The sequence below is a fragment of the Alphaproteobacteria bacterium genome, from assembly GCA_004295055.1.
In the GTDB taxonomy this organism is placed as follows: domain Bacteria; phylum Pseudomonadota; class Alphaproteobacteria; order SHNJ01; family SHNJ01; genus SHNJ01.
In genome coordinates this window covers 1-57,163 of sequence record SHNJ01000026.1, presented here as the reverse complement: position 1 = coordinate 57,163, position 57,163 = coordinate 1, and the positions used below count along the sequence as shown (strand labels likewise).

Sequence of the window (57,163 nt, the reverse complement as noted above, 5' to 3'; positions counted from 1 at the left end):
ATCAGCATCATCAGCGGCACCATAATAACGCCGCCGCCAATGCCAAACAAACCGGAACAAATTCCAGCCAGCAGGCCGATGGAAATGAGAATGGGGTAGGTCATGAGATGGGTCCTGAGATTGGTTGCGGGGGCTGGATTTGAACCAACGACCTTTAGGTTATGAGCCTAACGAGCTACCAGGCTGCTCCACCCCGCGATACCTTAGAACGTATTTAGTTTCTTCTATTCCCTGGTCAGGGAAGGGAGGTGTAAACCAATTCCCGTCATAAAGCAAGTGTTTGCCCATTTTTGTATGTATATCTTATTGAAATTTGCAAAAAATACCCAGAAAATATCCTTTAAAGAACACAATTAAGATTCTGTTAACGAATCGCCTTTATACTGGGGATATAGGATTTCCAGGAAGGTCTTCCAGAGGGGGAGTTGCGCGGCACAGGTAGATACGCCGAATGCAATAGGAAGATGATAATCAGAAATACCGACGGCCTAACGGCAATCGGCAATCGTTATTTTGGCAGTAAGAATGCCGCCGATGTCGCGCGCGCCTACAGCAGGGCTGCGGCCAAAGAATCCGCCATTGAACAGGAAATTTACGCCGGCAACCGGCAGTCCGACCGGTTGCAGGTTGTGCAAAACGGCCTGGTGGAGAAAACTTATGAAACCTTGCCAAAGCCAAGCCTTGATTCCTATGCGACCGCCAGAAATATTTTAGACCGGGTAGCCACCATTGCGCAGACGGTGGTGGATGAAGGCGACAATTTGTCGGACAATCAGCGCGCGCTTTATGACGCGGAATTTCAATATTTGCGTCAACAATTAATAGACCATAACATTGGCAGCAATCCCACGGTTGCTGGGGCATCCAATCCTGCCGGGGCCAGGTTAGAGAATTTAAACTTGATAAATTCAAACGACGAGTTGAGCAGTGTGGATGCTGCGGGCAAAGTGATCGCGCATGTTCAATTGGCGCAGCAGGCTATTGATCTGCAAGAAGGCGGTTATCAGGCAGCCCAATTAGAACAAATCAGCACCGCGCGGGACACGTATTACGATTATCAGCAAGGTTTTTCCAGCCAGGCCGACACGATCGATCAGTTGCGCAGCGATTTTGCCAGAACGCAAATCGATCCGGCGGCGCAATTAGTGGCGCGGTATAATCCGCGAATCGAACAGAATGTGAATAGGTCGTCGATCCTGAATTTACTGGCATAAAAAATCCCCCAATCGGGGGATCTTTCATTTCATCTTATTTGCAACTTACGCTGCCGTCTTCTTTGGCGCATTGCCGTGCAAATCTTTATTTAACTCGATGGTGCGCGAGCTGCGGGTGGCAATCATTCTGCCCGATGTGCTTTCCTGGCGGAAATGCAGTCCGTTGCATCCGGCCAGCGAGCTTGCCTTGAAGATATAGCTGTCGGTCGCGCCGTCATGGCTGGCCGCCAGCGATTTCAGGTTTTTGCCTGGATTGACTTCGGCCAATTTCGCCAGTTCCTTGCCAGAAATTGCGATCTTGGTTCCAGCCAGAATGGCAATGCCGGCATCGATAATGCAGCCATCGCCCAACGGCAGGCCAGTGACCGAATTCGCGCCCAACAAGCATTTTTCGCCAATGGTAATTGGTGTCGAATTGCCGCCCGACAAAACGCCCATGATACTGGCGCCACCGCCGACATCCGATCCCGCGCCGACAATGGCGGAACTGCTGATGCGGCCTTCGACCATCGCCGGGCCAAGGGTGCCGGCATTGAAATTGATATAGGATGCGCCCGGCATAATGGTGGTTCCGCCGGCCAAATGCGCGCCAAGTCGCACGCGGCTGGTATCCAGAACGCGGGTGTTATCGGCCGGAATTACATGCATTAAATAACGCGGAAATTTATCGACCGAATCGATCGCCGGGAATTGACCGGTCAATTTCAAGCCGATTTCATGTTCGCGCAGATAATCCAATTCGTATGGCTGATCATCCACCCAAGCCAGATTTTCCAATTTGCCGAAAATGCCGGTCAGATTCAGGCTGCGCGGCTTGGCTTTGGTTGACGACATGGCCAGCAATTTCAAATAAATCGCAGGAAGGGATTGCGGTTCGGCGTCTTCGAATAAAAACACGATTTGATAGGAATTTTCAGGATCGTCCATATCGTCATAAATTGGACGCAACATTTTGATTACCTGCACGTTGCGGTGCTGATCGCCTTGGGCCGATTCGATAAAGGGCGTGAAACGGGCATAAGCGGTTTCGATGATGTCACGGGTTAATGGAACAACGACTTCGCTTTTGCCGGAAATTTCTTTGCCGGTTAATCCGGCGGCATCCAACAATACCGCGGCGGTGCCGAAATTTTCATTCCAGTTCACAACCGGGAAATAGCAGGTCAGAACTTTTTCCGGGCGCGCCATGCCGCGCACGACGTGGCAAATGCCGAATCCGATCGGTTTGCGATAACCGCTTTTCGCTTCGGTGCTGGTAACGAAACTTTTGAATTGATCCGGCGTTTTCAAAATAAAGGATGCGAATTTGTTTTTCGCCGGTTTTTTCATGGCCTTAGAATTTGCTTTTTTCGGGCGCGCTTTGACGGCGGCTTTTGGTTTTGCCTTCGATTTCGGTTTTTTGGATTTAGCCATGATCTTTCCCTTTTATGAAAATTGCCTATAGCCCCGTATTTATAAGGAAAGCCCCTTAGAAAGCAAGGTGGTTTAGCAGTAAGGGGTTGACCGAGATATGATCCACAATTGCGCCAGTCCCCCTACGCTCGGAACGAGCTTCGGAGGACACCCCTCGCTTTATATTTGCTTCGCGTGGCTTTGCCACCCGAAGCCGCGTAGTGGCGAAGGGTGGAAAACAATTGGTTTGCTTGGTGGCGGCTTCGTGGCATACTAGGCCATCATTTTCCGTTCCCAAGGAGCGATGACGCATGATCTTTAACCTGAATAAAAAACTCAGTCCGCAACGCCGCGCCACCGATCAAGCAATGGATCGCGATTTAGCGCTCGAAGTCGTGCGGGTGACCGAAGAAGCGGCGATTGCCGCATCAACCCAAATGGGCAAGGGGGATGAAAAAGCGGCGGATCGTGTCGCGGTCGACGCCATGCGCTGGGCGCTGAACGGGCTGAACATCGATGGCAAGGTGGTGATTGGCGAAGGGGAACGCGACGAAGCGCCGATGTTGTTCATTGGCGAAAAAGTCGGACTTGGGCATGGACCAAAGGTTGATATTGCGCTTGATCCATTAGAAGGCACCACTATCACCGCCAAGGGTGGAACCAACGCGCTATCGGTTATCGCGATGGCCAATTCCGGCGGATTTCTGCATGCGCCGGATGTGTATATGGAAAAAATAGCCATCGGGCCAGGTTATGCCGAAGGTATTGTGCAACTGGCCGCGCCGGTTTCCGAAAATCTGCATAATCTGGCGCGCGCGAAAAACGTGCTGATCGAAGACTTAGTCGTTTGCATTTTAGACCGTCCGCGCCATGCGGATTTAATCGCTTCGGTTCGCCAGGCAGGCGCGCGCATCAGTTTGATTTCCGATGGCGATGTCAGCGGCGTGATCGCAACCACGCAACCGCAAAGCGGCATTGACATATATATAGGCACGGGCGGCGCGCCGGAAGGCGTTTTGGCCGCGGCCGCATTGCGTTGCATTGGCGGACAAATGCAAGGCCGGTTGGTGATTCGCAACGAAATCGAGGAAAAACGCGCGGCCAATTGCGGCATTGCCGATTCGCGCCGTATTTATAAATTGAACGATATGGCGAATGGCGATGTGATGTTCGCCGCCACCGGCGTAACCGATGGGCCGATGCTGCGCGGCGTGCGGCACCAAGGCGGCCGCGTATTTACCTATTCGATGGTTATGCGCAGCAAATCGGGCACGGTTCGGTATGTCGAAGCCCACCATAATTTAAAACAGAAAAACGATATGCGCGGCATGGATTAGCGCGTAAGGCAGGATTATTTGAATACCGCAGTCGAACATTCCATCACCGGACGCCGGTGGGAATTGATTTCCGCCGATGATCGCGCGGCATTGGCGATTGCACAAAGGTATAATATGCCGGATACGGTCGCGCGGATTTTGGCCGCGCGCGGAGTGACGCTGGACCATATCGACGATTTCCTGAATCCAACCTTGCGGCAATTGCCTGATCCATACGGATTGATCGATATGGAAAAAGCCGCCATGATACTGGCGGATGCGATTGTTGCAAAAAAAACCATTGGCATATTGGGCGATTACGATGTCGATGGAGCGACATCGACCGGGTTGTTGCGCCGCTATATTCACGAAACTGGCGGTAAGACCGTATTTCATATTCCATGCCGTTTTACCGAAGGATATGGGCCCAGCGCGCTGGGATTCGATAAATTATTGGCCAATGGCGCGGAATTGATTGTCACTTTGGATTGCGGCATCACCGCCACTGATTTGATCGGCGAATATGCGGATAAAATCCCAATTCTAATTATCGATCATCACTTGCCGGGAACGGATCTGCCACCCGCTGCCGCGATTGTGAATCCCAATCGTCTGGACTGCGCGTTCGATCATAAATATTTGGCGGCTTGCGGCGTTACATTTTTTCTGATCATGGCGGTCAATCGGATATTGCGTGAACGTGGGCACTTTGGCGCGGATAGGGGAGAGCCAGATTTAAAAAACTATTTGGATTTTGTCGCGCTGGGAACGGTTGCGGATATTGTGCCTTTGGTGGGCGTGAACCGTACTTTTGTCCGGCGCGGTTTGGAAATTCTGGCACAGCGCAACAATGTCGGTTTGCGCGCGCTGGCCGATGTGGCGCGATTGGACGGAAAACCGGACGCGTATCATTTGGGATTTTTGCTGGGGCCGCGTTTAAATGCGGCGGGACGTTTGCAAGACGCCAGTTTGGGCGTGCAGTTGCTGGCCGAATCCGAAGAGTGGCGCGCGCAGGATATCGCCCGGCAATTGGATAAATTGAATACCGAGCGGCAGGAATTGGAACAAACTATTCTGGCGCAAGCCATCGATCAGATCGAAGCTACATCCAAAGATGCGCCGGTAATCGTTGCCGCGAATGAAAACTGGCACCCTGGCGTCATCGGTATTGTCGCCAGCCGCCTGAAAGACCGTTATCACAAGCCCAGTTTTGTCATTGCCCTGAACGATGGCAAGGGAACGGGGTCGGCGCGGTCGGTTCACGGATTCGATTTGGGCAGCGCGGTTTTATCCGCGCAGCAATTGGGTATTCTGGACAAGGGCGGGGGACACGCCATGGCGGCCGGATTTAAAATCGTGCCTGAAAAATTGGATCAATTCCGGCAATATATCGCGGAGCGTTTTATCAAGGACACCGCCAACACCAATATGACGCCGCGTCTTGCGATCGACGCGGTGGCGCAGCCGGGCGCGTTGAACATGGGTTTGGTGCAGGAATTGAAAAAGTTGGAACCGTTCGGCCAGGGCAATCCGCAACCGCGCTTTGCAGTGCACAATGTGCAGGTTGCATTTGCCGATATTATGAAGGAAAAACATCTGCGCCTGACGCTGCGCGGTTTGGATGGCAGTGAAATCAAAGCGGTCGCGTTCCGCGTGATGGAAAATAAACTGGGCAAATTTTTATTGCAAAGCAAGGGTGCGCAGATTCATGTCGCCGGGACCTTGCGGGAAAATAATTTTAACGGGCGAACGACGGCGCAGTTTCAAATCGAAGACGCCGCTGCCATAGGATAGGAGTTTATAATGACCGCATCCACCGCGCCAGCCAATCCCAATTACGGTGTTTTCAGCCTGCCAGTCATCGTCGCTGCATTGGGGTATTTTGTCGATATTTATGACTTGTTGGGATTCAATGTCGTGCGCATGACCAGCTTGCGCGATATCGGCGTGGCGGAGGCGGATTTATTTTCCGTCGGCATCAGTATCGTTAACACGCAATTGATCGGGCTTTTGATCGGCGGTCTGTTGTTCGGCGTTTTGGGCGATAAAATCGGCCGCACGCGATTGCTGTTCCTTAGCATTATCGTTTATTCCGGCGCGACACTGGCCAATGCCATGGTGCATGATGTGACCATGTACAAACTTTGCCGCTTTGTTGCGGGATTGGGATTGGCGGGCGAACTTGGGCTGGCGATGACATTGGTATCCGAAGTCATGGCCAAGGAAAAACGCGGATATGGCACGGCGCTCGTGGCGGGATTTGGCATATCGGGTGCAGTGGCGGCGGCTATTGTCGCTAAATACGTGGATTGGCGCGCCTTTTACGCCATTGGCAGCATTATGGGATTCTTGTTGCTGTTGCTGCGGATGCGTGTGCGGGAATCGTTTATTTTCTTGAATCAAATTCAGGATGATACGCGTGGCAGTTTGAAATTGATGTTTTCCAGCACCAGCCGTATCAAGCGTGTTGTATTGTGTATGATGCTAGGGGCGCCGGTGTATTTTGTTGTTTGGTTTTTGGCGCCCTTTGTCCCGGAAATCAGCAAGGCGCTGGGCGCGGAAACACAATACCCGGCGGGTGATGCGATACTATATTCGGCTTTAGGATTGGCGGCTGGCGATTTTATTGCCGGTTGCGCCTGTCAATGGTTCAGAAGCCGGCGCAAAGTGATCGGCGTTTTTATGGGTGCCGCATTTTTGCTGTGCGGTTATTTTTTTCTCGCGCCGCATTCTCAAACTCATTTGTTTTATTCCGTTATGTTATTTGCGATGGGATTTGCCGCAGGGTTTTTCGCGGTAGTGGTTGCGATTGCCGCTGAAATTTTTGGAACGAATTTGCGCGCGACGGCGGCGACATCGATCCCCAATTTCATGCGTGCAACCTTTATCGCGATCAGCACATCGGTCAATTATTTGCGCGTGGATATGGGCTTAATTCCAGCGGTGACGTTGGTGGGCGCAGTGACATTTATTCTTGGATTTATTGCCATATACGTCATCCACGAAAGTTTCGGTTGCGACCTCAATTACCGGGAGGAGTAGGTATCAAGCAATGAAGGTCCCGTGAGGGGCATGTGATTCGCAGTGTCCGGACAAGGTGGCAATTTTTGTGTCGTGGTATGGAATCGGTAATGCCAGTTTGAATTCCCGTGGGGACTTAACAAAAAAGCCCCTGAAAGGGGCTGTTTTGCTAATTGGCGTCCCCACGGGGATTCGAACCCCGGTTACCTCCGTGAAAGGGAGGTGTCCTAGGCCTCTAGACGATGGGGACTAAAGGCGAAGGGGGATTTTTAGCCTGCCGCGCCGGGAAAATCAAGGGAAAACCCGATGGTACGGAACAACCGGTAAATCCATGTTAAATCGGTAAAAAATGCGTTTTATGACGCCAATGGAACGGTTGGGGGCCGGTCTAGGCCGCCGCCTGCGCCAGGGTGATCCAAAAATCATGCACTTGTTTGGCCATGCTGGTCCGGTTTTCGATGCTGTCGGGTTTTAAAAGATAACTGTTTGCATGACGGCGGTAAGATTCCCGGATATCTTTTTCCGCGCGGGAACTGGTCAGCATGATCACGGGGATGACTTTTAACATTTCATCCTCTTTGGCGATTTTCAGAAACTCCATCCCATCCATTCGCGGCATGTTGATGTCCAACAGAATCAGGCGGGGCATCCCTTGGCCCTTGGTGGCCTGCTGTTTTAAGTATTCCAATGCTTCGGCGCCGTTGTTGACGACGGCGATGCGTACCGGAACCTCGGCGGCTTCGAACGCCAATTTGGTCAACTCGACATCGCCTTCATTGTCTTCCACCAATAATATATCGATCAATGCTTTGTCATCCATGAGACACCTCTTCGGTAGGGAGAGTAAAGAAAAATGTGGTTCCTTGCCCCGGACTGGACTGGAACCGGATCGTGCCGCCGCATAATTCGATAAATTTCTTGCAGGTGCTTAATCCGATCCCGGTTCCCGGGAAATCCTCTTTGCGGTGAATGCGCTGGAAAATCGTAAAAACCCGGCTGTTGAAATTCGGGTCGATCCCGATGCCGTTGTCGGATATGCGGAATTCCCAAGTATCGGTAGCGAGCTGCGCTTCTATGCGGATTTCAGGGGTATGATCCCGCGCCTGGAATTTCAGGGCGTTGCCGATCAGGTTTTGAAACAATACCCGCACCAAAGTCTGGCTGGTTTGCAGGGCTGGCAAAGAACCAAGGCGTATATCGGCTTTCTTGCTTTCAATGATGGATTCGAATTCGCCCAATACTTCTTTCATAACCTGGTTGCAATCCACTTTTTCGAATTTAATTTCCTCGCGGCCGATACGGGAGAAAGTCAGAATGTCGCGGATCATTTTACGCAGGTGGCGCGCATTGCTTAGAATAAAGCCGAGATATTTTTTTCCGCGGTCGTCCAGATTGGCCAGGCAGGTTTGTTCCATCATTTCCGCGTAAGATTCCATCATCCGTACCGGTTCCTGCATATCGTGAGAACAGATATAGGCAAACCGTTCCAACTCCTCGTTGGATTGCCTCAGTTCGCTGTTCAGTTTCAGAATTTGTTCCCGTTGCACGTATATGTCGATATATACTTTTACCTTGCTGCGAAGGATGTCGGGGTTGATGGGCTTGAAAATATAATCCACCGCGCCGATTTCCGCCGCCTGGGATGCGTATTTTTCATCCTTGTTGATCGCGGTTACAAAAATAATAGGGGTGCCGCGCATCTGTTCCTGCTCTTGCATCAATTTGGCGGTTTCAAAACCGTCCATTTCCGGCATTTGCACATCCAGCAATATTACCGCGAATTGATGCCGCAACATCAGGGACAGCGCTTCGTTGCCGGATATCGCCTTGAATATCGTCACATCCAGATTGCGTAAAACTTTTTCGGTTGCCAGCAGGTTTTCTTTCCGGTCGTCGACAACCAGAATTTTAGGCCGTAGATCCGCTAAAAGGCCGTCCGCCTGGCCGGTGGCGCTGTGTTGCAGAATAGGTTTATTTGATAATGCTTGAGCCATAAGCTTCTCCGTATTGACAAGAGGCGAGGCGTATCAATAACGCCGCTATATCATCTATATCCGCAACATAATCGACCGGCGTCGCGGAAATAGCGGCCAGGGGCATTGCCTCGGCTTCCGCGGTCGCAGGGTCCTGAACGATGGCAAGGCCGCCGGACAATTTGATGTTTTTCAACCCCATGCTGCCGTCGCCGTTCGCGCCGGTTAAGACAACGCCAATCAACCGGTCGGAATACGCGTTGGCCGCGCTGTCAAACAGCACGTCGATGGAAGGGCACGAGAAATTCACTTTACCATCGACGGAAAGAGAAAATGTGCGGTCTTCCTCGATCAGCAAATGGTATCCTGGCGGCGCAAGATAAGCGTGGCCCGCCAGCATCGGTTCTTTGTCTTCGGCCTGTTTGACGTTTATTTCGCAGATATCGTTTAAATACTCGGCCAGAAAATCGTCGGATCTTATGTCAATATGTTGAACGATCGCGATAGGAATCGCAAACCATTCCGGCAACGCGGGAAGGATGGTTTTCAACGCATTGATGCCGCCGGCGGAAGTGCCTATGACAATGCTTTCATAAGGGCTGGGTTGCATAGGCTGTTCCGGTTTTTTTGTATATTCGCTGTTTTGTGTCGACCGTCTCAAACAAAGGCTTGATCTCGCTGAAGTTCAGCGTTTCGCGGCTGCCCAGGCATAAAAAACCGCCATGGCGCAAGGCATCGGAAAATTTCCACAGAACTTGATTCTGAAGAAATTTGTCAAAGTAAATCATGACGTTTCGGCAGCATATGATGTTCATTTCGCCGAAAACGCCATCGGTCACCAGATTGTGGTAAGAAAAGGTGATTCGTTCTTTCAAGCGGTTCTTGATTTTAACAAGGTCGTATCCTTCGCTGTAATAATCGGAAAAACAACGCTTGCCGCCGGCATCCCGGTAATTTTCGGCATAGTCTTCGATGTTCTTGCGCGGATAAACGCCTTCTTGCGCCGTTTCCAGCGCGTATTTATTGAAATCCGTGGCGTATAATATGGTGCGGTCTAAGAATCCTTCTTCTTCCAGCAAGATGGCCATGGAATACACTTCTTCGCCCGTGGCGCAACCCGCGTGCCAGATTTTGATAAACGGAAATGTTTTAAGAACCGGGACGATTTTTTCACGCACAGAAAGATAAAATCCGGGATCACGGAACATTTCCGTGACCGTAATCGACATATGCTTTAAAAATTCGTCGAAACTTTTTTCATTATGCAGCAAATCGTCCAATAATTCGCTGAATCTGGAACGGCCGGCGTAGTCGCGCGCGCGAATCAGCCTGCGGCGCAGCGATGCCTGGGAGTAGTGGGAGAAATCATAGCCATAGCGTTTGTGAATACCGGATAGCAACAATTCTATTTCAATTTTTTCCGTGTCTTTGTCTAGTTTTGATGAATTATCCGCGGATTTATAATCGTCCGTGTCGACAGTAATCGCCAGGGTGTTCATTAGGCTGCCTCTTCCTGTTTAAATAGCCACACCCGCAATAATGTCAGCAGCCTTTCGATATCGACAGGTTTTGTCAGATAATCGTTGGCGCCGGCGGCGATGCATTTTTCCTGTTCGTTCTGCATGGCCCGTGCCGTCAAAGCGATGATAGGAAGGTCTTTGGTTTCCTTGCGGACGCGTATTTCCCGCATGGCCTGGTATCCGTCCATGACCGGCATCATAATATCCATGATGACCAGTTCTATAGATTGATTTTGTTGCAATTTTTCAAGCGCCATCTGGCCATTGTCGGCAATGATAATATTCATGCCATGTTTTTTAAGCAATTTGGACAGGGCGAATGTATTGCGTAAATCGTCATCGACCAATAGCAGTGTTCTGCCTTTCAATACTTTGTCCGGGTCGTGCTGCATGCGGATGATTTCTTTTTGCTCGTTTGGCAATGCCGATTCCACCGTATGCAAGAATAGAGTTACCTCGTCCAGCAGACGTTCGGGCGATTTCGCGCCTTTGATAATAATGCTTTCCGCATAATGGCGCAGATTGCGGTTTTCCTCTTCCGTCAATTCTTGGGCGGTATAAATAATGATCGGCGGCAAATTTCTTTCGCCAACCGTTTTTTCCGCGTTCTTCAGCCATTCAAACCCAGTCATGTCGGGCAGGCGGAGATCAAGGATCAAGCAGTCGTAATGGGAGTTTTTAATGTTTTCCAGACCGGCGCTGCCGGTGCCGGCAAATGTCAGCATGATATCTTTCTTTTTCAAAAGACTTTGAATAACGACTTGGTTTTTCTTGTCGTCTTCTATAACCAGGACTTGTTTGACTTGCGTTTCCAACAATTCCTGGATTTTGCCGAATACGCCCTCGATCGCTTCTTGGTCCGCCGGCTTGGATAAATATCCGATAGCACCCTTGCGAAGGGGCACGACATTGCCCTCCGCATCCCGGCCGCTGATAATATGCACTGGGATGTGCCGCGATCTTAGGTTGTGTTTTAATTGATCCAGAACTTGCAGGCCATCGATATCCGGCAGTTTTAAATCCAGAATTATGGCGGTAATATTCCATTCTATAGCGAACAGCAGGCCGGTTTTTCCGTCGCCGGCGCATATGCATTTATATCCGCGCTTGCGGGCCATTTTCATCAATGTGGCGGCAAAAGTGGGGTCGTCTTCAATGATCAATAAAACTTTGTCTTTCTCGCCGATAATTTTACGATCGTCTTCGATGAACTGTTCAACAGCGGTTCTATTTCTTGTTTTTAATTCAATGCGGCTGGTTTCTTCTGCGTCTTCCGAAGAAGTAGGGGCAGATTCAGTATCTTCGGATTGAACAAGGGCCAAGGGCAGAAGCAGGGTGAAAGAACTGCCAGTGCCTTTTTCGCTTTTCACGTGAATTTCACCGCCAAGCATGTGCGCAAATTTACGGGCGATTGTCAGCCCCAGGCCGGTGCCGCCATAATGGCGGTCAATAGATCCGTCTTCTTGTTGAAAAGCTTCGAAAATATCTTTGAATTTGGACGCTTCGATGCCTATTCCGGTATCAATTACCGAAAACGCAATCGAATTGTCCGGGTGCAGGGCTTGGCGTTGCAATTCGATCGTTTCATCCGGGCGCCGGATTTCCAGTGTAACGGAACCTGTTTCGGTGAATTTAAAGGCGTTCGACAATAGATTTTTCAATATTTGTTCCAGACGTTGTCCATCGCTGAAGATCTGTTCAGGAAGATCAGGCGCGGTTTTAACGGGGAACTCGACTCCTTTTTCCTTGGCTACCGGCAGGAATTGCTGTTGAAGTCTTTTTACGATGCCGTCAATCGGTACGTTTTCGGCGGTAATGGTCAACTTTCCGGCTTCTACCTTGGAAAGATCCAAAATGTCGTTGATTAAATTCAGCAGTTCTAAACCGCCATTATAAATGACCCTGGCTTCTTCCATCTGCTCTTCGGTCAGGTTGCCTTCTTCGTTGGCGGCAAGCATTCTGGCCAATATTAAAAGGCTATTCAGCGGAGTACGCAATTCATGCGACATATTGGCAAGGAATTCCGATTTATACCGGCTGGCGCGTTCAAGTTCGTTGGCCTTTTCCTGGATCAGTTTTTGGGTTTTGGTCAGTTCTTCCGATTGCAAGCGTATGCGGATATTTTGTTCCTCTAATGCTTTTGTTTTTTCCTCCATCTCTTCGTTGGAAGCTTCTATTTCTTCATTCGATGCCTTCAGTTCTTCCTGTTGCATCTTTAGTTCTTCTTCGCTGCGTTCCAATTCCTGGGTGTAACGCAATGCCTGAACTTGCGCGCGCGCGCGGCTGCGCTGATATATCCAGATACCCAGCACGATCAAAAAATAAAAAACGGCAATTCCGGTTAGTGTAAAGATATTGGATTGATGCGTATTTATCTCGTCAATTTCAATGCGGCTATCCAGCAAGCGGCTTTCTTCGGCTTCCATAACTCGTAACAATATATCGATGTGAGATGTTAGCGATTCACTGGTTTTATCCCTAAGCATTTCCTGAATGCCCGCTTCATTTTCGTTTTTACGCATCTCTACGGCTTTTGCAATATATTGGAAGTATTCGTTCACTACCTCTTCCAATTCCTGGATATTGCGTTGCTGCAATGAATTGTCGATGGTGAGTTTTTTAATTAAGGCCAGCCGTTCCGCTACCGAGCTATCGCTTTCCAGGGTATTTTTTAATGGTTCGGTGCTTTGCGTGGTGGCTACGGCTTTTTGATATGGTTTCAGGTAATCTTCATTTCCGGTAAGCAAAAAGCCCAGCTCGCTAAATCGCACTTCTTTAAACTGTGACACCAGCCGCCGAATATGGCCCCGCACATTATAAGTGTGATTGACCCATCCTTTGCTGGCGGTGTTCGCGACCCCCTGCTGGTAATAGGCTGATGCGGCTAAGATCATTAAGACCGTGACCGATGCGATTGCTATTGTAGTGGCGTGCTTAATAAAAAAGTTGTCTGTGGATTTCTGTTGCATACAAACACAATAATTCCGGATAATCTTGTATGCAACCATTGATTGTATATATCCACAAATAAATCAAATAGAATGCGACCGCATGTTTTAAATTCCGCAAATTATTCTTTTATTATTAAAGAGTATTGAAGGTTTATCCGCTTTGCCGCGAGCACACCCCAGAGTTGTGATAAACCCCCGGTTTTAAGGCCGGGGGTTTGCGGGGGTGGGGGGAGGGTTTGGGAGCAACGGGTAAAGTCTGTGCGAGCCGCCCGAGTATTAATAAGCCTCGTGTGGGTTTGCGATAATTTTGCTTAAGTTCATGCCGGCATCGGCGGCGGATAATTTGGTGAAGGTGGCCACTTGGTGCCATTCGCCTTTGGCGCCGTTGCCTTCGACATTCACTTCTAGGATCGAGCTGTTGCCTTTGCCGTCGACGAACCGGACGAAATCGTTCAGGTTTAATTTATCGTTATATCCTTCTAACAAATCGGTCAGATTTAATTTGTCGCCATCTTTGATGTTGAAATCTGCGATGGTGTCCAATTCGCCTTTTTCGATATCGGCTTTGCCCCAGACGAAAGTGTCTGCGCCATCGCCACCGGTTAATTTGTCGGCACCCAGGCCGCCTTGGATAATATCGTTGCCATCGTTGCCGGTTACGGTGTCTGCACCCATGCCGCCGATAAAGTGGTCGCCGCCGCCGCCTAATGTAACGTTGCTTTCGGCATAGGTGCCGTGCAAACGGACAATATCGTCGCCGTCTAATTTGCCGTTGGTGCTGTTATCATCGGCTTTCATATATAATTTAAATTGGCTGTGATTCATGGTGATGTCGATTTGATCATCGCCATAACCGCCAAGAATTTTATTGTTGCTAAATGGGGCGTTTTTGCTGCTGCTGTCATTGTCCCATTTTTCGTTGAAGGTGATATCCAGGATATCGTCGCCATCGTCGGCACGGGCTCTGTCGACACCATTGGTTGCTGTAAACCATTCGGCCTTGTTGCTGCCTTCCCAATCAATATGCATATCGTCGGTGACGATTTTTACATCGTAATGTGGTTCAGGCTGTGGTTCCGGAGTTGGTTCAGGCTGTGGTTCCGGAGTTGGTTCAGGTTGTGGCTCTGGAGTCGGTTCAGGCTGCGGTTCTGGAGTTGGTTCCGGCGTCGGAGTTGGTTCCGGCGTCGGAGTTGGTTCTGGCGTCGGAGTGGGTTCCGGCGTCGGAGTGGGTTCTGGCACCGGAGTGGGTTCTGGCACCGGAACTGGCTCTGGAGTCGGTTCTGGAATAGGGGTTGGTTCAGGTTGTGGTTCTGGAGTTGGTTCTGGCGTCGGAGTGGGTTCTGGCACCGGAACTGGCTCTGGAGTCGGTTCTGGAATAGGGGTTGGCTCAGGTTGTGGTTCTGGAGTTGGTTCTGGTTCTTCGACAGGTTGCGCTGGTTCGCTGGCAATCGGGCCTTGAACTGGTGGTTCTGGATTTACGGCAGGATCTTGTGCGATTGGAGAGGAGACATTGTCGTTATTGCTGCCATTGCTGGAATTGCCGCCGGTCGATGGAGCCGAGGTGTTGTCCGTTGGAATGTCGCCGCCGCTGTGGCCGCCATTTGATGGTTCCGATGGATTGCTTGGCTCGCTTGGGGTGGATGGTTCATCGCCGCCGATTGACAAGGCATTATAAGCAACGAAGAATTTATGATTGCGTAAGATCGAGAAAAAATCGCCGGAGTCTTGGGTGATTTTTTCGAAATTATCTTGGCGAATAATGTAATTCGCATTTGCGCCGCCCATATTATAAGCATCGGCGATGTTGGTATCGATGAATCTGGAAAACGCAGCCCCCGCATTGATCGCGGTGTCGACCGAAGCTTGCGCGTCATTGTTAGAAACGGTGGAGTTTGCCGCAACGGCGGAGTCCGGCAACTCGGCAAGGTTAACCGCTTCTTGCGAAGAGGTGTCTTGGCCGGTTGCCGCTTCATTATCCGAAGCGGTGGTGGTGACTTCTGCGGTTACTTCTGTGCCAACGTGTGTATTGTCTTTTTGTTCAACGACTTTTTGGTCGTTTTTTTCGGTAGTTTTACTGTTGTGTTTTACCGCTTCTGTCATCTTTTTACTCCCGCCTCGACGACTTATGCCGTCTTATGTATTTACCCATGCAGGAAACATGCCATTGTATCCTTGTAGGAAATACAAGGGGTTAGCAGGGGGAGGAGGTAGGCAAAGACTAGTGGGTGGCGATTATATCGGCATATTTTACCGTCACGCCCGGCAAATGTTGTACATGGGCGAGCAGGGTCCATTGGGCGCCGCCTTTGGCACCGTTAGGGTCAATATACACGTCGGTGTTGGTGGCGGAGGTTGGATCGAATTTTACAAAGCTGGACAATGAATTGCCGATATTGACGAAATTTACCGGTATGGCGGATAGGATGGTGACCGCGCTGGCGTCAATATGAACGGCGTTGATGGCATGGTCTAGAACATGGGTGGCATTGTAACCAATCAATAGATCTGCAATATCGAGCTTGTCCAATCCGCTTTCAAAATCGGTGATGGTGTCGCCAACATCGGCCATATTATGCCAGATCACAGTGTCCTTGCCGTCGCCGGTTGAAACGATATCTTCGCCCATTCCGGCGGTAAATTGATCGTTGCCGCCGCCAAGATGAATTTCGCTATGCGCGTACTCGCCATGTAAAAATACTTTGTCGTTACCATCGCCCGATCCGGGGGCCATGTCATCGGCATAAAGGCTTAGCGTATAAAGCGGGTGATCCATTGTCACCGTGATTGTATCGTCGCCGTCACCGCCATAAATTTGGTCAATAGATTGCGGTGGAGCCAATAGTACCGGCGGCGCGTCCGGCGGCAGAATCGGATAGGTAAAGTGCAGATTTATGTCGATAATATCGTTGCCAGCCCCGCCATGAGCCAGATCAATTCCGTCGCTATCGGTTATAATGTCATTGCCATCGCCGCCCATTAAAATGTCGTGCGCGCCAAGTCCGCCATAAAGCGTATCATTACCGTCGCCGCCAAATAGTTGATCGTTGCCATTGTTGCCGGTCAGAACGTCATTTCCGGCATCGCCAAAAATAATATCGTCCATATCGCCGCCAATAATCGTATCGTTGCCACTGTCGCCATGAAATGGAAGGTCGGTTAACCCGACATTGGCCGCATTCGTGGTATCGCTTGGCAAGATAATGTGATCGTCACCGGCGCCAGCGTGATTGTATGTCAAAGGATGATATTGGTTCATATCCACCGCGCGGAAATCGACGATGTTATCGTGATCGTCCAATAATAACGGTTTTGGAGGCGGAGGAGGAGGCGGAGGAGGAGGAGGTGGTGGCGGAGGCGGCGGAGGCGGTGGAGGTGGTGGTGGCGGATTGTTACCACCATTACCATTATCTGGATTGCCGGATCCGGAATCGCGCGCTTCGAAAAATAAAGTATCGCGGCGAACAGCATCGTCATTTAAAAATTGGCCGCGGTAATCATTGGAATCTAAATTATTGTCGCCGCTATCGGCGCCGGACAGCGGATGCAGACTGGACGTAAAATTGGCGTCGGAATCATGTAACCGGTCAAATCCGGCGCCGGTATTTTTAACGTTGCTGTTGGATGAAATATTGGGGCTGGAATCGGTTGCCGCGTTGCCTGAATCGCCGGCGGGGGCTTCGGCAATATTGACGGCTTCGCCTGGCTTTTGATCGGCAGTTTTTGCAGTATACGTATCGGTATCGGATGCGGTATCGCTAGCCACGGATACATTGTTTGGCGCTGTATTGGCACTTTCAGAATGAAATACATCCTGTTGATTAGACTTATCTTTTTCTGCCTGATCGGCAGGCTTGGCAGATTTGGGATTCGCAGCCGGCATTATAAAGGACCCCTTGGGAACAATCGCATCCGCTTACAGAGCTGCAATTCGGATGCCAATAACGAATCAGAGTTTTTTACGGTAAAACAACAGATAAGGCAGTATACCAGCCAAAACGATCAAAATCATGGCAATCGTGAAGCCGGATGGGCTTTGAAGTCCTGGAATATGGGTAAAATTCATTCCAAAAACGCTGGCGATCAAAGTTGGCGGCAATAACACGACCGAAGCGACCGATAATACTTTCATGGTGTTGGTTTGCTGTAAATCGATCAAGCCCAGTGTGGCATCCAGCAGGAAATTGATTTTATTGTTAATCGCATCGGCATGTTCGGTCAAAAATCGCACATCGCGAATCAGGGTTTTGATATGCGATTGGCTTTCGCCCTTCAGCCATAATTCCGCGGCCGGCCCAACAAAGCTGAGCAGACGCGCGATCGAAACCAAACTTTCACGAGCCATGGACACCAAATTTCCGATCACGCCCAAACGTTTCAAGACTTGTTGCATATCGTTGGTGTTGGGATTCATCATGGAATCGCCGTTATTGTCCGGGCGGTTGGCAAATACGTCGTTGCTAAGCGTATCGAGATTATGGCCGTTCGTTTCCAGCACTTCGGCCAAACGATCCACGACCACATCCATCAAATGAAAAAATAAATCTTCCGCCTTGTCGAGGTTATTGGGCTGGCGCAGCAGACGGCCGGAAAAACGGTTAAAGGCCGATGGTTCGCCATACCGCACCGTGGCGAGAATAGTAGGCGTCAAAATAAAGGTTACCGGCGAGATTGTGGGATTGGGGGTATCCGATCCAACCAGCATGGAAGCCGTCATAAAACAATTGCCGCCTTCGGTATAAAGACGGCTGCTGGGTTCGATATCGCGCATATCCTCGCGCGTTGGAATTTCAATATTCAGCTTGCTTTCTAAAAACCGGTCTTCATCGGCGGTCGGTTGCAGCATATCGATCCAAAGCGCATTTTCCGGTATCGAGGCCGGAATTTGCAGCGGGGTCGATTGAAACGTATTGCCGGTGCGGGTGTAGGTGAGGAGCATTAGTTAATTATGACTAACTGAGCTTTGGCGGAAAACTGCCATGTCATAAGGATTATGCATTTAGTTTGCTATAGTGGCTTTTACAAAACGGTATTATGCGTTTTATTTAAGGCACTATCAGGCACTATATTGTGCAATGCACCATAACTTATCCCATTTGTTCCAAAAAAGATTGGTTTGTACACAGCTGAAATGGTAAAAAGTGATGATTAAATAATGCGTTATATCTAATATAAAAACGAGGGCGAAGATGAGATCTGCGGTCGAAGAAGCTTTAGATACTGTTGACGGCGCAACCCGTTTGGTGGTGATGCCGGATTATGATGACAGTTTAGAAAAACGCCCAGAAGTTCAAAACAAAGACAGTTTTGTAAGACCTAATTCTGCGCGCTTGGACGTGTTGGACACTCCTGCTTCGCCAGATACAAGGAGTTTGCTTATAGAGTTAAACGACACTCCTGAAATCGACCTTATTGTAAATACGGGTCGCGATGCCGACACTTTTGAGCATCTTGTTAATGGTTCTCGTCCGCAAGATGACTGGTTTCGTCCAAATATTATAGCTGAATTTGGCGTAGTGCTTCGTCCAGCTAATAGTATCAATTTAGATGACTCTTTTATTATTGTTGATCCAGGAGCAACAGAAAAAGTATTCGATACTATTCCTATGGCAGACTTTCGGGTGGGAAAATTAGAAGCATTCACTCTAAAATATGAATATAACGATTCCTTGATCGGTTTAGCTCAGAGATTATCTACCGTATTGCGGGCAATTATAGGATTGCAAGACGCGGTAGAGTCCACGCTTAATTGTCCCACATATCAAGTGCAAAGAGTGGTGGTTAAACAAACTATAGTGGCTGCCAATTGCGCTGGCTTTGTAGATGAGGCAGAACGCCGAATGCAAGCACATTTAAACACAACTTTAAATGGTACAGCTTCTAGTGTTGCATTGTTGAAGGGTGCAAAATGGCTTGATGTAATGATGGCTGCTCCATATCACAACAAAGCCATTGGGACCGCATTTGCCTTAAGGCAAATTAAGATGGATATGGATCCACAACAAGCATACGGCTTAAAAGCTGTGCTGTTGGGCGATTCAAGACCAGATGGCGCGATGTTTGAACAGGCAATTATGGAATTAGGGCGTGAAAATGTGGTAAATATGCGGGTGGGTAAAACGCCATTGCCTGGAGAAACTCTCGTGGTAGAAGCCCCCGAACAGGCGCGTGATGTTTTGCGAAGATTAAGGGCAAGATTTGTGGAAGGTAGACAGCATCCCAGTAAGCCTTCTACAAGGTTTCATGATTTGGTAGGCGTCAATACGCGGAGCAAATAATTATGCGAATTGGAATAGATCTTGGCGGCACAAAAACGGAAATTATTTGCTTAGATAGCAATAACGGCAAAGAATTATATCGTCATCGCGTTCCTTCTCCGAAAGAATATCAAGCCAGCATCGCCAATATGAAACAGATGGTGGAACAAGCTGAGTCTACCCTTGGTAAAAAAGGAACTATTGGTGTTGCTATTCCTGGTACAATTTCTTTGGATACGGGTTTGGTAAAAAATGCCAATTCGACTTGGCTGAATGGCAAACCGCTAGATAAAGATATTAGTCAGGCCTTAGGTAACCGGCCTGTACGTTGTGTGAATGATGCAAATTGCTTTGCGGTTTCCGAAGCAACCGATGGTGCAGGACAAGATGCAGAAGTGGTATTTGCCGTTATTATCGGGACAGGCACCGGTGCTGGAATTGCCGTGAATAAAAAGCCTCTTTCAGGAAGAAATGGCATTGCCGGAGAATGGGGCCACAATGCCTTGCCTTGGCCCAAAGATGAAGAACGTCCGGGTCCAAGTTGTTATTGCGGATTGCACGGTTGTATGGAAACCTGGGTTTCTGGGCCCGGGATGAAATCAGATTTTGAAAGAGTAGCTGGCCGCGCGGCATCCACACATGATATTTGGGCGCTTGCAGGCAATGGCGATGCCGACGCAGAAGCCTGTATCCAGAGGTACGAATCAAGATTGGCGCGCGGTTTGGCAAATGTGATTAATATTCTCGATCCGGATGTTGTTATTCTTGGCGGTGGGATGGGTAATCTGAATCGTTTGTATAAAAATATTCCTCAACTTTGGGAAGAATATGTTTTCTCTGATTTTGTTCATACAAAGTTAGTGCCACCTCGGCATGGAGACTCATCCGGCATTCGTGGGGCAGCTTGGTTATGGAATGATGAAGAATCCAAGCCTTTGAAAATCCCAGCTTAATTTACATTGCACCGCACGGAGACTGGTCTCGCCTCCGTGAATTAAAGGTTGTTTTTGATTGTTCTGAATCAAGGAAACCGCTATTCCTAAACTTGTATTTTTAAAAGCAATCTAATGAGGAAAACATGGCCGCCACTACCGCTTCACGCCGTGCTGTGCGCACGCAATTAACACCGATTCGATCTTTGCGGGGTAAGTTGGTTACCGCGATTCTGAGCGATAAAGTAGAAGATGTCGAGGCAGTCATTGCTGAGGCCAGTCAACAAAAATTGCGTAAGGAACTGCTCAATAACCCGATTGACGGTACTGAAACCGCGTTGATGATGGCGCTTGATGTACGGCATGATCGCGCTGATCCAGAAGCCAGGGCAAAAATTATCAAAGTCCTTCTGCAAAATGGCGCCAACCCCAATGGCGAAGTAGAGTTTACAATTTATTCCGATCATGGGGCGAAATCTAAAACGCATAAAACGGATCTTTTAGTGTACGGGCTGCGTTATGGCGATGAAACGGTGCGCAAAGCGTTGGTGCAATCTAAACAATTCGATCCAAACCCTAAATCGCACCAATATGAAAATTGGGATGAATGTATTGATCTGTGTGTGGCGCTTGGCATCCGCCGCTCAGTCGTTGCCCAAACATTGCTTTATATAAGGGAATATCACACGCCAGAAAAACATCCGAGAAAAGCGGCCGCCCTAGCGAGTAAATTAAAAGTCGAACTGCCGCCAGGCAGAAGGCCGCATATCCCAAGACAGACATTAAGGGCCCTAGCAAAAAGACTTGGACGCAGACGCTGAACCGCTAAAATTTCTAGGCATTCTTAAGGCTTGTGTTATAATACCGCGCCATTCGGCAATGGTTTTATTTTCGCTGGAATAATCATGAATTTTCTTCTCTCCGATATTGGCGGCACAAACGCGCGATTTGCGTTGACGGATGGTCATGCGGTTTCCGATCTGCAAATTCTGAAAACGGCGGATTATCCGAATTTAACCGATGCGGCGATGGCTTATGCCAATGAAATACATAAAAAAGGCGCGAAGATCGATCGCGCGGTTTTTTCGGTCGGCACCGCCGTGGTCAGCGATGAAATTATTTTCCCGAACTCGCCCTGGTCCTTTTCCAAATCCAAATTGCAATCCGATATGAAATTGTCGCGCTTGGACGTGATGAACGATTTCAAGGCGGTGGCGTTATCGGTGCCGCATGTCGATCAATCGAAACTGATTCAAATCGGCGGCGGCAAGGCGCAATCCAATCAGCCAATCGGCGTTATTGGACCTGGCACTGGATTGGGCGTTGGATATTTGCTGCCCGATGGTCATGGCAATTGGATCGCGAACAGCGGCGAGGGCGGACATGTCACCGCGCCGGCGATGAACGATTTGGAATGGCAAGTGATCCAAGAATTGAAACGCGAGAAATATACGCATGTATCTGCGGAACGCATCGCGTCGGGCAAGGGATTGATCAATGTGCATCAGGCGCTTTGCGCGATCCATAAAAAGCCTTATACCGAAATTAGCGCCGAGGAAATTAGCAAGCGCGCCATTTCCGGCAGTGACAATCTATGCAAACAGGCGCTGGATATTTTTTGTGGCATGCTGGGCACTGTGGCGGGTAATTTGGCCCTGCTGCTGGGCGCGCACGGTGGTATTTATATCGCTGGCGGTATTGTGCCGCAAATTATGGATTATGTGCAACAATCCAGCTTCCGGGAACGGTTTGAAAATAAAGGGCGGCGCAGGGATTACTTGGCCGCGATTCCGACCTATGTTATAACGCAGGACAATCTCGCATTCTTAGGCTTGTCCGCGTACGCTAAACAACATTTCGGAATTTAAAACATGCCGCATAAACATTTGTTGAAAACCCATGCGATGATCGATGGGCAATGGGTTGTTGGCTCGAAAACCTTTCCGGTGCATAACCCTGCGACCGGCGAAATTGTGGCCAATGTCGCCGATCTAGGACAAAAAGAAACCGCGCAGGCCATCGCCGCCGCCAAATCCGCATTGGCCGCTTGGCGGGATCGCCCGGCCAAGGAACGCGCCAAGATTTTGCGCGCCTGGAACGATTTGATCTTGGCCAATGTCGATGCCCTGGCGCGCATTATGACGTTGGAACAAGGCAAACCGCTGGCCGAAGCCAAAGGCGAAATTACCTATGCCGCCACGTTTGTGGAATGGTATGCCGAGGAAGCAAAACGCGTTTATGGCGATGTGATTCCCGCCAATAAAGGCAATCAGCGTATTTTGGTGTTTAAACAAGCCATCGGCGTTGTTGGCGCGATCACCCCATGGAATTTCCCATCGGCAATGATCACCCGCAAATGCGCGCCTGCGCTGGCGGCTGGGTGCACGATTGTGTTGAAACCGGCGGAGCAAACGCCATTATCGGCGTTGGCATTGGCGGAGCTTGCTATTCAAGCCGGATTCCCCAAAGGCGTGTTCAATATTGTTACTGGCAGCGATCCCGAGGCGATTGGCGGCGAATTGACATCGAACGTCGATGTTAAAAAAATCAGTTTTACCGGATCGACCGAAGTCGGCAAAATTTTAATGCGCCAGTCCGCCGGCACGGTAAAAAAATTATCCTTGGAATTGGGCGGCAATTCGCCGTTCATCGTTTTTGCCGATGCCGATTTGCCGTCGGCGGTGCAGGGCGCGATGGCATCGAAATTTCGCAATAATGGCCAGACGTGCGTTTGTGCCAACCGGATTTTGGTCGAAGCGAAAGTATATGACCAGTTCGCCGGTTTGCTGGAAACCGAAATGAAAAAAATGAAAGTCGCCAATGGCATGGATGAAGGCGCGCAATTGGGGCCATTGATCGACAAACCGGCCTTGGAAAAAGTCACCGGCCTTGTCGAGGACGCCAAGGCGCAAGGCGGCAAGATTCGTATGGGTGGAAAACCGCATTCGTTGGGGCAAACTTTTTACGAACCGACTTTGATTACGGGCGCAACGGTAAAAATGCGCCTTAGCCAGGAAGAAATTTTTGGCCCCGTGGCGGCGCTGTATTCGTTCGATTCCGAACAACAAGCGGTGCAAATCGCCAACGATACGGCTTATGGGCTGGCGTCTTATTGTTATACGCGCGATCTGGGGCGGGCATTCCGCATGGCGCAAAATTTGGATTATGGCGTGATTGGTATTAACGAAGGTATTGTGTCGACCGAAGTCGCGCCGTTTGGCGGCGTGAAAGAATCTGGTTTCGGCCGCGAAGGATCGTTTTACGGGATCGAAGATTATATTTCGGTCAAATATGTGTTGATGGGAGGATTATAATGGGTTTTGGGGACTGGGTTTTGGGTTGTGGGAAATAATTTTAATCCCAAATCCCAAACCCCTAAACCCAAACCCCTGCAATATGAAAGTAGCTCTAGCACAAATAAACTTGCCTGTCGGAGATTTTTCCGGCAATTGCGCCAAAATTTTGGATTATTATACACGCGCTAACGCGGATTTATTGCTGACGCCGGAATTATCGGTATCGGGCTATTCGCCCGAAGATTTGATTTTGAATAAAAGTTTTGTCGATGCCGCACAAAAAGCCACGCAGGAACTGGCCGGCAAAATTACGCGCGGCGGCGCGATTGTCGGCTCCCCATGGCGCGATGGCGATCAGGTATTCAATGCGATGGTGTTGATTGCGGATGGCAAAGTTCAGGAAGTTCAATACAAATATGAATTGCCTAATTTTGGCGTGTTTGACGAACCGCGCATTTACGCCGGGGGACCATTGCCAAAACCGATTATGTTCCAGGGCGTGCCGCTGGGCATGCTGATATGCCGCGATTTATGGTACGACCGCACTTGCAGCGTATTGACCAAGGCTGGCGCAAAGATTCTGCTCGCGCCGAACGCATCGCCATACGATATTGAAAAAGATGTCAGCCGCAAGGGGCAGGCGCGGGAACGTGTTTCGGAATCCGGCATCCCGATGGTGTATTTGAATATGGTTGGCGGCCAGGACGATGTGATTTACGATGGCGCCTCGTTTATTATTGCCAAGGACGGGAAAATTATCGGCCAGGCGCCAAAATTTGTCGAGCATCTGGGCCATTTCGATTTTGATCCGAAAACCGGCGCGATTACCACCGATCTGCCCGCCGCCAATATCGATACCGATGACGAAGCCGAATTATATCAGGCAATGTGTTTGGCCACGCGCGATTACGTCCATAAAAATGGCTTTAAAAAAGCGGTGCTGGGATTGTCCGGCGGCATCGATTCGGCGCTGGTTGCGGCGATTGCCGCCGATGCCATCGGGCCCGAAAACGTACGCACGCTGTTTTTGCCGTCGCCGCACTCATCGCTGGAAAGTTTTCAGGATGCTGGCAATATCGCCGATTTTTTAGGCATCGATATGCATCGCGTCGAAATAACCAATCCGATGCAAAGTGTGCAACAATCCCTAGAAGGCATAATTAATCCATCGGGTTTGACCTTGGAAAATATTCAACCGCGCTTGCGCGGCGTGATTCTGATGGCCATGTCCAATCATACCGATGCGTTGTTGCTGACAACGGGCAATAAATCGGAAATCGCAACGGGCTATGCGACGCTTTATGGCGATATGTGCGGCGCGTTCAATCCGATCAAGGATTTGTATAAAACTCAGATTTATGCGGTTGCTAAGTGGCGCAACAGCGCGGATGCCGAAAAATATGGCTATGCCAAATGGCCGGTTATGCCGGAACGGGTTTTGACCAAAGCGCCGACGGCGGAACTGCGTCCAGGACAAAAAGACCAAGATACTTTGCCGCCGTATGATCTGCTGGATAAGATCCTTTATAAATTAATCGAGCAAAATCAGGGTATTGCGGAGATTGTGGCCCATGGGTATGATTCCGCAACCGTCTTGCAAATTGCGCAAATGCTTGATAAATCTGAATATAAGCGCCGGCAAGCGGCGCCCGGGCCGAAATTGTCGATCAAAGCCTTTGGCAAGGATCGCCGCATGCCCATAACGCAAAGCTGGAAAAGAGCTTAAGTAAAGAATTGAAATTATGAGCAATAAAGTACGACTTCGTTTCGCCCCGTCTCCAACCGGCCGTTTGCATCTGGGTAATGCCCGTGCGGCGGTGGTCAATTATTTGTTCGCCAAATCCAAGGGCGGCGAATTCATGCTGCGCATCGACGATACCGATTTGGAACGTTCGACACGCGAATTCGAAGACGGCATTTACGCCGACCTGAAATGGCTGGGACTGAATTGGGATTTGACCGCCAAACAATCCGAACGCATGGGCCGTTATGCCGAAGTGTTTGAAATTTTGAAAAAAGCCGGACGTTTATATCCATGTTATGAAACCGCCGAGGAATTGGATATGAAGCGCAAAATCCAATTGTCGCGCGGCAAGCCGCCGATTTACGATCGCGGCGCGTTGAAATTGACCGAGGAAGAAAAACAAAAATTCGAATCCGAAGGGCGCAAACCGCACTGGCGGTTTTTGTTGAATCATAATGAAATCGCGTGGGACGATATTATTCGCGGCATGAATCATTTCCATGGCGAAAATCTGACCGATCCGATTTTATACCGCGCCGATAAAGGCCCAGTTTATATGCTGGCATCCGTCGTCGATGACGGCGATTTTGCCATTTCGCATATCGTGCGCGGCGAAGATCACGTCGCCAACACCGCGGTGCAAATTCAGATTTTTGCCGCGCTGGGATTCACCCCGCCGCAATTCGCGCATTTTTCGCTGATTACCGACGCATCGGGCGAAGGATTTTCCAAACGCACCGGATCGCTATCGCTCGGCACGCTGCGAGATGAAGGCATCGAGCCTATGGCGATCAACTCGATGATGGCGAAATTGGGCACATCGGAACCGGTCGAACCGAAATTGACGTTGCAGGAATTGGCGCAAGGATATGAATTATCCATCTTTGGCCGCGCGCAACCGAAATTGGACAAAGCGGATTTATTGACTATCAATATGAAATTGCTGCACCACATGCCATACAGCATGGCGGTTGAAAAACTGCGCGCGAATAATTTACCCGAAGTAGGTGAGGCGTTTTGGAATGCGGTGCGCGGCAATATCAACAATCTGCGCGAAATTGCCGATTGGTACAATGTCTGCCACCAACCGATTCAGCCTGTGATCAAGGATGCCGGTTTTGCCGCCGAGGCCGCGAAATTATTGCCGCCCGAACCATGGAGCACGGAAACCTGGTCCAAATTGGTCGATTCGGTCAAGGGCGCGACCGGCCGCAAGGGCAAGGAATTATTCATGCCATTGCGCTTGGCGCTGACGGGCCGCGAACATGGGCCGGAACTCGCCAATATTCTGCCATTCATCGGCCGTGCGAAAGCGGAAAAACGACTGCAAGGCCAGGCGGCTTGAACATTAAATTCAGGCCCAATTAATGATTGACTTTAGGTCCTAAATGTATATCCTTTACGGTTACAGTACAGGGTATTCCAATGTGGCAAAACAAAATAGGCAAATTATTGTCTGGCGTAGCGAATCCGGGCCCAAATCCCGAAAGGCTCGATCATTCTCCGGAACTTTGCGCCGAAAACATAAATTTCTTTGATGGTTTGGCAACCATAAGTCTTTATGGGGGCATGTTATTAATGGGCTGCATCGGTATAGGAAGAACCATGAACCCAAACCTGCTTGGGGAGCAACTTACCATTTACTCTCTTTTGGGAACTGCGGCGGCAACTATGGTAGGGACGCTGGTTTCTCGGGGATGCAGCGATATGTGGCAATCAGAAGCCGACAGCGCCAATCAATTCGTTGATTTGCGGCATCAAGCCCGCAGCGGGAATATAGAATTTGCTATCGACCTTAATTCTGAAATCGCGCTAGATCCCGCAAGATCGGATAGTGAACGGGCAAGGGCTGTAAGTAGGCGGGATTTGGCAATTGCCGTTGCGGCGGGACGATATCGGGACATATGAAAATAATAGTGGCATATAAACAGCGCCTGATTTACAGATAAGGCATGTCCTTAGCCTTATATAATACACTGACCCGCGAAAAAGAAGAATTCATCCCACGCGATGCAAAACGCGTGACCATGTATGTGTGCGGTCCGACCGTGTATGATTTCGCGCATATTGGCAATGCGCGTCCAGTGGTCGTGTTCGATGTTCTATACCGTTTGTTGAAACATTTGGCGAAGGAAAATCGTTGGGGTGAAGTTGTATACGCTCGTAACATTACGGACGTGGACGATAAGATTAATGCCAAGGGTCAGGAAATCGTGGCGCAGCAGGGGGGCGATATCAATGCCGCCATCCGGCAAATTACTCAAAAATTTGAAAAACACTATAATGATGATATGGGCGCATTAGGATGTTTGCCGCCCGATCACACGCCGCACGCGACCAACCATATCGCCGATATGATTGCGATGATTCAAACCTTGATCGATCGCGGGCATGCCTATGCAGCCGAAGGGCATGTATTGTTCAACGCGCCATCGATGAAAGATTACGGAAAATTATCCCGCAACACCCGCGAGGAATTGGTCGCGGGCGCGCGTGTCGATGTGGCGCCATTTAAAAAAGACCCAACCGATTTTGTATTGTGGAAACCGTCATCCGCCGATTTGCCGGGATGGGAAAGCCCATGGGGCCGTGGCCGTCCAGGATGGCATATTGAATGTTCGGCGATGAGCCGCGCGGTGCTTGGCAATCAAATCGATATTCATGGCGGCGGGCTGGATTTACGTTTCCCGCACCACGAAAATGAAATCGCGCAAAGCGAATGTTCGTGCGACGCGCATCCATTCGCGCGTTATTGGATGCATAACGGTTATCTGACCGTAAATGGCGAAAAGATGAGTAAAAGTTTGGGCAATTTTTTCACGGTGCAGGATGTTTTGGCCAAAGCGCCCGGTGAGGCAATTCGTTTAGCATTATTGATGGCGCGTTATAACCAACCTTTAGATTGGACCGATCAGTTACTTACGCAAGCAATGAATTCATTGGATAGGCTATATGTTTCTGTAGGAGAACTAAATATTGAGTCTTCTCCAGTCGCTCCCTCGCAAGAGTTTATGGAGGCGTTACTAGATGATCTAAATACTCCAGCGGCAATTATGATACTGCATACTATGGCTTCTAAGGTAAATAAAGAGTCAGACCCACAAAAGCGATTGAAATTAGCAGCTGAATTAAAAGCAAGCGCTAATTTAGTCGGGTTATTAAATAAGTTATCTGATGAAACTATTAACAGAGAACTATCTAATTTCGAATTAGAGAATATAGGAAAACTAATTGCTGAGAAGAAATATGCAGAATTGAGTAATGATCATCAACGTGTTTATACTATTTTATATAAATTAGCGGAGAGTAGATGGTTAACAGAAGAAGTAATAAAACAGCTTGTTGATGAACGGAAAAATGCAAAGCTAGCCAAGAACTATTCATACGCAGATTATATCAAAAGATTTTTATTAGTATGCCGCATTGAATTAAAAGACCTTCCTGGAAATGAAACAACTTGGAAGTTAAACAAGTATGATTGATGTGTATTTTACCGAGTGGCGGAGAAAGTAATAATGAATTACCCTCCCCTTGAGGGAGGGTCAAAATCAGCAACGCTGATTTTGGGGTGGGGACTGGCTCTTTACATATTAAGTTCTTGTTACAAAATACCGCAATCCCCACCCCAAACACTTTCGCTACGCTTCAGTGTTTGACCCTCCCTCAAGGGGAGGGTAAAAGAATTATTATGAACCCACGTCCTTATACCCCGCCCAATACTGGCGGAATGCAATCGAAATCCCGTAAAGCCGACAAGCCGGTCGCAACGCCTGATCCGGCATTACAGCCCGTTATCATTTTGGTCCGTCCGCAATTGCCGGAAAATATCGGCATGACCGCGCGGGCGATGTTGAATTGCGGATTGTCGCAATTGCGGATCGTTGCGCCGAAATGCGAATGGCCGCATCAAAACGCTTTTAACGCATCATCCGGCGCGGATCAGGTGTTGCGCGAAACAAAATCGTTCGATTCGATTGAATCCGCGACCGCCGATTTGCAAATCATCTATGCCACATCGCCGCGCAATCATTTTGTGAATCTGCCGGTGGTTGATTTGCAAGAAGCGGCGGAGGAAATCGTTTCAACTTTAGCGAATCAATTCCTCTCCCTTGGGGAGGGGCAGCGAGCCGTAGGCGAGCGGGGAGGGTTAAGCGGTCAGTCTCGCCAAATAACCCCACCCCAAAGCCGCGATGCGGCTTTGACCCTCCCTCAAGGGGAGGGTAGCATAAAAATCGGCATTTTATTTGGCCCGGAACGCGCGGGATTGGAAAACGAGGATATCGCTAAGGCCAATAAAATCCTAACCATTCCATTGCAGCGCGATTTCAATTCGCTGAATTTATCGCAGGCCGTATTGCTGGTCGGATATCAACTATTCCTGCAAATGGCGCAACAAGATCCATCGGTGGTCAGTTTGCGTGGGCAGGGCACACGGGCAGATCCCGCTGCGCCGCGTGCGGAATTGGATGAATTTTTAAACCGGTTGATTGGATTGATGGATGATGGCGGATTTTTGCATCCGCCGGAAAAACGCCCCACCATGGTTGATAATTTGCGCGCCATGTTCACGCGCATGGGATTATCGACGCAGGAAATCAAAACCCTGCATGGCGTGGTGACGACGCTATTGAAAAAGAAAGATTAATGGTGTCGGCTTTTATTAAATAGCATCAAGCCACTAAGACCCAAGGCTATTATTCCACCATAAATAACGCCTGGTATAATAGTGTTTCTGCTTAAAACCGAAAAGTCATCGAAAGAGTAAGAATTTACCACATAGTTTATAGCACGCAAGCAAGTTGCGCCAGCCGACACAATGACACCGCTACCCACGCCAATCGCTAGGCATATCCCCACATCGTCCCAGCTCATTCCTTGATCATAATTGGAATTTATTCTTGTCATCTTATCTGCTTCTGCTGTGGCCTTGGGGTACAGAAATGTTGACTAAGCTTGTCACGAAAAATCCCATACCGGCGGAAATAACAGCACTGGCGGCACCTGCAACCCATGTAGGTGCATTGTTATTGATCTCGAAAATTTGGCTTACAACAGGACCTAATGTAACGCATATAGGCACTACAAAAACACCTATCGCCCCGCTGGTTGCTAGGGCCATTACAGTATCTTCTGTACGCCACTCTGCAAGCGTGGAAGTAGGTTGTTGGAACTGAGTCATTTTCTACCCTCGTTTTTTTGCGAATATTAACCAAAAAGGATACAAAGTCAAGCCCCTTTACAAATCTGTTGAAATGCGTATATTACGCGCTTTCCGGGGTTTCGGCCCCACGTTTAAACATCAGCAGGCCGGGTTTTGTCGCCCGCGATTCCTGAGGGACATATGAGGTAGTTATGACAAAAATTGCTCAGTCGAAGCATAAGATCTCGCGCCGTATGGGCGAATCTTTGTGGGGCGGTAAAAGCCCACTAGAACGCGGCCGCAACAGCCGCCCAGGTCAACATGGCGCCCGCCGCGGCAAAATGTCGGATTATGGCAATCAGTTGCAAGCCAAACAAAAATTAAAAGGTTACTACAACATGCAAGAACGGCAGTTCCGCCGTTTTTATGCCGAAGCGCGCCGCCGCAAGGGTGACACAGGTCAAAACCTGATCAACTTGCTGGAACGCCGTTTGGACACCGTGATTTACCGTTTGAAATTGGCGCCGACCATTTTCGCCGCGCGTCAATTCGTCGGTCACGGTCACATTATGGTTAACGGCAAACGTTGCAACATTCCATCCTATATCGTTCGTGACAACGATGAGATTTCTTTAACCGCTGGCGCCGAAGGCGCGCAAAGCCAGAGCGTTTTGACCGGCCAAGCGCAAACTTTCCGCGAAGTTCCGGAATATCTGCAATTGGATGTATCGACATTCAAAGGCAAATTCATCCGCAGTCCGCAATTATCCGACGTTCCATATCCGGTTCAAATGAAACCGAACTTGGTTGTCGAGTTGTATTCCAGATAAGTTAAGGGTAATAGGGTAGTAGCGTATAGGGTAATAGGGTGGTATTTTCTGCCTAAGTTTTCCCTATTACCCTACTACCCCATACGCTATACCCTTTCTTTATGCCTTTACCCCTTAATTCCTTCTATTACATCCGCCACGGCCAATCGGAATCGAACGCCGCCCGCATAATGGCTGGTTGCGGAATCGATACGCCGTTGACCGAAATGGGACGGCAACAGGCGCGGGATGCGGCGCAGGTTTTGGCCAGGCTGGATATCAAGCCGCAATATATTTGTTACAGCCCTTTGCTGCGTGCGGCGGAGACGGCGGAAATTATAAACGACGTTCTGGATCTGCCGATGATGGCGATTGCCGATTTGCGTGAACATTTTGTCGGCGATTGGGAAGGCATGCCATGGGAAGTGGTTGCCAAATTATGGGAAGATGGCGGCGATCCGCCGAACGGCGAAACGTTTGACGATTTTTATTTACGGGTGAAATCGGCGATGCAAAGCGCCTTGGTCCAACCGGCACCGTTGGTGGTGGCGCATGGCGGCGTGTGGCAGGCGATTAAATCCCTATATGCACCGGCAAATTATTTTGAATTGGATAATGCCGTTCCGCATCATTTCGAACCGGTGCCGGAACACGCGATGTATCCGTGGCGCATTCATAAACTAAGCCTGTGCGCCGTCAGCGGGGATTTGCTGCGCGAAGAAAAAGAATTTAGTAAGAAAATAGATTAATGCCCGCCGCAGCAACCGCCGCCATGGCCGTGATCGTGTCCGCCATGCGTGTGGGTGACGCCTTTATCGTGCAGCAATTGTTCCAATTCGCCCGACTGATACATTTCGCGTAAAATATCGCAACCGCCGATAAATTCGCCTTTGACGAAAATTTGCGGCATAGTCGGCCAGTCATTGATTTCGGCCAATGCTTCCCAATGATCGTGATTTTCATCGGCATTGACGGCGGTGTACGGCGCGCCGACGCGTTTCATGATTTCAACAACGGTCGCGGAAAATCCGCAACGTGGCGCGTTGGGCGTGCCGCGCATGTAAACGACAACGTCGTTCGTGGTGATTAGATCTTTGATCGCAGTTTTAATATCGGTCATCATATTCTCCTGTAAATTATGTAGTAGCCTTGGTTACCAAAGACAAGGCATGAATCCCTTCGGCCGGGGTGCCGCGAATGGCGGCGAATACCATTTTATGCATGTCAACGCGGCTTTTGCCATTAAAAGCCGGGGCGGCGATATGCACGCGGTAATGATCGTTATCGCCGGCTAAATCGTCGATTTGAATTTGCGAATCAGGGAATTTTTCACCCAAGATTTTTTCCAATTGGTCCGATGGCAGAGGCATTAAGCGGCCTTATTTTCGGCGATGTCTTCGAACCATAAATCCGGGCGTTCTTTGATAAATTTTTCCATCAAATCGGTACAACCCTTGTGGTTTAAAATTACAACTTGTACGCCGCGGCTTTGTAAAAATTCTTCATTGCCGCCGAAATTTTTATTTTCACCAACTACCACCAGCGGAATCTTGAATTGAATAATCGTGCCAGTGCACATCATACATGGAGAAAGAGTAGTATACATGACTGTATTAATGTACGATTTTTGCCGCCCGGCGTTTTGCAAGGCCGAGGTTTCGCCGTGCAAAATCGGATTGCCACCTTGCACCCGCATATTGTGGCCTTCGCCAAGAACTGTGCCGTCATTACGCACCAATAACGCGCCGATGGGGCATCCGCCTTCGTTATAAGATTTCAACGCCTGAGCATAGGCGCGGTTCATAAAATAACTATGATCTAGAGTCATGACTAACCTTTCATATATTGTGGTAGCCAGGCTTCGTTGGCTTTGCGCAATTCGGCGATATTGCCGATGGTTTTTCCGCCAACAATCAACGTATCGCCGCTGGTTTCGCCGATACGCTGCGCAATTACGCCAGCCGATGCGGCGGCGTAAATCACTTTGTCCGGCGCGTTGGTAGTGACGATATAGCGGCCTTGATCTTCGCCGAACAACCATCCATTCAATGGAATATCGCTTGGCGGTTGGATAGTGCAGCCCATAGGATCTGGTTTAGCCTTAAAGCCCATTTCCACCAGCGCGCAGGCAATTCCGCCATCCGACACGTCGTGGCAGGCATTGATTAGGCCACTGTCGATCAAGTGACGCACGAATTCGCCATGCTTGCGTTCGGCCGGCAGATCGATTGGCGGCGGTGCGCCTTCTTCCCGGCCATGAACTTCGCGTAAATACAGCGAACTTCCGACCCAGCCGGTCGTTTTGCCAATGACAATAATGGAATCGCCAGGGTTTTTAAAATGCAGGGACATTGCTTTGGATGCGTCTTTTAGTAAACCAACGCCGCCAATGACGGGGGTAGGCAGAATCGCCTGGCCATCGGTTTCATTGTACAGTGAGCAATTGCCCGACACGACCGGGTAATCCAGCGCTTCGCCAGCGTTGCGCATGCCGCCGATACAGCCGACGATTTGGCCCATGATTTCGCGTTTTTCAGGATTGCCGAAATTTAAATTATTGGTCCAGGCGAGGGGGGTCGCGCCAACCGCGCATAAATTGCGATATGATTCCGCGACTGCTTGCGCGCCGCCAATAAATGGATGCGCCAGGCAATAACGCGGGGTGCAATCGGTGGTCATCGCCAGCGCCTTGCCCGTGCCGTGAATGCGGACAACGCCAGCGTCGCCGGTGCCAGGGGCCAGAACCGTGTCGGCCATCACCATCGAATCATATTGTTCGTAAATCCAACGTTTGCTGGCCATATCGGGGCAGGTCAGCATTAAACGCAAGGCATCGACCGGATCGGTTTGCGGCAAATCCTGAATACGGATTTCCGGCCGGCGAGTCGATACAATCCAATCGCGTTCATACATTGGGGCGGAATCGGCAATCGCCTTGGTTGGGATTTCCGCCGCGATCTGGCCATGATGTTTCAAGATGATCTTCTTGGAATCGGTTAACTTGCCGATCACCGCGAAATCCAAATCCCATTTTTCAAAGATTTTCCGTGCGCCTTCTTCGCTGCCCGGTTTCAGGATGATCAGCATCCGTTCTTGCGACTCTGACAGCATTAATTCGTATGCGGTCATGCCCGGTTCGCGCGCCGGAACATTGTCCAATTCAATTTCAATACCCATATCGCCACGGGCAGCCATTTCAACGGATGACGAAGTCAGCCCGGCAGCGCCCATATCCTGAATTGCAACCACCGTATCGGTGGCCATCAATTCCAGGCATGCTTCCAGCAGTAATTTTTCCAAAAATGGATCGCCAACTTGAACGGTTGGCCGTTTGGATTCCGAATCCTCGTTAAATTCGGCCGATGACATAGTCGCGCCGTGAATTCCGTCGCGGCCGGTTTTCGCACCAACGTAAACGACCGGATTGCCAACGCCCGCGGCCTTGGCATAGAAAATCTTTTTCGCGTCCGCTATGCCAACCGTCATCGCGTTGACCAGGATATTGCCGTTGTAGTTCGGGTGGAAATTGACTTCGCCGCCAACGGTTGGAATGCCAACGCAATTGCCGTAACCGCCGATACCGGCCACAACGCCTTCGACTAAGGATCTTGTTTTCGGATGATCCGGGTCGCCGAAACGCAGCGCGTTCAGATTGGCGATGGGGCGCGCGCCCATAGTGAATACGTCGCGCAAAATACCGCCAACGCCAGTCGCAGCGCCTTGATACGGTTCAATGAAGGATGGGTGGTTATGCGATTCAATTTTAAATACGGCGGCTTGGCCATCGCCAATATCGATAACGCCAGCGTTTTCGCCAGGGCCGCAAATGACACATTTGCCGGTGGTTGGCAGGGTTTTCAACCAGACACGGGTGGATTTATAACTGCAATGTTCCGACCACATTGCGGCGAACATGCCCAGTTCCACCAAATTCGGTTTACGGCCAAGATTTTTTAGGAGCAGGCTGTATTCGTCTTTATTAATGCCATGTTCTTCGGCCAGTTGAGGCGTGACGAACACTTTCTGCATTTTGACTTTATCGCCTGTTTTCGGATCGACTTTTTCAATGGTAGCCACATTCTTCTCCGCTGGGCTGTCTATTTTTATCTTCAACATCTCGTTTCTCTTCCTGGGGTTAGGGTTTTGGGGGTTGGGTTTAGTGTTAATTTAATTTTCCCAATACCCAATCCCTTATACACATAAACTATCAAACATCGCCCGTCCGTCGTTGCGGCCGATCAATGGGTCGGCGGCGCGATCAGGATGAGGCATCAACCCCAGCACGTTTTTGGTTTCGTTATAAATTCCGGCGATGTTGTTCATCGCGCCATTCGGGTTGGCGTTATCATTAACTTCGCCCATTTCGGTGACATAGCGGAACGCGACAAGGCCTTTATCTTCGATACGTTTCAATGTGTCTTCGGGGGCGTAATAATTGCCTTCGCCATGGCCGACTGGAAAACATACGGTCTGGCCAGCTTTATATTTTCGGGTAAACGGCGAATCGTTCGATTCCACGCGCAGGAAAACTTCTTTGCAGACATATTTCAGGCCCTTATTCCGGCGCAATACGCCAGGCAATAATCCGGCTTCGACCAGAATTTGGAATCCGTTGCAAATGCCAATCACGCGCACGCCTTTTTTGGCGGCGTCACGAACAGGACCCATGATCGGCGAATGCGCGGCCATTGCACCGGTGCGTAAATAATCGCCGAATGCAAATCCGCCTGGCAGAACGATCACATCCAGATTCGGGATGGAAGTATCCTTGTGCCATAACATCACCGGTTTTACGCCGGATGATTTTTCCAAATGCACGGCGCATTCACGCTCGCAATTGGATCCGGGGAATACGACAACGCCTGCTTTCATTTTTTATCCTTATGCTGCGACGATTTTGTAATCTTCGATAACCGTATTCGCGAGCAATTTCTCGCACATGGTTTTTACCTCGGCTTCGGCCTTGGCTTTGTCGGTTTGATTGACATCAAGCTCAATGAACTTGCCGGTGCGAACATCGCTGACATCATTGAAACCCATGCGGTTCAGCGCGCCTTTGACGGTGACGCCAACGGGATCGAGAACACCGTTTTTTAATGAGACATACACTCTGATTTTCATCTGATACCTCTTACCCTTTCTTCTTCGGTCCAATCGCCTCTACGTTGCTTTTCGTAGATACCACTTCGGCTAAACCTTCGTTCATCAGGCCCAAACGGCGGGCGACTTCTTGGTACGCTTCGGTAACACCGCCCAAATCGCGGCGGAAACGGTCTTTGTCCATTTTCTCGTTGGTTTTGATGTCCCACAGGCGGCAATTATCCGGGCTGATTTCATCGGCCAACATCAAAATGCCGTTGCCGTCTTCGTCATATAGGCGGCCATATTCCAATTTGAAGTCCACCAGACGCAAACCAACGCCCATGAACATGCCGGTCAGGAAATCGTTGATGCGCAGGGTAAGGCCCGTCAGGCCATCAATTTCATCCGCATCCGCCCAACCGAAAGCGACGATATGATCCAGCGTGACCATTGGATCGCCCAATTCGTCTTTTTTGTAATAATATTCGACAATCGGGCGGGGCAGGGTTTGCGCTTCGTCAACGCCAAGTCGTTTGGCCAGATTTCCGGCAACCACGTTGCGGACCACGACTTCGATTGGAATAATTTCCAGCGAATAAATCAATTGTTCGCGCATATTCAGGCGTTTGATGAAATGGGTGGGAATGCCCAATTCGCCAATTTTGGTCATAATAAATTCTGAAATGCGGTTGTTCAGAACGCCTTTGCCCTCAATCGTGCCTTTTTTCTGATTGTTAAAGGCAGTGGCGTCGTCTTTGAAATACTGAACGATGGTTCCAGGTTCCGGACCTTCGTATAAAATTTTGGCTTTACCTTCGTAAATTCGGCGGCGTTGTTTGGCCATGGAAATATCCTTTGCACAAAACTGGCAAGTATGGGTTTTATAACGAATTTGAGGCCATTTTATAGCAGCAATTTCACTGATTATTCAATGGTTAAGTATCAAGCAATAGTGCCCCCAATCACTTTCCCCACAACAAAGCCAAATCGTGGTTGACCCGGGGATAATGGTTGAGTATCTTTCAGGGAAACTTTAGAGGGTTTAAAGATGACCGGGAATGATTTTCCAACCAGAGCCGGAACTTGGGTAGATCGCGTTGAGGCAGCCAAACGATCCTATGTTTTATTAGCCACCATTGCAAACCGATTGGGGCGACAATTTCCGCTGCTGGATAAGGGTTATGCTCCGACTGAGCTTGGAGATTTAACAATACAGCAAAATTTCGCAACTGCCGAGGCGGCAAAAGTTACTAAAAAAATTATGAGTGCGCAGGTGATGCAAACCTTTGCCGCAGTTGGACTAATATCATATTTTATTATACAAACGGGCTCCCTTCAATTAGTGGCCTTATATGCCGGTGTTTCAACATTAATAGCAGGGCGAAAATTAATCGCCGAATTAGGATTCAATAAAATTAGAGCGCATGTACACGCTTATTTTAGAGGCGATAATGCAATTTCAGTGGATCCTAATCAGTGGATAAAAGAGGTTGGGAAAGATTCGCCTTTACGCAAAGAAATCAACAGTTATCAAAAAATGACCGGGATAAGATTCGGCATTGCCTTGTTAGCTTTTTGGGGAAGCGCCGCTTATAATTATTATCATAAATCTCAAATGCCGGTGCCGACCCCAACACCCGCAGTCGTTCCGCAAGCTCCCTTAGATCCGTCGTTGCAAAAACCTTCCGTCGAGGAAAGTAAACCCGCACCTAAATCCAGCGCCATTGCGCCAGCGATTTTGTGGCAATTGCAGAACGCTCATACCAGAGGGTAAATAATGATTACCCTAGCTCCAACCGCGCAATTGCCGGTCGCCGAAGAACGGCCGTTGGAAGCGGCATTGGATAATTATATCCATGCAGCACGGCGGAGAAGCGTTATATATGGTATTCCAGAATCGATGCATCGATTCCCGCGTTGGAGGAAAATCGGCGCGGCGATAGTAAGTCCATTAGTAGTAGCGGGGATGGCTTATTTTATGAACCCACTTTTTGTTGGATTCTTAGTTCTTGTAGACATAGGTATACACACGGCCAATAATTTTATTTCTCCTGCCTTTAAAAGAGATGAGCGTGCAGCAAAAGAAAAAGTAGTGACAGAGTTAATATCCCTTTCCGAGAACAGAGTCCAAAAAGCAGAAAGAAAACATCGGCGCACTATTGTGCAAAACTTTCGGAAAATATCGTTGAGGGCTAAACCTTCGAATCGACAAGTTACGCTTTTGGCGGTTTCATGGGTGAATTCGTCGCTTGAAAAATCATACGCGCGGGAAAAAACCCCTGCCGTCATTCTCCACGAAGCAGAAGGAGCATTATATGACCGGAAAGCTTTGGAACGTGGTCAAAAACACAGAAAGTTTATAATGGATGCCGTGCGCGAAAGACTTCACTCGCGCAGCAACTAATCACAACTCCACCGGCGAAAATGGCGCTTCGCCCGGACGGCCATTGGCGAATCTAAATATCGGTTTGCGGCGCGATTCCACATGCGGGATGGCCAGCAATTGCGAACACACCGTACCATAATTATTTTCTTCATCCACGATGCACATCGCGCCTTGCGGGCCGTCTTTGGCGGAATAAAGCCGCTGGCCCAATAACGATTCCCAATCGCGCCATTGATCCTGATCCGGGTCGGGGGCCTTGGCCGATTGAAAGCGCGGCAAATAAGTGCGCACGCGCGGCACATTGTAATCGTTGCGGTCGTTGGATGTGATCATCGAATAGCCTTCGGGAATTTCCGAGACTTCGATTTTCCCGGACCCGTCGTGTTTCAACCAACACGCAAAAGTATTATCGACAATCACCATGTTGAATGGCGCATAGGAAGTTGGTTTGATATAGGCGAGGGACTCTGCCGCGGCGCTGGCATCGGCATGGGTCAAAGCTTCTAAAATCAATTCGCCGCGGCTGCGTTTATCATCGTGCGGGCCGAGCGAGTTAGGGCGGTTCATAATGGCGGCCATCACGCCGGCATCGTTGATGGCAAACCAGGTGCCGCCACGCGTTTCATCCCATCCACCGACCACATCGGGAAAATCTTTCCAATGCCGGGCAGGGGATTCGAATTTTCGTGTCAGGCGTTCATCGCGATTGGCGGCAATAATGACCGGCCACGGATTGCTGGATCGGCGCAAAATGACAAAAGTACACATTATTATACCGGGCTTCTTTGATGCATTTCTTCGAAATCCAGTTCGCGGATCAATTTGCGCATGACTTCGTCGCCTATTTTCTTGTTGCGGCGCAGATTCAACAATTCCTGCCGTTGCAGATTGATCAAATCGCGGCGCAGATCCTGGTGCGACTGGATGCAACTAAGATATGGCGAACTGTCCCGGTTATCCAATGCATTTAGGCGCAATGAATAATCGGTTTGCAAGGCTTCGATCGCGGTTGGGTGATGATAGTCCGATCCTTCGAAAATTTTCAAATATTGAAGCGCGGTTGCCGTGATGTGGTGACGGGCGGCGCGTTCTTCCATGGTTTCGCTTTCATCTTTTGGGATTTTCAGCAATTTGGCGATGTACCCCAGGCTTAGTCCTTGGATAACAATGGTAATAATGATTGCAACAAAGGTGATGAATAAAATCAAATCGCGATATGGAAACGGCGTGCCATCATTCAGCGTTACGGGAATGGCCATCGCGGCGGCCAGTGATACCACGCCGCGCATCCCGGCCCAGCCAACGAATAGCACCCAGTTTGCCGGCGGCTTGGTTTCTTGTTCCCGCACGCGCTTTGACAATAAATGCGGCGTGTAGGCGCCGAAGTACACCCACACTACGCGCACCGCGATCATGGTCAGCGAGGTAATCGCGGTATATAAAACTAAATCTTCTGTGCGGTACATTTGTATCGATTCAACGATGTGCATCAACTGCAGGCCGATTAACAGGAAAATGACATTGTTTAAAATAAAACTGATGACTTCCCATATGGTGTACGATACCAGCCGGCTTTGTGACGATGTAATGCTGGGCAAATGCCAGCCAACATACAGGCCGCAAGCCACTACCGATAAAATTCCGGAACAATGCATAAACTCGGCGGCCAAGTAGGCGGCGTATGGCGTCAAAAGCGATAAGACAACTTCGACTGAAGGATCGTCGATCGGCATGCGCAATTTGACGGCCAGAAATCCTATTAAAATGCCTGCGGCAATGCCGCCGCCCGCCATCTGTACGAATTCGGTCACCGAAGTGTTCCAGCTAAATACGCCGGATAAAATAATGCTAAGGGCCAGTTTGAATAACACCAAGCTGGTGGCGTCGTTCATCAGGCTTTCGCCTTCCAATATAACCACGATACGTTTCGGCAGATTGAGGCGTTTGGCGATGGCGGTAACGGCAACCGCATCGGGCGGAGATATGATGGCGCCAAGCAATAAGGCCAGCGGCCAGGTCATGCCGGGGATCGTATACATCGCGGTTGCGGCGATTGCGATGGAAGTCGCGATTACAAGGCCGGTTGCCAGCGTGACAATGGCCCGCATATGCAAACGGAAATCGCGCCAGGACGTGCTGGCCCCGCTGGTGTACAATAGCGGCGGCAGAAATAATAAAAATACTTGATCCGGGTTCAGTTTAATTTCCGGCATTGCCGGAATCATCGACAACCCCAAACCGGCCAGGGTCATCATGATCGGCGATGGAATGCTGACCAGCTTGGAAAAAAGACTGATCAAAGCCATAATAAACAACAGCGTTAGTACGATTTCGGTGCTGTGCAACATGTGGCCCATTATGCGCCAAAAACCCGTTTGAAAATCGTGTCCACGTGCTTGGTGTGATATTTCATGTCAAATAAGGATTCGATGTCATTCGCCGGCAATTTGGCGGTGATGTCTTTATCGGCTTTTAACAGCGATTGAAAATCGGCGCCGCGTTCCCAAACTTGCATCGCATTGCGTTGAACCAGTTTATACGCGTCTTCGCGGCTGACGCCTTTTTGCGTCAAGGCCAGCAATACGCGTTGCGAGAATACCAAACCGCCCAGCGCATCCAGATTTTGCTGCATGCGTTCCGGGTAAACCAGCAATTTTTCAACAACGCCGGTTAACCGGGCGAGGGCAAAATCCAGCGCCACGCAAGCATCCGGCAAAATCGTGCGTTCAACCGCGGAATGGGAAATATCCCGTTCATGCCACAACGCTACGTTTTCCAAAGCTGGGGTAACAGAGCCGCGCACGATACGCGCAAGACCAGTCAGGTTTTCCGTCAATACCGGATTGCGTTTATGCGGCATGGCGGACGATCCTTTTTGTCCGGCGCTGAAAAATTCTTCGGCTTCGCGCACTTCGGTGCGTTGCAAATGGCGGATTTCGGTGGCGAGATTTTCAATGCAGCTTGCAATAACGCCCAGCGTTGCAAAAAACATGGCGTGCCGGTCGCGTGGAATGATTTGCGTCGATACGGGTTCGGATTTTAATCCCAGTTTTTTGGCGACGTATTCTTCGACCGATGGATCGACATTGGCGAACGTGCCCACCGCGCCGGAAATGGCGCAAGTGGCGATATCGTCCTTCGCCGCTTGTAAACGTTTCACGCAACGTTCGAACGCGGCATAATGGCCAGCGAGTTTAACGCCAAAAGTGGTCGGTTCGGCGTGAATGCCGTGACTGCGGCCAATGGTGGGCGTGTTTTTATATTCCATCGCGCGTTTTTTAATCGCCGCCAGCAGCGCATTTAAATCCGCGATCAGTAATTCGGCCGCTTGTTTCAATTGCACCGCGAGGGTGGTGTCCAAAACATCGCTCGATGTCATGCCTTGATGTAAAAACCTTGCGTCTTCGCCGACATATTCGGCGACGTTGGTTAAAAACGCAATCACGTCATGTTTGGTTTCGGCTTCGATTTCGGCGATGCGGGGAATATCGAATTTCGCCTTCGCGCGGCAATTTTTCACAGCACTGTCCGGCACGATGCCCAGCGGCACCATCGCTTCGGCGGCGAGAAGTTCTATTTCCAGCCAGATTTTATATTTATTGTCGTCCGAAAAAATATTGGCCATTTCGGCCCTTGAATAACGCGGGATCATATCGCCTCTTATTTAACGAATGGGGCTTGGTTGCAGTTATTTCTTGTAGACGATTTTTGTGTAAAAATAAAGGGTTAACAATAAAGCGTTATCGGCGCCGCGTGCGCGGGTGCCGCATTGGATGCGCCGGATGGCCTGGGCCAATCGTGGAAGTTTTAGGACGTGTGGCTTCTAAAATATAAGGTCTTGTGACCATGCGTTTTAAATGGTCATTGGTGACTATGGCGACGTCAGACGATGATGAACAATCCATCATTACCATCCATACAGGCGCTTTTGGCGGTTTTGCCGGATTGGTGGCCATTACCGTTACGTTATCTTTCGATCCCCGCCGTATCGCTTCGCGCGCGCAATAGGCGGCAATCATCGCCATCCCGTCTTCTTCCCCTATATGGTCCATGATTTGTGTTGGAATCAAATGATTATAGGTCGCTGGTTCAAACCCATCCGTAGCCATTAAAATAAGCTGGCTATTCATAGCGCTTAAATCGGTTGGCGAGAAAACATGATATCCGAAATCATGGCCCAATTCTTCGCTAACTTGACCATTGCCTACGCAACCGGTGATTTGAATATTGCAATGCACTGCCGGGGTACGAACTTCGATAACAGGGACGCGGCCTTTGTAGTTTATGGTCAGTCCGCGAGAGCGCAAAGCCTCTATTTCAGCTAAATTGCCGATCCGATGCGGTTCCAACAATGGATGGAAGGGTGGCAATCCGGCCTCAGCGCTTAAAAAGGTGACACTATAGTTGGGGGTTTGCAGTGCGTAGGTTGGAATCGTGGAAATTGATTCAATAACGCGTTGTCCATTGGGTAGCATGATGCTGCTAACGGATGGAAAAGCAGTGCTTTTCGGAAGGCCATAACTATATATTTGCGTGTCGCCAACATGGGCGGTAACCAAATTTCCATCCGGCAAAAACAGCGCCATGGCCAATGTCGAGATGCCGCGGCATCTTGCGGTTATTTCCTGAATGTATTTTGCTTGTCCCCGCAAGAATTGGTGGGCGGCCTTAACATCTGGAATATGCGTTTTGGGCTCTCCGGCGAAGGCGCTATCTTCTTGAACATTTCTAAAGCCTGCTGTGTTGCAAGCCCCGACCGGGAAGCCTTTGGCGCTAAATGTGCTTGGAAAAACCCCTAATCCTTGCTCCATATTTGCTGTTAGTATTTTTAATGTTTCCGCTGCGCTCATCGCACCCGCCAGTATTTCTTTGAAGGAAACTTATAAGACATAAAATTATCGCCGTCAATGCGCTTTAGAAGTTTTCCCATGTCATGAAGAATAAACAATAGAGCGTTGATTTATTTATATAATCCCGCTCGATTTAAGACTCTTATGTCCTTCGCGGCCGATAATTAAATGGTCGTGCAATTCGATATCCACGCTGGCCAGCGCCTTTTGCACGGTTTTGGTGATGCTAACATCCTCGCGCGATGGCTCGGGATCGCCGGCCGGGTGGTTGTGTACCATGATGATGGCGCTGGCGTGGAGTTCCAGCGCGCGTTTAACAATTTCGCGCGCGTAAACCGGAGCGTGATCGATTGTGCCTTCCTGCGATTGTTCGTCGGCGATCAGTTGGTTTTTAGAATCTAAAAATAAAATACGTACTTCTTCGGTCTTGCGATGCGCCATTTTCGCGTAACAATAATCCAGCAGTTCCTTCCAAGAACTGATAACGGGTTTATTGATTACCTGTTGTTGCAACATGCGAATGCCGCATACTTGGGCGGTTTTGATTGCGCCGATGGCGGATTCGCCCATGCCTTTTATTTTTTCTAATTCCACAACGCTGGCATTCAATACGCCGGCGAGATTATCGAATTGTTTGATCAATTCTTTGGCCAATGGTTTGGTATCGCCACGCGGGTTCGATGCGAATAGCAACATTTCCAGCAATTCATAATCCGGCAAACTGTCGGGGTTTTTCAAAAATCTTTCGCGGAGCCTTTGCCGGTGGCCAGTATAATGGGGAAGATCTTTTTTCTTCGGCGCGGCAGTCATGATTAAGCGTAAGGCTTGTCCAGTCCGGCGGGTGACAGGGTGAAAATTTCATAGCCGGTATCGGTTACGGCCAGCGTATGTTCGAACTGCGCCGACAATGATTTATCGCGCGTTACCGCGGTCCACCCATCCGCCAGAATTTTGGTGTCGTATTTACCGGCGTTCACCATAGGTTCAATGGTAAAAAACATGCCCGGTTTCAATTCATCGCCTTCGCCGCGTTCGCCGAAATGCAAAACGCTGGGCGGGGCGTGGAATACGCGGCCCAAGCCGTGACCGCAAAAATCGCGCACCACGGAAAACCGGTTTTCTTCGACATAAGATTGAATCGCAAATCCGATATCGCCCAATTTCGCGCCCGGTTTAACCGCGGCAATGCCGCGCATCATCGATTCATAAGTCACATCCATCAATTTTTTCGCACGCACCGGAATATCGCCGATGGCGTACATGCGCGACGTATCGCCATACCAGCCGTCCAGAATAACCGTAACGTCGACATTCAGAATATCGCCGTCCATCAACACACGGTCGGATGGAATGCCGTGGCAGACAACATGGTTGATCGATGTGCAAATGGATTTTGGATAACCTTTATATCCCAGCGGGGCAGGGATAGCGCCATGATCGCGAATGAATTTTTCGCATAATTGATCCAATTTATCGGTGGTCACGCCTTCGATAACGTGCGGTGTGATAAAATCCAGCACTTCGGCGGCCAAACGGCCAGCCTTGCGCATGCCGGCAAAATCTTCGGGCTTGTGTAATGTGATCTTTTCGCTGTTTTCGCGGGTGTACATGATTATCCTTGCTGTCCTTAGTTTATATCAAAATAGGGCGGTTTATGCTATGTTCAAATAACGCTTGTGATATATATAGTTTTCCATGTCTCCTACCGCCGCCATTATAATTATAGGTAACGAAATCCTTGCCGGGCATACGCGCGAGGAAAATATCCCTTTTTTAGCTGGGGAATGCAGCCGGTTGGGTATTGCCTTGCGCGAGGTGCGTGTCGTGCCGGACGTGGAATTGGCCATTGTCAAAGCGGTCAATGAATGCCGCGCCGAATATCAATATGTATTTACCACTGGCGGTATTGGCCCAACCCATGACGATATTACCGCCGACAGCGTTGCAGCGGCATTTGGCGTTCCATGCGAAGAAAACGCGGACGGAATACAGCGTCTGCAAAATTATTACCGTACCCAGGGTATCGAATTGAACGAGGCACGCCGCCGGATGGCCCGTATGCCGCGCGGCGCCAGCATTATTGAAAACCCGGTCAGCAGCGCGCCGGGATTCCGGATCGGCAATGTATTTGTGATGGCTGGCGTGCCCAATATTATGCAGCAAATGTTCAAGGGATTGATTCCGCAATTGGTCGGCGGTCCACCCATTTTAACGCGCAGCATTACTTGCCGGTTGATGGAAGGAAACATAGCAGACGACCTGACCGCAATTCAAAACCAATATGCTGAAGTTGATATTGGATCTTATCCAGCCTTTCGCAATGGGGCGTATCAGTTAAAACTGGTATTGCGTACCACGGACCAAAAATTGCTGGATCAGGCGTCTTCTGCCATAACTTCTATGGCCCAAAAACATGGCGATTCCGCATTCCAAATTCAGGATTGGTAATAAATTTTTGGGGAAGATAAATTGGCTTCGCCATCCGAAGTTTTTGTTGCATCAGTCCTCCTACGCTCGTTCCGAGCTTCGAAGGACATCCTACACATTATATTTTATTTTTTATAGCGTAGGATGGTGCCCACGGCCAGACACTCAATATAGTTGCGCCACCGCCTAACCAACCTAGGCGCATTTCTCGTCTGGCCTGGCACAACCCAAAAATTTTTAGGAAAATATATGGTGCCCACGGCCAGACTCGAACTGGCACGCCGCTTGCGCAGCACGGGATTTTAAGTCCCGGGCGTCTACCAATTCCGCCACGTGGGCCCTTTAGGGATTCATTTATTCGGTAGAACAAACTTTTTAGCGATCTTTATACGGGCAATCAAGAATAAATATGGGCTTTTATTAAAAGCCTTTAATAGAGGGTAAGTTTTATTAGCCTCTAGCCTGATTATGGAATTTTAGCTATAGTGCCAGCCTCTCATCCTATTTATCTTTCCAGTCCGGAGATTTTTATGAAACGTACTTTGGTTCTTGCCGCATTGCTAACCTTATCGCCATTCACAATTTCATTTGCGCAGACCGCAGGCGCTGTCCAGCCTGTGGGCAAGGATATGATCGCGATTTACGGTCATGGCAATTCCAAATGTTCGGAATATCTGGATTTCGCGGCGCGCGGCCAGGAAACGGTCAGCAAGAATTACCAAGTATGGGTCAACGGATTCATTTCCGCCTATAACACTTTGGTGTCCAGCACAGGCAACGTCGCACGCGGCAAAAGATCCGAAGATATCATGGGCTGGATGACCCGTTATTGTCAGCAAAATCCCAATGCCTATTTCCAGCGCGCGACGATCGAATTGCTGCGTTCCATGGAAGCCGGCGAGTTTTAATTTTCAGCGATATTTAATGAATAAAAAAGGCGGCTGTAACAGCCGCCTTTTTGTTTAATATGCCGGACGATTAATTCATCATCATATACCGTTCCCGCTGGTTGATTTGCGGATACGGATTGACGGGCGCTGGCGTTGGCGCTTGTTGCGGCCATGGCCATGCGTTTGGATCGTTCATCGGTTGCGCCATTTGCGGTTGGCCGTTTGGCGTAGGCGCTGGAACTTTTTCCATGCCCATGCTCCAGCCATAATTTGGCGGCACGTAACCGGTGTTGCCTGGGGCCGGCAATGGCATGGTTGCCATTGGTTGCGGCGCCCATGCCGGACGATAGGTGTCCACACGTTGATACGTGTCCGGGTTGGTCCACGGGGTCGCCGACGGCGGAACGGACAGAGTATATACCGGTGCCGATGTTGCCGATGGCAATGTATTTATGGTTGCAGGAACATCCATGCCGGTGGTGTTCGATGCCGAATCCGGCGCACGCCAGTTGCGGGCCAGCGCATCCGCATATTGGATTGCGTTGTATGGCATATATTTGGTGATCATCATGCGGTTTTCCGCGGCGCCAGGATATCCTTGCGCGGTTAGGATGGTAAACCATTTATAGGCATTGATGTAATCCTGCATGGTTGCGCCAGGGCGGCGAACGCTGAGCATGGCGGCATTGTACATGGATTCGTGAATGCCATTATCGGCGGCCAGCGACGACCACCGCAATGCTTCGTACATATTCATGGCAACGCCCTGACCACGCAAATGTAACAAGCCCATCAAATGCTGGGCCATCGGCACGCCTTGGTCGGCGGCCATTTTCAGGTACTTCGCGGCTTGCGTGTAATCTTGCGCGACCGAGGTTTTATCGCCGGAGTCGCCGGCGCCTTGATACAGCATAAAGCCTAAATTGAATTGGGCTTCTTTCGATCCTTTTTCGGCGGCTTTGTCATACCAGTGCGCAGCTTTTTGATAATCGCGCATTTTGCCTTTGGCATGGGAGTAAACCACGCCCATCAGATATTGCGCTTCGACATTGCCTTTGCGGGCGAGCGGCAGCAGGTGTTTGCTGGCTAAATCGAATTGATTTTTATCGAAAGCTTTTTTGCCCGAAGCCAGGGATGGTTTAAATTTCGGTTTTGGTTTCGCTGCCGGCGCTGCGACTTGAACCGGCGGTGGAGCCATTTCCGGGGCAAGCATATCCGGTGCCGGCGGAACGCCGCCAGAGGCCGATCCAAATGGCGACGCGGCGCCACCGGTTGGAATATTGACATTGCCGGTTGGAGCAACTTGTGGCGGCGGAATGGTCAGCGGAGTATTTGGAATCGCCAACGGTACCGTATTGGTTGTTGTCGTGGTCGCGGTTGGTATTGTGGTGGTCGTTGTCGTGGTATCGGTCGCAGCAGGAGCCACCGTCGCAAATGGATCAAACGTACCGGAATTATTCGATGGCGGTGGCGGCGAAGCGGCCGGAGGCATGCTGTTTAATGGATTGAACGGATCGTTCGATGCCGAAGATGGGCTGCTTGACGGGGTGCCTGGATTTTGCGCGCCGGGGGCAGGCGGTAAATTTAATGGGGCTGGATCGACCGCGACTGGACTTGGCGGTGATGGCGGCGGCGAAGCCAAAGTTGAGTTTGCCAAAATCATGGCCGATAAAAATGCCGCTGCGACGGACAGAGAACGATAACGCATAAAACCGCTCCTTAGTGGGTGCTGGGTAAACGATATCCCGACATTGGGATTTCAAGAAAAAACACGGTTCTCAGTATTACCTAACTTGGCCGTTAACTGCAACGGACAACTAGTTTTTTAACGGATTTCCGCAGTTTTAAGGATTTTCCGGCACAGTTGTGGATATTTTATGGCAAGAACTGTTCCCGCAGGATCCGTTCTTTTAAATGATTTTCCGGATCGAACAGCAATTTCAGCGTTAAACCGCGGTTTTCCGCGATTTCCACGGTTTGAATATCGCGAAATTCCTTGTCGTCCGCCACCACGCTGACGGGGCGTTTTTTAGGGTCAATGACGTCAATCGTTACCTTTGCGGTGCAAGGCAAAAGCGCGCCTTTCCAACGGCGGGGGCGAAATGCGCTGATTGGGGTCAGGGCCAGAATATCGGAACCCAGCGGAATAATAGGGCCATGCGCCGAAAGATTATAAGCGGTGCTGCCGGCCGGCGTCGATACCAGCACGCCATCGCATATCAATTCTTCCATACGGGGGATGGCATCGACCGCGATGCGCAATTTTGCCGCCTGGCGGGTTTGCCGGAACAAGGACACTTCGTTAAACGCCAATGCTTCGAATTGCTCGCCGGCGATATCGATGGCCGCCATGCGTAGCGGATGCAGCGTTACGGTTTCGGCGTTTTTCAACCGCGCCGATAAATTTTCGGGATGATATTGATTCAATAAAAATCCGATGCTGCCGCGATTCATGCCGTAAACCGGCAAATGATGTTTCAGCGATTTGTGCAAAGTTTCCAGTAAAAATCCGTCGCCGCCCAGGGCCACGATCACGTCCGCATCGGCCAGCGGATAGCTTTTATGGTCTTTGCTGAGCTGTTTTAAGGCTTCTTGGGCAAAGGCATAATCGGCGGCGGCAAAATGAATTTTCATGAAAAAAGACTAAATGAAAAATACTAAGATGATTGGCAGTTTTTACAATGCCCGATGACTTCCAGGATACTTTGTTCCACCACAAAGCCAAGCTTTTTAGCAAGTTTGGCGGTGCTTTTGTTCAGCTCTGTAGCATCGGTTTCGCGCGTTTTGCCGCATTTGGTGCAAACCAGAATTTGCACCGCCTCGGTATGGTTGCCGTGATTGTGGTCGTGGCCACAGGCGACATAAGCATTCAATTTTTCAATTTTATGAATCAAATGCTGATCCATTAAATATTCCAGCGCGCGGTATATGGTCGGCGGCGCCGCGTTGGGGTGATCTTTTTTATATTCGTCCAGCAACGCATACGCGCCGATGGGGCGGTTGTATCCGCGAATAATATGCAATACTTTTTTGCGAATCGGTGTTAAATCGTTCGCCGGCAAAGTATTGGTTTTTTTAGTTTTTAATTTTGTCATGAAATTTATGTAGCATAATTTGAAATAACATCCACCAACTGGCCGAAAAAGAATAGCAAATCCGCCAGCAAAAGAAAAATTATTCAGTTACAATACAAGAAGTTGTTCTAAATAGCAGGTGAGAAGTGATTGTTAATCCACCGTATCCCTTGAAGATATATTTCGTTTTTGAGCCCATTTTCCGCGTTTTATTGCGCTGCATTAACCAGCCGTTAGGATCTGTCTTATATGCTCATAAAACGGGAATAGAAATAGCAACCAAGTAGGTACGCTGGAGGACAAGCATGAAGTTGACCAAATTAATCGCAGAATATCAGGCTTTGTATCAATCGTTGTGCAATTCGCCGATTGAAAACGATCCGCTGGGATTCGAAGCCGACCAAGTTTTAAAATCCATTTGTAAATTACAACCGCAAGATTCGACCGATGTCGCCGCGCTGGCCGCATTGGCAAAACATATTATTCAAGTCGAAGAAGATCCATCCGGCGCCGTGCCATTGTTGCATAATATTGTGCATTGGGCCGAACGGTCGGGCACCGCAATTCCAACCAACATCGTGCCATTTTTGCGCAGCACCGATCACCATTAAAATTCAGTTGAACAGGTTAGTTGCAGGCAGGGTAAAAAAAGAAGCGGGGAAAAACCCCGCTTCGATGTTTTTATAAGCTTATCTTGCGTTCAATCGTCGTTCAGAGGCCAAAAGATTGCAAGCAAGATTAAATAGGCCCATAGGGGTTACGCAACGCGAAGCGCCGCTTTCTATCGTTGGATTGGAGGCAAGCCCAAATTGCTTACAAAATCTTACGATGACATAAGAATGAAAACCGTGCGGCACTTGTGGAAAACTTGCAGTTAAATTAGTTTTTCTTTGCTGTTCAAGTTGTACGCCCGCGCTGCTTAAGCAAACATCGGCTACAAAATCTAAAACAGTATTTAAATCAACAGCAGCATTTGGTGCGCTGGGTTTTTTTGGTTTAGAAGATTTAGCGCTTACAGGTTGTTTCGGGCAGGCATCAATCGCTGCGAGTGCTTCCGATATAGTTGAGCTAGGTTTGCTCAAGACACTTAAATCGCCACCCTTTGCAAAACTACAGCCTAGCGTATGCTCCATCGCACTTTGAATTCCGGCGACTGCCAATGGGTCGTTTAATCCTAACGAACCCAAAGTGGTGTTTGGTTGGACATCATTGGGAGAAATGCCAAATTGACAACCTAAGCTTTCACGCAAATTCCATAAGGCGATTGTAGATGTTGTTTGTTCAATCCGCACGTAGTTGCCGCTGGAACATCTGGTAATCTTTCTCCCGCTACATAACCGATTAATAAGTCGACAGTGGTGAGTCTTTCCGCATCCTCGTCTGGAATTTTGATTCCAAATCTATCTTCAACCGCCATAATCAATTCAACAAAGTCCAAACTATCGGCGTTAAGGTCACCGACAAAATGTGTGGTGGTTAAATCCATGTCGTCCAATTTGGCGCGATCTACCCTCGATTTCGCGGCGACAATGTCTTTTACATGGCTTGTGATTTCGGTACGATCTAATGTGGCTGGATCAATGGCTGCTGAGGTTGTTGGCATTTAAATCTCCTGTAAATTTTCTCCGTTATAAATACAAACTTTATATTGTCAAGCGATGAAGAATGGGTCAAAGAGTGTGGCTACTAGTGAGTTGTGTTTTCAACATAATCAATTAATTAGAGTCGATAAATTGGGGTAAAAGGTGGGGGAAACCCCCCGCTTTAAATTTTATATCTACTGTGCACGAATACGATGTTGGTCCATCAGCACGTGTAATACCGCTTTTGCCAGATCATCCATGCAGTTGTTTCTGGAAACAGATCTTGGATTGACTCGATTTGGAATCCCAAATTTTCTTTCGAGTGCTTCCACTGCTTTTTCCGTATCTTTGCGTTCATGCGTAACACCGGCAAGTGCGAGCGGAGTTTCTGCGGAAAGAGTTTGCCTGTCCCGATCAAATGTGGCCGCCATTTGTTCGCATACCAGATCTAAAACCTGATCGCGGGTAAATGTCTGATTGCCAGCCTGCGTTACCGGAGAATTGGGGTCCGGTTTAGATGCTTTAACAAATTGGATTAAATCGCCGACAGTATATATACGATTTAATAATTCGTCGGTGTTAAAACGCGGAAGAATTACCCCATAAGCTTCTTCTAAGGCTGCAATCAACGAACTATAGTCTAATTCTCCTAAATTCATTGAGGTAAGCAAGGTATCTTCGAATAATTTTGGTGCTGATGTGCGCGTTCTATGAGTGCTCAATACATGAGCAAATAGGGCAAGATCGTGATTGGTTGGTTGGCTAGCCCATTCCTTGACTTTTTTCAGTAGGTCACGAACAGTAACTGTTGAGGAGAATAATGGGACTATATCAAATCCCTCAGGCGGGTCCGTATTATAAAGCGAGGTTAATTCGGTTACTAGGTCGGCAATATCGCTAGCATACCAACCGCCTCCTTCACCGCAAATTTTATAATCTATTCCTAAATTTGAGGTGGATGTATCTAATTGCAGTGGGTGAGAAAGAGTGGCTCCAACTTTTTCTAAAGCGAGCATGAATTTTGCGAGATCTGCATCATCAACTGTAGTTTGTATGATATGACAACTCAAAAAATCTTCCTATCTTTATATCCGTTATAAATACAAACTTTATATTGTCAAGCGTAGTTAAATTACCCTGGGCAAGCGGATTGGGGTGGACTATATTCATGCATAATCAATCAATTAAACGCCATTCAGGATCTGAAATTTAATGACTACCGCCGGTTTTGCCTTTGTCGAATTTGCTACTCCCAAACCCGATGAATTGGTGGGGTTGTTTGCGCATATGGGATTTGCCGAAATTGGGCGGCACAAAACCTTGCCGGTACGGTTGTTTCATCAGGGCGGCATTTATTTTGTTTTGAATCAAATTCCAACTTCCTTTGCCGCCGAATTTTCCGCCGCGCATGGTCCCGCCGCCGCGGCAGCCGGATTTTATGTGACCGATGTCGCGGGTTGTTTGTCCCGCGCGCAATCCGGCGGTTACAAATTATCGTCGCGCAAACCGGAATATTTATCCGCGCCAATCGACGCGATCGAAGGCATTGGCGGCAGTTTGATTTATGTGCTGGATGCAAAAACCGCGCCGCAATTATTTGCCGATTTTACCATAGAAATTTCGCGCAACGATTTGGATATTGGCCTGAAACAAATCGACCATCTGGCGTATAACGTTAAACGCGGCGCGCTGGATGGATGGGCGCAATTTTACAAAGATGTATTTGGATTCCGCGAAATCCGGTATTTCCATATCAAGGGCAAGCAGACGGCGCTTCGCAGCCGGGCGTTGCTAAGTTCTTGCGATACGATGCGCCTGACCATCAATGAATCGGTCGACGATCAATCGCAAATCGCCGAATTTATCGAAACTTACAAGGGCGAGGGGATTCAACACATCGCCCTGAACCCGAATGATATTTACGACACGGTCGAATCCATGCGCGCCAAGGGCGTACCGTTTATTCCGGTCCCCGATGCGTATTACGAGGCCTTGCAGGAACGCTTGCCGGGGTCGGGCGAGAATATCAAACGGATGAAGGAAAATTATATCTTGCTGGATGGCGTTTCTGAAAATAAAGAATTCTTGTTGCAAATCGTAACGCCGCCGGTATTCGGTCCGCTGTTTTTCGAAGTGATTCAGCGCAAGGGCAGCGACGGGTTTGGCGAAGGCAATTTCACCGCATTGTTCGAAGCGCTGGAACGCGATCAAGTCGCCCGCGGCGTGTTAAAAGCAGCTTAGACTTTACGCAAGTTAAACAACAACCACACAAAAAATGTCAGCAATAAAATCGCGCCGGCTTGATGCGCTGCGCCAAGCGCAACGGGCACGCCGCGCGCGATGGTGGAAATGCCCAGCGCCATTTGAATCAAGCTCATTACACCGACATGAATCAACGGCACTTTGATTTTTTTGGATGTCTTGGATGCAAAACCATACATCATTAAACTCAGCGCGCCGATCACTAAGGCGCTTGCCAGGAATCGGTGTACCGCATGAATCGTGGTCGTATTTTCAAATAAATTCATATACCAGGGCTGCATTTCCCACATTCCGCCCGGCGCCCATTCGCCATTGAATTGTGGGAAGGTGGTATATAATAATCCGGCATTGGTTCCGGCCATGAATCCGCCCATCACGAAAGTCAGCCAGAATAACGCGAACAGAATAATCGCCGCGCCACGCAGATATTTAGGCGATGGAGTCAAAGGCGCGGATTTATAAAAATTGCGAATATGTAACGCGATCCATAACATATAAGCGTAAATGGTTGCGGCCAGCGTTAAATGCGCGGTCAAGCGGTATTGGCTGACATCGGTATTGACCGACAATCCCGATTGCACCATGTACCAACCCAGGAATCCTTGATTCAGGCCGAGCAGGAATAAAATCACCAACGGCACTTTCCAGTCACGCTGCAACTTTCCGCGCATCCAGAAATAAATTAGCGGTAGAGCGAATACGACGCCAATCAATCGGCCCCACAGGCGATGCAAATATTCCCAGAAATAAATATTTTTATATTCATCCAGCGTCATGCCTTTGTGTACCAGCTGATATTCCGGGATTTGCTGGTATAGCGAAAACTCCGCTTGCCATTCGGCATCGTTCAGGGGCGGGATGATACCGGTGACCGGTTTCCATTGCGTAATGGATAACCCCGATTCGGTCAGGCGCGTAACGCCGCCGATCGCGACCATAATAAAAATCATGGCACAGCACAGGAAAAGCCAAGCGGAAACAGGTTTTGCGGAATTGATCATATCGATAACATATATAATTTTGTTTGATCGTCAAAGAAATTATTCCTTCCCCCTTGTGGGGAAGGATAGAAAATCTTAGTGCCGCAGGCGCTTAGATTTTCTTGGATGGGGGTAGGCTTATATCTCAATACCCCCACCCTTACCCTCCCCACAGGGGGGAGGGAAGTTTTGGTTGTCATTCTTCCACAAAGCCTATAGATAAAGGGTATGTCATTGCATTTGGCCCATAATTTGACCTTTGCCGATCTTTATGCGCGGGACGGATTGATCCGCCTGGATGCGGCGTTTTGCACTTTTCTGCAGGGCGCGGATGTCGGACTGTTCAATCAATTGATGACCGCGCGGCGCGATGGATTTGAAACCAAGTTGGCGGAATCGGAATTTATAATCGCGCTGGCGCCGCTGGTGGAATCTTTTATTGGCGATTTATTCGGCGTTGGTGCCGAAATCGCCGCGCTTCGCGCGCAGCATAATCAATTATCGCCGCTATATGAATGCAAGCGTCAATTCGTGCAACGCCGGGCCGCCAAAAAATATAACACGGAAACGGCGGGGGTGTTGGATGGAAATGCTTTGCGCGCGCAGCTGGAAAAAATATTTGGTGCTGCGTTTTCGCCATTATTATTTGCTGAAGAAATTCTGGCATGGCTGGCGGATGAGAAAAATAATGAACATAATTTAATTTTGGCGGAACAATATGCTGGCTGGGCTTTGTTTGCCGATGCTGGCCGCACGCATCATAAAAAAGATGCTTTGTTTAAACTGCCGAAGAAAATAGATCCGCAGAATTTGGTTCCTGTCGAAACCGAAATGCGCGATGGGTACATGGTTTTGAAATCGCCGCGTTCGGAATTGCGTCAGCGCGATGGATTTAAATTGACCGATGCCGGCGGCAACTTGGAATATGCGCTGGATCAAGCCAATTATTGTATCTGGTGCCATAAACAAGGCAAGGATTCCTGCTCGACGGGCTTGCGCGAGAAAAATAAAAATGAATTTCAGAAATCGCCGCATGGCGTGATGCTGGCAGGATGTCCGCTCGAAGAAAAAATTTCAGAAATGAATTTGCTGAAATCGCATGGCAATATTATCGGCAGCCTGGGTGTTGTGACGATCGACAACCCTTTGTGCGCGCTCACAGGCCACCGGATTTGCAACGACTGTATGAAATCTTGCATTTATCAAAAACAGGAACCGGTCGATATTCCGCAAATCGAAACGCGAGTGTTGAAAGACGTTCTTGCATTGCCCTGGGGTTTTGAAATTTACTCATTGCTGACTCGCTGGAATCCTTTGAATGTACGGCGTCCTTTGCCTGCGCCTGAAACAAGCCGGAAAATTTTGGTGGTTGGCGCGGGTCCTGCCGGAATAAATCTATCGCATCATTTGTTGAATGACGGGCATTATGTTTGTTTAATAGACGGATTGAAAATAGAACCGCTGAATATTCCGTTCGAGCCTATTCGCGACATAGAAACTTTGCGTGAACGGCTGGATGACCGCGTGATGGCAGGATTTGGCGGCGTGGCGGAATATGGAATCACGGTGCGCTGGGATAAAAACTTTTTAAAAATTGTGCGATTGATTTTACAGCGCCGCGCGATGTTCGATTTATTTGGCGGTGTCAGGTTCGGCGGCACGCTCGGCGTGCAACAGGCATTCGATGCCGGGTTCGAACACATCGCGCTGTGTCTCGGCGCGGGCAAGCCGACCTTGCTCGATATTCCTGGCAATCTCGCCAAGGGTGTGCGCGCTGCGTCCGATTTTCTGATGGCCCTGCAATTAACCGGCGCCGGTAAAAAAGATTCGCTGGCTAATTTGCAAATCCGTTTGCCTGCGGTTGTGATCGGCGGCGGTTTGACGGCGATCGACACCGCGACGGAAATTATGGCTTATTATCCGTTACAAGCGCGGAAATTCGCCGAACGTTACGAGAGTTTGGATAAAAAACCGGCATGGGCCGAGGCGGAGAAAATCGTCGCTGAGGAATTTTTGGCTCATGCCAAATTGTTCCACGTGGAACAATTAAAGCTGAATCCCGATATG

The 57,163-nt window shown here is 49.3% G+C and carries 54 protein-coding genes and 3 tRNA genes; 23 read left to right on the top strand and 34 right to left on the bottom strand.

Annotated features, from left to right (window positions below; genetic code table 11):
* Positions 1 to 104: sulfite exporter TauE/SafE family protein (locus EYC62_06410; protein ID TAH33824.1), on the bottom strand; the 104-nt coding region annotated here is incomplete at its 3' end.
* A 17-nt stretch (positions 105 to 121) separates the two neighbouring features.
* Positions 122 to 198: transfer RNA gene (locus tag EYC62_06405), tRNA-Met, on the bottom strand.
* Positions 199 to 464: 266 nt separating this feature from the next.
* Here EYC62_06405 and EYC62_06400 point away from each other — a divergent pair.
* Complete coding sequence (locus tag EYC62_06400; GenBank protein TAH33823.1) at positions 465 to 1,214, top strand: hypothetical protein; 750 nt, start codon at positions 465 to 467, stop codon at positions 1,212 to 1,214.
* 45 nt (positions 1,215 to 1,259) lie between these two features.
* Here EYC62_06400 and EYC62_06395 read toward each other — a convergent pair whose 3' ends face one another.
* On the bottom strand, positions 1,260 to 2,543 hold the full coding sequence (locus tag EYC62_06395) for a 2,3,4,5-tetrahydropyridine-2,6-carboxylate N-succinyltransferase (GenBank protein TAH33828.1): 1,284 nt from the start codon (positions 2,541 to 2,543) through the stop codon (positions 1,260 to 1,262).
* A gap of 431 nt (positions 2,544 to 2,974) precedes the next feature.
* Between EYC62_06395 and glpX the strand changes: the two genes are divergently transcribed.
* From glpX to EYC62_06380, 3 genes are read left to right on the top strand one after another with little or no spacing between them, the layout of a single operon-like run.
* Complete coding sequence (gene glpX / locus EYC62_06390) at positions 2,975 to 3,943, top strand: class II fructose-bisphosphatase (protein ID TAH33827.1); 969 nt, start codon at positions 2,975 to 2,977, stop codon at positions 3,941 to 3,943.
* 18 nt (positions 3,944 to 3,961) lie between these two features.
* Complete coding sequence (gene recJ / locus EYC62_06385; protein ID TAH33822.1) at positions 3,962 to 5,716, top strand: single-stranded-DNA-specific exonuclease RecJ; 1,755 nt, start codon at positions 3,962 to 3,964, stop codon at positions 5,714 to 5,716.
* 9 nt (positions 5,717 to 5,725) lie between these two features.
* Positions 5,726 to 6,964 carry an MFS transporter gene (locus EYC62_06380; protein TAH33821.1) on the top strand — a complete coding sequence of 413 codons (1,239 nt, stop codon included), beginning with the start codon at positions 5,726 to 5,728 and terminating at the stop codon, positions 6,962 to 6,964.
* A 153-nt stretch (positions 6,965 to 7,117) separates the two neighbouring features.
* Here EYC62_06380 and EYC62_06375 read toward each other — a convergent pair.
* From EYC62_06375 to EYC62_06335, 9 genes are all read right to left on the bottom strand, one after another.
* Positions 7,118 to 7,193, bottom strand: a tRNA-Glu gene (locus tag EYC62_06375).
* A gap of 138 nt (positions 7,194 to 7,331) precedes the next feature.
* Positions 7,332 to 7,763 (bottom strand): response regulator, encoded by a 432-nt coding sequence (locus EYC62_06370; GenBank protein ID TAH33820.1) that lies wholly within the window; start codon positions 7,761 to 7,763, stop codon positions 7,332 to 7,334.
* Positions 7,756 to 8,937, bottom strand: a complete 1,182-nt coding sequence (locus tag EYC62_06365; GenBank protein ID TAH33819.1) for a hybrid sensor histidine kinase/response regulator — start codon at positions 8,935 to 8,937, stop codon at positions 7,756 to 7,758. Before EYC62_06365 ends, EYC62_06370 begins: the two co-directional genes overlap by 8 nt.
* On the bottom strand, positions 8,915 to 9,526 hold the full coding sequence (locus EYC62_06360; protein ID TAH33818.1) for a chemotaxis protein CheB: 612 nt from the start codon (positions 9,524 to 9,526) through the stop codon (positions 8,915 to 8,917). The genes EYC62_06365 and EYC62_06360 overlap by 23 nt, the downstream gene beginning before the upstream one ends.
* Positions 9,507 to 10,415: a protein-glutamate O-methyltransferase CheR gene (locus EYC62_06355; GenBank protein ID TAH33817.1), complete on the bottom strand. Its 909-nt coding sequence runs from the start codon at positions 10,413 to 10,415 to the stop codon at positions 9,507 to 9,509. Before EYC62_06355 ends, EYC62_06360 begins: the two co-directional genes overlap by 20 nt.
* Positions 10,415 to 13,444 (bottom strand): response regulator, encoded by a 3,030-nt coding sequence (locus EYC62_06350; GenBank protein ID TAH33816.1) that lies wholly within the window; start codon positions 13,442 to 13,444, stop codon positions 10,415 to 10,417. The genes EYC62_06355 and EYC62_06350 overlap by 1 nt, the downstream gene beginning before the upstream one ends.
* A 219-nt stretch (positions 13,445 to 13,663) precedes the next feature.
* Positions 13,664 to 15,487: a type I secretion C-terminal target domain-containing protein gene (locus EYC62_06345; GenBank protein TAH33815.1), complete on the bottom strand. Its 1,824-nt coding sequence runs from the start codon at positions 15,485 to 15,487 to the stop codon at positions 13,664 to 13,666.
* Positions 15,488 to 15,605: 118 nt separating this feature from the next.
* On the bottom strand, positions 15,606 to 17,267 hold the full coding sequence (locus tag EYC62_06340) for a calcium-binding protein (GenBank protein TAH33814.1): 1,662 nt from the start codon (positions 17,265 to 17,267) through the stop codon (positions 15,606 to 15,608).
* A gap of 66 nt (positions 17,268 to 17,333) precedes the next feature.
* Positions 17,334 to 18,323 carry a magnesium transporter gene (locus EYC62_06335; GenBank protein ID TAH33813.1) on the bottom strand — a complete coding sequence of 330 codons (990 nt, stop codon included), beginning with the start codon at positions 18,321 to 18,323 and terminating at the stop codon, positions 17,334 to 17,336.
* Positions 18,324 to 18,573: 250 nt separating this feature from the next.
* Here EYC62_06335 and EYC62_06330 point away from each other — a divergent pair, with 250 nt between their 5' ends.
* From EYC62_06330 to EYC62_06285, 10 genes are all read left to right on the top strand, one after another.
* Positions 18,574 to 19,662: a hypothetical protein gene (locus EYC62_06330; protein ID TAH33812.1), complete on the top strand. Its 1,089-nt coding sequence runs from the start codon at positions 18,574 to 18,576 to the stop codon at positions 19,660 to 19,662.
* Positions 19,663 to 19,664: 2 nt separating this feature from the next.
* Complete coding sequence (locus tag EYC62_06325; GenBank protein ID TAH33811.1) at positions 19,665 to 20,594, top strand: ROK family protein; 930 nt, start codon at positions 19,665 to 19,667, stop codon at positions 20,592 to 20,594.
* Positions 20,595 to 20,719: 125 nt separating this feature from the next.
* Positions 20,720 to 21,394, top strand: coding sequence for a hypothetical protein (locus EYC62_06320; protein TAH33810.1), 675 nt, complete (start codon positions 20,720 to 20,722; stop codon positions 21,392 to 21,394).
* Positions 21,395 to 21,478: 84 nt separating this feature from the next.
* On the top strand, positions 21,479 to 22,441 hold the full coding sequence (glk, locus tag EYC62_06315) for a glucokinase (protein TAH33809.1): 963 nt from the start codon (positions 21,479 to 21,481) through the stop codon (positions 22,439 to 22,441).
* Between the two features lie 3 nt (positions 22,442 to 22,444).
* Entirely contained in the window at positions 22,445 to 23,887 is a 1,443-nt protein-coding gene (locus EYC62_06310) for an NAD-dependent succinate-semialdehyde dehydrogenase (protein ID TAH33808.1), read from the top strand.
* Positions 23,888 to 23,969: 82 nt separating this feature from the next.
* On the top strand, positions 23,970 to 25,595 hold the full coding sequence (locus tag EYC62_06305) for an NAD+ synthase (GenBank protein ID TAH33807.1): 1,626 nt from the start codon (positions 23,970 to 23,972) through the stop codon (positions 25,593 to 25,595).
* Positions 25,596 to 25,611: 16 nt separating this feature from the next.
* Complete coding sequence (locus EYC62_06300; protein ID TAH33806.1) at positions 25,612 to 26,958, top strand: glutamate--tRNA ligase; 1,347 nt, start codon at positions 25,612 to 25,614, stop codon at positions 26,956 to 26,958.
* A gap of 80 nt (positions 26,959 to 27,038) precedes the next feature.
* A complete protein-coding gene (locus EYC62_06295; protein TAH33805.1) occupies positions 27,039 to 27,521 on the top strand; it encodes a hypothetical protein in 483 nt (160 codons plus the stop codon).
* Positions 27,522 to 27,565: 44 nt separating this feature from the next.
* Complete coding sequence (locus EYC62_06290; protein TAH33804.1) at positions 27,566 to 29,095, top strand: cysteine--tRNA ligase; 1,530 nt, start codon at positions 27,566 to 27,568, stop codon at positions 29,093 to 29,095.
* Positions 29,096 to 29,301: 206 nt separating this feature from the next.
* Positions 29,302 to 30,258, top strand: a complete 957-nt coding sequence (locus EYC62_06285; protein ID TAH33803.1) for an RNA methyltransferase — start codon at positions 29,302 to 29,304, stop codon at positions 30,256 to 30,258.
* Between the two features lie 261 nt (positions 30,259 to 30,519).
* Here the strand turns inward: EYC62_06285 and EYC62_06280 are convergent, their stop codons facing one another.
* Positions 30,520 to 30,792 carry a hypothetical protein gene (locus EYC62_06280; protein TAH33802.1) on the bottom strand — a complete coding sequence of 91 codons (273 nt, stop codon included), beginning with the start codon at positions 30,790 to 30,792 and terminating at the stop codon, positions 30,520 to 30,522.
* Positions 30,793 to 30,965: 173 nt separating this feature from the next.
* Between EYC62_06280 and EYC62_06275 the strand changes: the two genes are divergently transcribed.
* The gene (locus EYC62_06275; GenBank protein TAH33801.1) at positions 30,966 to 31,583 is read left to right on the top strand and encodes a 30S ribosomal protein S4; all 618 of its coding nucleotides are present in this window, start codon (positions 30,966 to 30,968) and stop codon (positions 31,581 to 31,583) included.
* A 101-nt stretch (positions 31,584 to 31,684) separates the two neighbouring features.
* Positions 31,685 to 32,311, top strand: a complete 627-nt coding sequence (locus EYC62_06270) for a histidine phosphatase family protein (GenBank protein TAH33800.1) — start codon at positions 31,685 to 31,687, stop codon at positions 32,309 to 32,311.
* On the opposite strand, the gene grxD is transcribed toward EYC62_06270, so the two are convergent.
* The 7 genes from grxD to EYC62_06235 all read right to left on the bottom strand — a co-directional run bounded on the left by grxD (position 32,308) and on the right by EYC62_06235 (position 37,488).
* Positions 32,308 to 32,682 (bottom strand): Grx4 family monothiol glutaredoxin, encoded by a 375-nt coding sequence (gene grxD, locus EYC62_06265; protein ID TAH33799.1) that lies wholly within the window; start codon positions 32,680 to 32,682, stop codon positions 32,308 to 32,310. The genes EYC62_06270 and grxD overlap by 4 nt on opposite strands.
* A 16-nt stretch (positions 32,683 to 32,698) precedes the next feature.
* Positions 32,699 to 32,932 (bottom strand): BolA family transcriptional regulator, encoded by a 234-nt coding sequence (locus EYC62_06260; protein TAH33798.1) that lies wholly within the window; start codon positions 32,930 to 32,932, stop codon positions 32,699 to 32,701.
* Positions 32,932 to 33,366, bottom strand: coding sequence for a nucleoside deaminase (locus EYC62_06255; protein ID TAH33826.1), 435 nt, complete (start codon positions 33,364 to 33,366; stop codon positions 32,932 to 32,934). Before EYC62_06255 ends, EYC62_06260 begins: the two co-directional genes overlap by 1 nt.
* A 26-nt stretch (positions 33,367 to 33,392) precedes the next feature.
* Positions 33,393 to 35,591, bottom strand: a complete 2,199-nt coding sequence (gene purL / locus EYC62_06250; GenBank protein ID TAH33825.1) for a phosphoribosylformylglycinamidine synthase subunit PurL — start codon at positions 35,589 to 35,591, stop codon at positions 33,393 to 33,395.
* 162 nt (positions 35,592 to 35,753) lie between these two features.
* Positions 35,754 to 36,434: a phosphoribosylformylglycinamidine synthase subunit PurQ gene (gene purQ, locus EYC62_06245; protein ID TAH33797.1), complete on the bottom strand. Its 681-nt coding sequence runs from the start codon at positions 36,432 to 36,434 to the stop codon at positions 35,754 to 35,756.
* 9 nt (positions 36,435 to 36,443) lie between these two features.
* Positions 36,444 to 36,683 carry a phosphoribosylformylglycinamidine synthase subunit PurS gene (gene purS / locus EYC62_06240; GenBank protein ID TAH33796.1) on the bottom strand — a complete coding sequence of 80 codons (240 nt, stop codon included), beginning with the start codon at positions 36,681 to 36,683 and terminating at the stop codon, positions 36,444 to 36,446.
* Positions 36,684 to 36,693: 10 nt separating this feature from the next.
* Entirely contained in the window at positions 36,694 to 37,488 is a 795-nt protein-coding gene (locus EYC62_06235) for a phosphoribosylaminoimidazolesuccinocarboxamide synthase (protein ID TAH33795.1), read from the bottom strand.
* Between the two features lie 204 nt (positions 37,489 to 37,692).
* Here EYC62_06235 and EYC62_06230 point away from each other — a divergent pair, with 204 nt between their 5' ends.
* A complete protein-coding gene (locus tag EYC62_06230) occupies positions 37,693 to 38,418 on the top strand; it encodes a hypothetical protein (protein TAH33794.1) in 726 nt (241 codons plus the stop codon).
* 3 nt (positions 38,419 to 38,421) lie between these two features.
* Positions 38,422 to 39,048 carry a hypothetical protein gene (locus EYC62_06225; GenBank protein TAH33793.1) on the top strand — a complete coding sequence of 209 codons (627 nt, stop codon included), beginning with the start codon at positions 38,422 to 38,424 and terminating at the stop codon, positions 39,046 to 39,048.
* Here the strand turns inward: EYC62_06225 and EYC62_06220 are convergent, their stop codons facing one another.
* The 6 genes from EYC62_06220 to map all read right to left on the bottom strand — a co-directional run bounded on the left by EYC62_06220 (position 39,049) and on the right by map (position 45,490).
* Positions 39,049 to 39,798, bottom strand: coding sequence for a hypothetical protein (locus EYC62_06220; GenBank protein ID TAH33792.1), 750 nt, complete (start codon positions 39,796 to 39,798; stop codon positions 39,049 to 39,051).
* Positions 39,799 to 39,800: 2 nt separating this feature from the next.
* Positions 39,801 to 41,387 carry a Na+/H+ antiporter gene (locus EYC62_06215; GenBank protein ID TAH33791.1) on the bottom strand — a complete coding sequence of 529 codons (1,587 nt, stop codon included), beginning with the start codon at positions 41,385 to 41,387 and terminating at the stop codon, positions 39,801 to 39,803.
* Positions 41,387 to 42,682, bottom strand: a complete 1,296-nt coding sequence (locus EYC62_06210; GenBank protein ID TAH33790.1) for an adenylosuccinate lyase — start codon at positions 42,680 to 42,682, stop codon at positions 41,387 to 41,389. Before EYC62_06210 ends, EYC62_06215 begins: the two co-directional genes overlap by 1 nt.
* Before the next feature lie 88 nt (positions 42,683 to 42,770).
* Positions 42,771 to 43,880 (bottom strand): protein phosphatase 2C family protein, encoded by a 1,110-nt coding sequence (locus tag EYC62_06205; protein ID TAH33789.1) that lies wholly within the window; start codon positions 43,878 to 43,880, stop codon positions 42,771 to 42,773.
* A 114-nt stretch (positions 43,881 to 43,994) separates the two neighbouring features.
* Positions 43,995 to 44,690: a JAB domain-containing protein gene (locus tag EYC62_06200; GenBank protein TAH33788.1), complete on the bottom strand. Its 696-nt coding sequence runs from the start codon at positions 44,688 to 44,690 to the stop codon at positions 43,995 to 43,997.
* Between the two features lie 2 nt (positions 44,691 to 44,692).
* The gene (map, locus tag EYC62_06195) at positions 44,693 to 45,490 is read right to left on the bottom strand and encodes a type I methionyl aminopeptidase (protein TAH33787.1); all 798 of its coding nucleotides are present in this window, start codon (positions 45,488 to 45,490) and stop codon (positions 44,693 to 44,695) included.
* Positions 45,491 to 45,575: 85 nt separating this feature from the next.
* Here map and EYC62_06190 point away from each other — a divergent pair, with 85 nt between their 5' ends.
* A complete protein-coding gene (locus EYC62_06190; protein ID TAH33786.1) occupies positions 45,576 to 46,328 on the top strand; it encodes a competence/damage-inducible protein A in 753 nt (250 codons plus the stop codon).
* A gap of 229 nt (positions 46,329 to 46,557) precedes the next feature.
* Here EYC62_06190 and EYC62_06185 read toward each other — a convergent pair.
* Positions 46,558 to 46,646: transfer RNA gene (locus EYC62_06185), tRNA-Leu, on the bottom strand.
* Positions 46,647 to 46,837: 191 nt separating this feature from the next.
* On the opposite strand from EYC62_06185, the gene EYC62_06180 reads away from it, so the two are divergent.
* On the top strand, positions 46,838 to 47,215 hold the full coding sequence (locus EYC62_06180; GenBank protein TAH33785.1) for a hypothetical protein: 378 nt from the start codon (positions 46,838 to 46,840) through the stop codon (positions 47,213 to 47,215).
* Positions 47,216 to 47,285: 70 nt separating this feature from the next.
* Here EYC62_06180 and EYC62_06175 read toward each other — a convergent pair whose 3' ends face one another.
* The 3 genes from EYC62_06175 to EYC62_06165 form a co-directional block, all read right to left on the bottom strand.
* Complete coding sequence (locus tag EYC62_06175; protein ID TAH33784.1) at positions 47,286 to 48,905, bottom strand: hypothetical protein; 1,620 nt, start codon at positions 48,903 to 48,905, stop codon at positions 47,286 to 47,288.
* Positions 48,906 to 49,072: 167 nt separating this feature from the next.
* Positions 49,073 to 49,831 carry an NAD kinase gene (locus EYC62_06170; protein TAH33783.1) on the bottom strand — a complete coding sequence of 253 codons (759 nt, stop codon included), beginning with the start codon at positions 49,829 to 49,831 and terminating at the stop codon, positions 49,073 to 49,075.
* A 23-nt stretch (positions 49,832 to 49,854) separates the two neighbouring features.
* Positions 49,855 to 50,292 (bottom strand): transcriptional repressor, encoded by a 438-nt coding sequence (locus tag EYC62_06165; protein TAH33782.1) that lies wholly within the window; start codon positions 50,290 to 50,292, stop codon positions 49,855 to 49,857.
* A 284-nt stretch (positions 50,293 to 50,576) separates the two neighbouring features.
* Here EYC62_06165 and EYC62_06160 point away from each other — a divergent pair, with 284 nt between their 5' ends.
* A complete protein-coding gene (locus EYC62_06160; protein TAH33781.1) occupies positions 50,577 to 50,882 on the top strand; it encodes a hypothetical protein in 306 nt (101 codons plus the stop codon).
* Positions 50,883 to 50,960: 78 nt separating this feature from the next.
* Here the strand turns inward: EYC62_06160 and EYC62_06155 are convergent, their stop codons facing one another.
* The 3 genes from EYC62_06155 to EYC62_06145 all read right to left on the bottom strand — a co-directional run bounded on the left by EYC62_06155 (position 50,961) and on the right by EYC62_06145 (position 52,924).
* On the bottom strand, positions 50,961 to 51,521 hold the full coding sequence (locus tag EYC62_06155; GenBank protein ID TAH33780.1) for a hypothetical protein: 561 nt from the start codon (positions 51,519 to 51,521) through the stop codon (positions 50,961 to 50,963).
* Positions 51,506 to 51,874, bottom strand: a complete 369-nt coding sequence (acpP, locus tag EYC62_06150; GenBank protein TAH33779.1) for an acyl carrier protein — start codon at positions 51,872 to 51,874, stop codon at positions 51,506 to 51,508. The genes EYC62_06155 and acpP overlap by 16 nt, the downstream gene beginning before the upstream one ends.
* A gap of 174 nt (positions 51,875 to 52,048) precedes the next feature.
* Complete coding sequence (locus EYC62_06145) at positions 52,049 to 52,924, bottom strand: acyl carrier protein (GenBank protein TAH33778.1); 876 nt, start codon at positions 52,922 to 52,924, stop codon at positions 52,049 to 52,051.
* Between the two features lie 142 nt (positions 52,925 to 53,066).
* On the opposite strand from EYC62_06145, the gene hppD reads away from it, so the two are divergent.
* Complete coding sequence (gene hppD, locus EYC62_06140; protein ID TAH33777.1) at positions 53,067 to 54,095, top strand: 4-hydroxyphenylpyruvate dioxygenase; 1,029 nt, start codon at positions 53,067 to 53,069, stop codon at positions 54,093 to 54,095.
* Here hppD and EYC62_06135 read toward each other — a convergent pair.
* Complete coding sequence (locus tag EYC62_06135; GenBank protein ID TAH33776.1) at positions 54,092 to 55,117, bottom strand: heme A synthase; 1,026 nt, start codon at positions 55,115 to 55,117, stop codon at positions 54,092 to 54,094. The genes hppD and EYC62_06135 overlap by 4 nt on opposite strands.
* 207 nt (positions 55,118 to 55,324) lie before the next feature.
* Here EYC62_06135 and EYC62_06130 point away from each other — a divergent pair.
* Positions 55,325 to 57,163 (top strand): pyridine nucleotide-disulfide oxidoreductase (locus EYC62_06130; GenBank protein ID TAH33775.1); only part of this gene is annotated, 1,839 nt, incomplete at its 3' end.

Excerpts from the sequence above, each read along its gene's own strand:
- EYC62_06280 (TAH33802.1), bottom strand. The coding sequence starts at position 30,792 with ATGACTCAGTTCCAACAACCTACTTCCACGCTTGCAGAGTGGCGTACA.
- EYC62_06215 (TAH33791.1), bottom strand. The coding sequence starts at position 41,387 with ATGGGCCACATGTTGCACAGCACCGAAATCGTACTAACGCTGTTGTTT.
- EYC62_06350 (TAH33816.1), bottom strand. The coding sequence starts at position 13,444 with ATGGTTGCATACAAGATTATCCGGAATTATTGTGTTTGTATGCAACAG.
- EYC62_06335 (TAH33813.1), bottom strand. The coding sequence starts at position 18,323 with ATGCTCCTCACCTACACCCGCACCGGCAATACGTTTCAATCGACCCCG.
- EYC62_06365 (TAH33819.1), bottom strand. The coding sequence starts at position 8,937 with ATGGCTCAAGCATTATCAAATAAACCTATTCTGCAACACAGCGCCACC.
- EYC62_06325 (TAH33811.1), top strand. The coding sequence starts at position 19,665 with ATGCGAATTGGAATAGATCTTGGCGGCACAAAAACGGAAATTATTTGC.
- map (TAH33787.1), bottom strand. The coding sequence starts at position 45,490 with ATGTACACCCGCGAAAACAGCGAAAAGATCACATTACACAAGCCCGAA.
- EYC62_06135 (TAH33776.1), bottom strand. The coding sequence starts at position 55,117 with ATGATCAATTCCGCAAAACCTGTTTCCGCTTGGCTTTTCCTGTGCTGT.
- glpX (TAH33827.1), top strand. The coding sequence starts at position 2,975 with ATGGATCGCGATTTAGCGCTCGAAGTCGTGCGGGTGACCGAAGAAGCG.
- EYC62_06190 (TAH33786.1), top strand. The coding sequence starts at position 45,576 with ATGTCTCCTACCGCCGCCATTATAATTATAGGTAACGAAATCCTTGCC.
- EYC62_06230 (TAH33794.1), top strand. The coding sequence starts at position 37,693 with ATGACCGGGAATGATTTTCCAACCAGAGCCGGAACTTGGGTAGATCGC.
- EYC62_06310 (TAH33808.1), top strand. The coding sequence starts at position 22,445 with ATGCCGCATAAACATTTGTTGAAAACCCATGCGATGATCGATGGGCAA.
- hppD (TAH33777.1), top strand. The coding sequence starts at position 53,067 with ATGACTACCGCCGGTTTTGCCTTTGTCGAATTTGCTACTCCCAAACCC.
- EYC62_06220 (TAH33792.1), bottom strand. The coding sequence starts at position 39,798 with ATGTGTACTTTTGTCATTTTGCGCCGATCCAGCAATCCGTGGCCGGTC.
- purL (TAH33825.1), bottom strand. The coding sequence starts at position 35,591 with ATGCAGAAAGTGTTCGTCACGCCTCAACTGGCCGAAGAACATGGCATT.
- EYC62_06330 (TAH33812.1), top strand. The coding sequence starts at position 18,574 with ATGAGATCTGCGGTCGAAGAAGCTTTAGATACTGTTGACGGCGCAACC.
- EYC62_06200 (TAH33788.1), bottom strand. The coding sequence starts at position 44,690 with ATGACTGCCGCGCCGAAGAAAAAAGATCTTCCCCATTATACTGGCCAC.
- EYC62_06270 (TAH33800.1), top strand. The coding sequence starts at position 31,685 with ATGCCTTTACCCCTTAATTCCTTCTATTACATCCGCCACGGCCAATCG.
- EYC62_06300 (TAH33806.1), top strand. The coding sequence starts at position 25,612 with ATGAGCAATAAAGTACGACTTCGTTTCGCCCCGTCTCCAACCGGCCGT.
- EYC62_06260 (TAH33798.1), bottom strand. The coding sequence starts at position 32,932 with ATGCCTCTGCCATCGGACCAATTGGAAAAAATCTTGGGTGAAAAATTC.
- EYC62_06180 (TAH33785.1), top strand. The coding sequence starts at position 46,838 with ATGAAACGTACTTTGGTTCTTGCCGCATTGCTAACCTTATCGCCATTC.
- glk (TAH33809.1), top strand. The coding sequence starts at position 21,479 with ATGAATTTTCTTCTCTCCGATATTGGCGGCACAAACGCGCGATTTGCG.
- EYC62_06255 (TAH33826.1), bottom strand. The coding sequence starts at position 33,366 with ATGAACCGCGCCTATGCTCAGGCGTTGAAATCTTATAACGAAGGCGGA.
- EYC62_06320 (TAH33810.1), top strand. The coding sequence starts at position 20,720 with ATGGCCGCCACTACCGCTTCACGCCGTGCTGTGCGCACGCAATTAACA.
- EYC62_06305 (TAH33807.1), top strand. The coding sequence starts at position 23,970 with ATGAAAGTAGCTCTAGCACAAATAAACTTGCCTGTCGGAGATTTTTCC.
- EYC62_06170 (TAH33783.1), bottom strand. The coding sequence starts at position 49,831 with ATGAAAATTCATTTTGCCGCCGCCGATTATGCCTTTGCCCAAGAAGCC.
- EYC62_06205 (TAH33789.1), bottom strand. The coding sequence starts at position 43,880 with ATGAGCGCAGCGGAAACATTAAAAATACTAACAGCAAATATGGAGCAA.
- EYC62_06395 (TAH33828.1), bottom strand. The coding sequence starts at position 2,543 with ATGAAAAAACCGGCGAAAAACAAATTCGCATCCTTTATTTTGAAAACG.
- EYC62_06165 (TAH33782.1), bottom strand. The coding sequence starts at position 50,292 with ATGACAAAATTAAAAACTAAAAAAACCAATACTTTGCCGGCGAACGAT.
- EYC62_06360 (TAH33818.1), bottom strand. The coding sequence starts at position 9,526 with ATGCAACCCAGCCCTTATGAAAGCATTGTCATAGGCACTTCCGCCGGC.
- purQ (TAH33797.1), bottom strand. The coding sequence starts at position 36,434 with ATGAAAGCAGGCGTTGTCGTATTCCCCGGATCCAATTGCGAGCGTGAA.
- acpP (TAH33779.1), bottom strand. The coding sequence starts at position 51,874 with ATGCCAACAACCTCAGCAGCCATTGATCCAGCCACATTAGATCGTACC.
- EYC62_06210 (TAH33790.1), bottom strand. The coding sequence starts at position 42,682 with ATGATCCCGCGTTATTCAAGGGCCGAAATGGCCAATATTTTTTCGGAC.
- grxD (TAH33799.1), bottom strand. The coding sequence starts at position 32,682 with ATGACCGATATTAAAACTGCGATCAAAGATCTAATCACCACGAACGAC.
- EYC62_06380 (TAH33821.1), top strand. The coding sequence starts at position 5,726 with ATGACCGCATCCACCGCGCCAGCCAATCCCAATTACGGTGTTTTCAGC.
- EYC62_06345 (TAH33815.1), bottom strand. The coding sequence starts at position 15,487 with ATGACAGAAGCGGTAAAACACAACAGTAAAACTACCGAAAAAAACGAC.
- EYC62_06225 (TAH33793.1), top strand. The coding sequence starts at position 38,422 with ATGATTACCCTAGCTCCAACCGCGCAATTGCCGGTCGCCGAAGAACGG.
- EYC62_06355 (TAH33817.1), bottom strand. The coding sequence starts at position 10,415 with ATGAACACCCTGGCGATTACTGTCGACACGGACGATTATAAATCCGCG.
- EYC62_06275 (TAH33801.1), top strand. The coding sequence starts at position 30,966 with ATGACAAAAATTGCTCAGTCGAAGCATAAGATCTCGCGCCGTATGGGC.
- EYC62_06400 (TAH33823.1), top strand. The coding sequence starts at position 465 with ATGATAATCAGAAATACCGACGGCCTAACGGCAATCGGCAATCGTTAT.
- EYC62_06175 (TAH33784.1), bottom strand. The coding sequence starts at position 48,905 with ATGCGTTATCGTTCTCTGTCCGTCGCAGCGGCATTTTTATCGGCCATG.
- purS (TAH33796.1), bottom strand. The coding sequence starts at position 36,683 with ATGAAAATCAGAGTGTATGTCTCATTAAAAAACGGTGTTCTCGATCCC.
- EYC62_06160 (TAH33781.1), top strand. The coding sequence starts at position 50,577 with ATGAAGTTGACCAAATTAATCGCAGAATATCAGGCTTTGTATCAATCG.
- EYC62_06340 (TAH33814.1), bottom strand. The coding sequence starts at position 17,267 with ATGCCGGCTGCGAATCCCAAATCTGCCAAGCCTGCCGATCAGGCAGAA.
- EYC62_06370 (TAH33820.1), bottom strand. The coding sequence starts at position 7,763 with ATGGATGACAAAGCATTGATCGATATATTATTGGTGGAAGACAATGAA.
- EYC62_06285 (TAH33803.1), top strand. The coding sequence starts at position 29,302 with ATGAACCCACGTCCTTATACCCCGCCCAATACTGGCGGAATGCAATCG.
- EYC62_06295 (TAH33805.1), top strand. The coding sequence starts at position 27,039 with ATGTGGCAAAACAAAATAGGCAAATTATTGTCTGGCGTAGCGAATCCG.
- EYC62_06290 (TAH33804.1), top strand. The coding sequence starts at position 27,566 with ATGTCCTTAGCCTTATATAATACACTGACCCGCGAAAAAGAAGAATTC.
- EYC62_06235 (TAH33795.1), bottom strand. The coding sequence starts at position 37,488 with ATGGCCAAACAACGCCGCCGAATTTACGAAGGTAAAGCCAAAATTTTA.